We start from the raw sequence: 55,397 nt of genomic DNA, 5'->3' as shown, positions 1-55,397 counted from the left end.
GGGCGGAGACCGGCCGGAACGCCGGATCGCCGATCACACAGGCGATGCCGTCGGCGTGTGCGGCCAGCCACGTGTCGAGGATCGACGTCAGCTCCGCGGCGGACCCGTGGCGGACGGGGACGCCCCCGCTGCGGATCGAGGTCGGCACGTTGGCGTCCGGCAGCACGGCCCGGATGACCGGCTCGGCCTCCGCCATGATCTCCTGTGGAGTCCGGTAGTTGATGCTCAGGGAGGCCATCTCGACCCGGTCCAGCCCGACCCGCTCCAGGCGTTCCCGCCACGACTCCGTGAACCCGTGCCGGGCCTGTGCGCGATCGCCGACGATGGTGAAGCTCCTGGACGGGCAGCGCTGCAGCAGCATCTGCCATTGCGCGTCGGTGAGTTCCTGCGCCTCGTCCACCACGATGTGCACGAACGGCCCGGCGAGCCGGTCCGGGTCGGCGGTGGGCAGGGCACTGCCGTCGACCAGGGAGTTGCGCATGTCCTGCCCGTGCAGCATGACCAGCACGCCTTCGCCGTCGTCGTAGCTGTGGGCCTCCAGCAGGTTGTCGATGACGTCGGCCATGCCCTCCCGCTGGGCGGCGATGGCGGCCTCCTGCACGCGCCTGCGCCGTGCGGCGTCCGGGTCGCCGAGCCGATGGCGTGCCGCGTCCAGCAGCGGCAGGTCGGACACGGTCCAGGCGTGCGGCTGCGCGCGTTGCAGGGTGCGCACCTCGTCGCGGTCGAGCCAGGGCGCGCACATGCGCAGGTAGGCCGGCACGGACCAGAGGTCCCCGACGAGGTCGGTCGCCTCCAGCAGCGGCCAGGCGCGGTTGAAGACCGTGAGGAGGTCCCGGTCCCGCGACAGCGCCTTGCGGAGCAGGTCTTCGGGGGCGTCGCCCTCGTGCTTGTCCACGAGGATCGTCAGCAGTTCCTCCCAGACCTGGTCGCGTGCCTCGTTGTGCGGTGTGCCGGGTTCGGCCGCGTCGAAGGCCGCCGCCCAGTCGTGGGCTGCCAGGCGGATGTCGGACCAGTGGGTCGTGACCGTCATCGCCTCGGTGGGGGGCTCCTCGTAGAACCGCACGGCCTTCTCGATCGCCCGCACCATGTCCGCGGACGACTTCAGACGGGCCACCTCCGGGTCGGTCTCGGCCGCCGCGGTGGCCCCCTCGTCGACGAGGTCCGCCAGGATGCAGGTCTGCACGCCCTCCTCACCGAGGCTGGGCAGGACGTCGGACACGTAGGACAGGTACGGCCGGTGCGGGCCGACGAACAGCACGCCGCCCCGGCGGTGCTGCCCGAGGCGCGGGTCGGAGTAGAGGAGGTAGGCGGAGCGGTGCAGGGCGACGACGGTCTTGCCGGTGCCCGGGCCGCCGTCGACGACGAGGGCGCCGCGGGAACCGGCGCGGATGATGGCGTCCTGGTCGGCCTGGATGGTGCCGAGCACGTCCCGCATGCGGGGCGAGCGGTTGGTGCCGAGGCTCGCGATGAAGGCGGACTGGTCGTCGAGCGCGGCGTGCCCGGCGAACCCGTCGGCGGTGAACACCTCGTCCCAGTAGTCGCTGATCCTGCCGTCGGTCCAGCGGTAGCGGCGGCGGCTGGTCAGGCCCATCGGGTTGCCGTGGGTGGCCCCGAAGAACGGCTCCGCGGCCGGGGAGCGCCAGTCGACCAGCAGTCGGCGCCCCTCGCGGTCCGTGAGGCCGAGCCGTCCCACGTACACGGGCTCGGAGCCGTCCGCGCCGACCATGCGCCCGAGGCACAGGTCCAGTCCGAAGCGGCGCAGGGCGCGCAGGCGCGTGGTCAGCCGGTGGATCTCGGCGTCCCGGTCCATGGCCTGCCTGCCCTTGCCGCCGGGGGCCCTGCGCTCGGCCTCCAGACGGTCGGACAGTTCCGCGATCGACTGCTCCAGGCAGTCGGCCACGGCGGCGAAGTGCCGCTCGTCCCCGGCGATCGACGCCGGGGCGGCCTGGTGCGCGAGGCGGCCGGGAAGATCGAACGCACTCGTTGTCGCAGGGGTCACGTCATGCTCCCGTTTCCGCAGGTCCTGGGCCTAGGCCGGACAGTTTGCGGCAGACGGGGGGCCTTGCCGCAAGGCCCCCCGTGGGCTATAACTTGAGACAGGCGAGGAGAGCACTCCTTGCCTTTTGTGTTGGCCGGCCTTGTTCCCCGCCCTGTTGCCCACCGGCCGTTCCCGTGTGGCACGCTCTTCGTCCTGGCAGCGTGGAGAGGCGACGGCATGCGCATAGGACTGCTCGGCACCGGACCCTGGGCACGGATGGCCCACGCCCCCGCGTTGAGCGGGCACGAGGAGCTGGACTTCACGGGTGTGTGGGGGCGTCGCCCCGAGGCCGCGAAGGAACTGGCCGAGCGGCACGGCGTCCGCGCCTACGACGACGTCGACGCGCTGTTCGCCGAGGTGGACGCCGTGGCCGTGGCGCTGCCGCCGCAGGTGCAGGCCGCACTCGCCGCGCGGGCGGCGCGGGCCGGGTGCCATCTGTTGCTCGACAAGCCGCTCGCGCCGACGGTGGCGCAGGGACGGGCCGTCGTCGAGGCGGCCCGGGAGGCCGGCGTGGCCTCGGTCGTGTTCTTCACGACCCGCTTCCAGCCCGAGCCGGCGGCGTGGATCGCCGAACAGGCGGCGGTACCGGGCTGGTTCACGGCCCGGGCCGAGTGGCTCGGGGCGGTGTTCACCAGCGAGAGCCCCTTCGCGACGCCGTGGCGGCGGGAGAAGGGCGCCCTGTGGGACGTCGGCCCGCACGCCCTGTCCGTCCTGCTGCCGGTCCTCGGTGACGTGCGGCGCGTGACCGCTGCGGCGTACGGCCCCGGCGACACGGCGCACGTCGTCCTCGACCACGCCGGTGGCGCGTCGAGCACCCTCACCCTGAGCCTGACGGCGCCGCATGCCGCGGCCGGTGCCGCCGTGGAGCTGCGCGGGGAGGCCGGGGTCGCGGCGCTGCCGGACGGCTCCGGCGGAGCGGTGCCCGCGCTGATGCGGGCCGCGGACGCGCTGCTCGATGCCGCCCGGACCGGCCGGCCGCACGCCTGCGACGCGGCGTTCGGCCTGAGGGTGACGGAGATCCTCACGGCGGCCGAGGAGTTGCTGACCCCCTGAGTGCGCGGGCGGCCCCGCTCCTTACGCCGGTTCGAAGTTGAGCCGCTCCTTCACCACCGGGAAGCCGGCCTTGGTGAAGTTCGCCGCCATGGGGAAGTTGCCCCGGTCCGTGGCGGCGGCGACGAACCCGGCCCCTTGCTCGACGAGGAAGTGCGTGCATTCGGCCAGCAGGTCGTAGGCGTAGCCGTGGCCGCGGTGCTCCGGAAGGACGCCGATGAAGCCGATGCAGGGACCCGCCGGGTTGTGGGCCGGGATGTGGATGCCGGCCGGGTCGCCCTGCGGCGTGTACGCCGTCTGCCACCACTCGCGCGGTGACGGGCACCAGCGGAAGAAGTCGAGTTCCTCCTGGGCCGCCCGGTCGAGCCCGCCCTGCTCGACGGCCTTGAGCGCGTGCGCGTCCAGGGTGACGGAGTGGATGCGGCGCAGGGCGTCGAAGAACACGGCGTCGTCGGGTTCGGCGCGGAACTGAAGGCGCCCGGGCCGCTCGGGCAGGCCGCGGTCGGGGGTCCAGCGGTACAGGAGGCGTTCGACCAGGAGGTCGTAGCCCGCTTTCCGGGCTGCGGTGAAGCGGGTCTCGGCGGCGGCGCGCAGGGCCGGGTCGTCGCGCCAGCCGGCGGGCAGGTTCAGTTCCAGTTCGACCTGCCAGGGGGCGGAACGCAGGAGTGCGGCGCCCGCCTCCTCCTCGCCCTCGGCCACGTCGAACCAGTTGATGTTGAGGGGCTCGCTGTCGTCGGGGCCGCCCCACCAGGCGCCGCGGGCGACCACACGGCCGTCGCGCAGGGCCACGCGCTTCCAGTCGGGTCGGTGCCGGGTCAGCCGGTGGCCCTCACGGGCGCCCAGCGGATCGGGCAGGGTGTCGAAGAGTTCGGCGGCGCTCGTGTCGAGCGCGCGGATGACCACGTCGGTCATGAGGTGTCCTCCGGGACGCATACTGCTCGGAGCGCTCCCGGTCGGTCAGTCGAAGCACGCCGGGACAACGGGGAGGGAGCGCGGGAACGGTGTGATCTGCACGTTTCTGCCCTCCTTCCACAGGTGCCGGGGCGTGGCGCGTCACGCTACGGGATCTCCGGACGGGCGGTCCACCGATTTCCGGCGTGGCTCAAGGGCCGTTGCGAGGAGCTCGGCGACAACCCGACCGGCTGTGGGGTGACGCGCTCGCCGCCCTCGACGATGCGGGAACGGGTAAGGCGACCGGGTGGGCCGTAGCGGCGTTGTGGGGTGCGGTGCGGCGGCCGGCTGAGCGCAGCAGCCTTGTGCCCTGTGGTGTGCGGTGCGGGCCCGGGTGCGGCGGCCCGTCGGCCGTAGCAGCGTGGTGGTGTGAGCAGTGTGCGCGGCCTCCCGGCGCGCCGGGACTCGGACCGGCGCGGCTGGCTGCGCGGCGCGCCCCCGCCCGCCTGGGCCCGAGTGCTGCCCTCCGCTCTGCTGGTGGGCGTCTGCCTGGCGGAGCTGATCGCCCCGGAGCCGCTCGACATCGGCTTCCTGCTGGGTGCCATCCCGCCGCTGGCCGTGCTGGCACACGGTCCCGTGGCGACGGCGGTGCTCGGCGCACTGGTGGTGGTCGTGCTGACCGTGCCCGTCTTCCATCTCAACGATCCCGGCAGTACCGACCTGCTGACCGTGTGCTTCGTCTCGGTGCTGAGCGTGCTGCTGTCGTACGTCCGCTCCCGCCGCGATGCGCAGCTGGTCACCGAGCGGGCCGTCGCCGAGGTCGCGCAGCGGGCCGTGGTGCCGCTCCTGCCGGATCGGGTGGGACCGGTGCGGTGCGCGGGACTGTACCGGGCCGCGCAGCGCGGGACCCTGGTCGGCGGCGACTTCTTCGACGTACGGGCGGGGCCCTACGGTGTACGGGCGGTCATGGGCGATGTGCAGGGGCACGGGCTGTCGGCCGTGGCCACGGTCGCGTCGCTGCTCGGCGCGTTCCGGGAGGCGGTGCTGGACCAGCCGGACCCGGAGGCGGTGGCGGCCCGGCTCGACCGGAGGCTGGCGGTGGACTCCGCGGGCGACCCGCACGCCGAGCTGTTCGCGACGGCGGTGCTGCTGGACTTCTCCGCCGACGCCCGGGTGGTGCGGGTCGTGGCGTGCGGGCAGGCCGGACCGCTGCTGCTGCGGGACGGCCGGGCCGTGGAGCTGGACGTCGAGCCGTGCACGCCGCTGGGTCTCGGCCTCGCCGAGGCGGCCCCGCCCCGGGTCGTCTCGGTGCCGCTGAGGGCCGGCGACCGGCTCTTCCTCGCCTCCGACGGGGTGACCGAGGCCAGGGACACGCACGGAGACTTCTACCCCCTGACCGAACGGCTCCCGGGCCTGGCCGCCGAGGATCCGGTAGCGCTGGCCGAGCGGGTCTGGACCGACCTCGTCCGGCACTGCCCGGACGTGCAGGACGACGTCACGATGCTGGTGCTCGCGCCGCGTCCGCGGGACGCGGCCGACGGAACGGGCGGAGCCTGAGTCGGCGACCGGCGGTGGCCCGCGGTGCATCACGGGCCGCCGCCGGAGGGGCCGTCACGACCGGTGGGTCAGTCCTTGATCGTGCACTTGTTACCGCTCGCGGAGCTGAGCAGCCCGATCACGTTGTTGCCGCAGACGTTGGCGTTGATGTCGATCGAGTTCTGGACGACGTTGCCGGACAGAACGCCGGGGCTGCCGACGGCTATGCCGACGGGGCCGTCGTTCGCGCTCGCCGTACCGGCGAAGGCGAACAGGGCGGCACAGGCCAGACCGGCTGCGGCAGTCACACGCGTACGCATGGAAAAGCTCCTGTCAGTCGCAGGGACACGTGACCCCACCGTCACCCGGAGGAGGAACCGGCGACATCCATGGTCGTCCGAACGGGGGGCCCGGGCCCGGACCGCGCTCTCCGGATGCACGCCGCGCTCCCGCGGGGAATGGTGATATCGGACCGGTTTTTCAGCACCGGGGCCGCCCCAGCGATCCGGACCCTAGGAGCAGAGAACATGTCGACGTCAGAGCCTGCCGCATCCCGGCCGCCCGAGGACCGCGCCACCCCGGACCGCCTGCTCCACGCCCGCACCGGCACCGACGTGTCGCCGGAGGACCTCGTCCTCGCCTCGGGCAAGGACCTCAACCCGCACACCATCGAGTGGGCCAAGCGCAAGCTGGCAGCGGAGGGCCCCGCCGCCCTGGAGAAGCTGCTGCCCTAGGGCCTGCCGGCCCCTCGGCACGCAGAGGGCCACCGGACCGGGCGCCCATGCGCACGGGTCCGATGGCCCTCTGCGTGTCCGGCGCGACCGCACGCCGGTGGACGGGTCACACGCCGCCGTCGTCCTCCGGCAGCACGCTGTCGTCCTCCGGCAGCACGCTGTCGTCCTCCACCACGTGCACGGCTGCCTCCTCCGCGCCGGCCGCCCCGCCGTCGATGCCGACGTCGGAGGCGACGGTCTCCTTCGTGGTGTCGGGGTGGGCGCCCTCGTCGGGGGCGACCAGGCGGCCGGCGCGGGCGGTGCCCGCCTCGGGGTCCACCGGTTCGCCGTCGCTGTCGGGGCTGTCCCCCACGCCGTCCCCGGCCGGTTCGGCCGACACGTCGGGGACTTCCTGGGCCAGCCGCTCGTCGAGGCTCTCGCCCTCGTGCTGTTCGGCCGCGGTGGTGCCGCGCTTGGTGACGCCCAAGGGCTTCTCCGGCGGGGAGTAGCCCTCGTCGAGCATGTCGTCGTACGTCCGTTCGTCGACGGCGTCCTGCAGGTCCAGCGGCGCGGCGTCCTCCTGCTCCTCGTTGGTACCGGTGGGCTGGTACGCGTCGTCCGCCATCGGTTCGGGGCGCATCGGTTCCGTGCCCATCGCTCCTGCCTTCCTGTGTGCTGCTCGGCTCGTTCGTCTCGCCTGTTCGTTCCGCGTTTCCCGTTACGCGGGCTCTAACCTCGGCGGACGCGCCCCGCGGCCGGGAGGGTGCCCGAACGTCGCGCGGGCCAACAGGAGTTAAAACCCTGGGCAGGCCCGGACATTACCCACCGGTTAATCTTGAAAGCTCAATCAGTGCGGCTATCATCACTCGCACACACGGTGTGACCGGCTGCCGACGCGGCGGCAGCACGGTATCCGCCACCCCTTCTCATCGCCCCCGGGACCGAGGCCACCCTTTCCTCCGTCCGGCGGCGAGTTCCATGCCACCCCCCAACGCCGCCGGGACGGCCTGCCCGCCTCCGGTCAGGCACAAGTGAAAGCAGCACATCCATGAGCTACAGCAGGGGCAGAGGGCTGCAGGCCAATGTCCTCAGCACGTTCGACACCGTGGTGATGGCGGTCGCGGGCAGCGCCCCGGCGTATTCGCTGGCCGCGACCACCGCCGTGCTGGTCGGCGCGGTGGGGCTGGCGAGTCCGGCCGCCCTGCTGTACTGCGCGATACCCATGCTGGGCATCGCGCTGGCGTTCAGCTACCTCGGCCGGATCGACGTCAACGCGGGCGCCAGTTACTCGTGGGTGGGGCGCACGCTCCATCCCTTCCTCGGCTTCATCAGCGGCTGGGCGCTGGTGATCTCGGCGACGATCTTCATGGTGGCCGGGTCGCTGCCCGCCGGTTCGATGACGCTGGCGCTCTTCGACGAGGGTCTCGCGGACAACACCGCGCTGTCCACGGTGGTCGGCGCGGCCTGGTTCCTCGTCATGCTGGGCGTGGTGCTCGGCGGCGCCCGGCTCACGGTCCGCGCCCAGCTGATCATGTCCGGTGTCGAGCTGGCCGTCCTGGCGCTGTTCGCTGTGCTCGCCTTCTTCCACACCGGCAACGCCCGCGCCTTCGAATGGTCCTGGCTCGGCTTCTCGCACTTCGACGGCATGGCCGGCTTCGCCTCGGGCGCGCTCATCGCCGCGTTCTACTACTGGGGCTGGGACGTCACCAGCAACCTCAGCGAGGAGACCCGCAACAGCCGCCGCACGACGGGCCTGGCGGGCCTGATCGGCGTGGGCGTCGTCTTCCTGCTGTTCGAGGTGTTCACCATCGCGGTGAACGTGATCCTCACCTCGAAGCAGATCGAGGACAACGACGCGAACGTGCTGGCGGTGCTCGGCGAGGAAGTCTGGCCGGGCTGGGGCGGCAAGCTGCTCATCGTGGCCGTGATGCTGTCCACCATCGCCACCCTGGAGACGACGCTGATCCAGGTGACGCGCTCGCTGTTCGCGATGGGCCGGGACCGTACGATGCCGTCGGCGCTGGGCCGGGTGCACCGCCGGTGGAACACGCCCTGGGTGGCGATCGTGGTGGTCGGGTCGGTGGCGCTGGTGATGTTCATCGCCTCCAACGCCCTGGGCTCGGTGGGCGACATCCTCTCCGACGCCATCTCGGCCATCGGCCTGCAGATCGCCGTCTACTACGGTCTCGCGGGGCTCGCAGTGGTCGTCGCGTACCGGAAGATGCTGCTCAAGTCCCCGGCCAACTTCCTCTTCGGCGGCCTGTGGCCGCTGTGCGGCGCACTGTTCATGTTCTGGGTGTTCGTGGAGTCGCTGGGCGAGCTGAGCAGCGCCGCGATCTCGATCGGCATCGGCGGGCTCGCGGTCGGGCTCGTCCCGATGCTCTGGTACTGGAGGCAGGGCAGCGACTACTACCGGCCCGCGAAGCTGGACGCCTCGCGCGCGGTCGAGACGGACTACGTCCCCGACGAACAGGACGCGCACACCCGTGTCCACGAGGGTCTGTCCACCGACTTCTGAGGGGACCTTCGATGGCACGCGGTCTCAGACGCGGTTTCACCCCCGACTTCGACCCCGACTGCGGGGACACCGACCTCACCTCCGCCCGCCAGGACGTCGTGATCGGCCGCTGGCAGGGGCTGCGGGACCTCCTGGCCGCCACCGGCCGCGACTGGACGGCCCGGGGGCACCGGATGCGGCAGCTGGCGCAGGTGTGCGCGGGCAGTTCGACGGTGGAGTCCTGGCTCTCGGCCGACCCCCACAGCGCCGACGCGCTGGTGCTGCGGGCGGCGACGGAGACCGCCCGCACCTTCAACGTGGCCATCGCGGCGGGGCGGGGCGTGCCGATCGACCAGCACCGCGTGGACGCGGCGGTGCTGGCCTGCCTGACGGCGGCACAGGCGCACCCGGAGGACCCGACGCCGTGGGTGTCGCTGATCTCGGTGGCACGCCTGTACCCGAAGGGCGTGCGCCGCCAGGAACTGGCACGCTGGTGGGACGAGTTGCACGGCCGGGACCCCTACAGCGTCGAGGGACACCTCCAGGTGCTCCACTACTATTCGGCGCGCTGGCACGGCACGCACGGCCTGATGTACGACTTCGCCCGGGACGCGGCCGGAGTGGCGCCGCCCGGATGTCCGCTGCCGGTCCTGGTGCAGTACGCCCGGGTCGAGGAGTACCGCTTCGCCCTGGACGCGGCGCAGGGCAGGAACTCCGCCGTGGGCCTCTCCCAGCACTGGAGTCACGACGGTGCGTCGAGCGACCTGCGGCGCACCTGGCAGCGCTGGGTCATGGCCCGCACGCAGAGCGGTATCGCGCCCGGTGAACTGCGCGACTTCAACTACTTGGCACACGCGGCGTGCGCCGCCGGCGCCACGGACATCGCAGGCGTCCTGCTGGGCATGCTGGGCCCCCGCGCGACGCGCACGCCGTGGTCCTACACGGGGGATGCGGAGAAGCAGATCAGCAAGTGGCGCAAGGAGCTGCGGCTGGGGACGTGAGCGTCCGCTAGGGACCTTCCGGCCCGGCCAGGTCCCCCGACCACTTCTCCTCGATGCGTCCGACTCTCCACACCACCAGCGCCACCACCCAGGTGGCGAGGAACAGGGCGACGACGACGTAGCCGAGGACGTTGAGGTCGAGGCCGGAGAGCCGGTCCCAGAAGGGGCCGTGCAGGCCGAGACGTTCGGCGAGGAGGCCGAGGAGTTCGACCGTGCCGATGAGGAGGGCCACGGCGACGGACAGGCCGGTGATGGTCAGGTTGTAGTAGACCTTGCGGACCGGCTTGGAGAAGGCCCAGCCGTAGGCGAAGTTCATGAACGAGCCGTCGATGGTGTCGAGGAGGCACATGCCCGCGGCGAACAGGACGGGCAGGCACAGGATCGCGTACCAGGGCAGTCCGGAGGCGGCGCCGGAGCCCGCCATCACGAGCAGGGCGATCTCGGTGGCGGTGTCGAAGCCGAGGCCGAACAGCAGGCCCAGCGGGTACATGTGCCAGGGCTTGGAGACCGACTTCATGACGCGGCCCAGCAGGCGGTTCATGAACCCGCGGTTGTTCAGCTGTTCCTCCAGGGCGGCCTCGTCGTAGCGGCCCGAGCGCATGGCGCGGAACACCTTCCAGATGCCGGCCAGGACGACGAGGTTGACGGCCGCGATGAGGTAGAGGAACGTCCCGGAGACGGTCGTGCCGATCAGGCCGGTGACGTCGTGCAGGGCGGAGCCGTCGTCACGGACCGGCCCGGCCAGGGTCTTCACGCCGAGGGTGAGCAGGAACGCCAGGGCGAAGACGACGCTGGAGTGGCCGAGGGAGAACCAGAAGCCCACGGACAGCGGCCGCTGCCCCTCCCCCATCAGCTTGCGGGTGGTGTTGTCGATGGCGGCGATGTGGTCGGCGTCGAAGGCGTGCCGCATGCCGAGCGTGTACGCGGTGACGCCGATGCCGATGCCGAAGGTCTGGGCGCCGATGGCGTGGTGCTCCGGGGCCACGATCGCGACGAGGGTGAACCAGCCGATCACGTGCAGCGCCAGGATGAAGGCCGCCATCCCCCCGACCCTGGTCCACTCCCGCCGCGTCATGGAGATGCGGACGCGGTGCCAGGCCGTGCGCTGGGCGGGGGCCGGGGCGGGGAGGCGCGGAGTGGACTCGGGGGCGGCCGTCATCGGGGGGAAGGTCTTTCTGTCGTACGGACGGCTGCGCTGAACAGCCTTGTGCCATCCTCCAGCAGCTGCAAGTGATGTGCAGTAAAGCCCGTGACAGGTCTTGTCCATGGAACCGAAAACTCCGCCGGGCAGGCGCCGGGCCGTTCGGGTCGGCGTGGAGCAGTCGGGCCGGCCGGGTGTCAGACCCCGGCGTTCGGTCCGTCCGGCCGGCTGTGGCGCTGCTCGACCACACCTGAGCCGGGCGCGCGGGAAACGCACTCGGGGGGTCAGCGGCCCGGTGCCACCCGGACGTCCAGGTCCGAGATGCGGTGGACGGGCCAGGAGCGGGCGTAGCGGGGTGGCGTGGCGCCGGCCGGTGCCAGGTGGGCGACCGGGCGACGCTCCGCGGTGCGCAGGATGTCCGCCGCCGTGGTGTTCTCGTTGTTTCCGGACGTGGCTCCCGAGGAGCAGCCGGTGTAGTAGCCGATCGGGATGGCCTGGTGACCGGTGAGCAGGCAAGGGGCGCGGACACCGAGCCGGTGCAGGGCGTCCGCGGTGCGGCCCCAGTCACGGCGGCTTTCGGTGTTGCGGGACACGGCACCGTCGAGCACGGCGAACTGCACCGCGAGATGCCCGGCCAGGGCGAGCGCGACGAGCGGGGCGGCCACCGGGCGCCATGCGCCACCCGGGGTTCTGGCCAGGTGCCACAGGGCGTCGGCGACGGGGATCGCGAGCAGCGCGTAGGCGGGCTGGAGGAAGCGGGGCGCCGCGTAGCCGATCATGAAGAGGTACGGCAGCGCGGCGGTGGCCGCACAGGCCAGCGGGACCAGGGTCCGCTCCAGGCGCCGGGCCCGGCCCGCGACGGCCAGTCCGACACCGGCCAGGACGGGCAGGGCGAACCACCAGGCGATGACCACAGGGTTGGGCATCGACCCGGTGCACGGCCGGCACAGGGCCCGCCCGCCCAGGCTGCGCAGCTGGTCGTCGACGGCGATCTGCCAGCCCAGTCCGCCCTGGATCCGGGAGGCCTCCGCCAGCCGCTCACCCAGTCCGCCGTAGCTCGCGTACGCCTCGATCACCCACGGCACGGCGCCCGCCGCGAGCCCCGCCACGAGCGCGAGGAGAAGGCGCCGTCGGCGGCGCGCCAGGGCGAGGACGAGGAGCGGCAGGGCCACGTAGACCGCGTCGGTGGGACGCATCCATGCCATGAGGGCGGCCCCGGCCGCGAGGCCCCACAGGAGGACCGGTGCGCAGTGCTCCTCCCGGGCCCGCAGGAAACAGCCGACGACGGTCAGGGCGCCGATCGCGACCCAGTAGTTCGGCATGGCCTGCGGACCGTAGAAGAGGGTCATCCACAGCGAGGCGAAGAGGGCACCGCCGGCCACCAGGACGCGGGCCGGGAACAGACCACGCCAGGTGCGCAAGGCCAGGTAGAGGGCGAGGCCGGACAGCAGGGCGAGCCAGACGCGCAGCAGCGGGACGGACGACGACCAGGACGCCACGGGCGCGACCAGCAGCGAGACGCCGCGGGAGCGGGGTGCGCTGAAGAAGGCCGCGGGGTGGTGGGAGGTGACCTGGCTGACGTAGACGATCTCGTCCCAGCCGAGGCCCAGGACGGGCCGGACGAGGACGAGCTGCGCGACGACGAAGAGGGCGGCCAGGACGGCGAGCGGCCGGGTGCCGCGCGCCCATGGCGCGGCGTGCGGCCCGGCCGTCTGCTCGCGTCTTCGCCCGCGGACGAGGATGGCGTTCGCGCCATCAGGCATGTTCCGCCCCTTACCCCGATGATCGGAAAACACGATCAAGCTAACCCGGGGGGCGGGGAGGTGCAGGGCGGAACTCAGCCAAGTGCCTGACCCGTGGCGAGGGTCAGCGGGTGTGCGGGGCGCGGTGCGGTGGCTGGCTCGGGGCCGGGCGGTGCGTCAGCTCCGGAATCGGCCGGGAGACGGGTGCGTCCTCGCTCACCGTGAGCTCGGTGCCGTGGTGCCGGATGGTCAGGGGCATGCCGGAGTTCAGGGTGTAGGTGGCCTGGTCGGCGGTCAGTTCCACGCGCAGGCACCGGTCGAGGAAACCCACCCTGAAGGCGAGCCGGCTGTAGCGCTCGGGCAGGCGGGGCGCGAACCGAAGGGCGCCGTCGCTGCAGCGCATGCCGCCGAACCCGGCGACCAGTGCCATCCAGGTACCGGCCAGCGAGGCGATGTGCAGTCCGTCGCGGGTGTTGTGCTCCAGGTCGCCGAGGTCCATGAGCGCCGCTTCGGCCGTGTAGTCGGCGGCCAGATCGAGGTGGCCGGAGCGGGCTGCCATGACGGCCTGGACGCAGGCGGACAGGGAGGAGTCGCGAACGGTCAGCGGCTCGTAGTAGGCGAAGTTGCGGGCGATCTGCTCCTCGTCGAAGTACTCCTCGAAGAAGGCGCCGCAGGTGTACATCGCCAGCACCAGGTCCGCCTGCTTGATGACCTGCTTGCGGTACAGGTCGAAGTAGGGGAAGTGCAGCATCAGGGGGTACTGGTCGGGGCCGGTGCCCTCGAAGTCCCAGCGCTGGTAGCGGGTGAAGCCGGAGTGCTGCTCGTGGACGCCGAGTTCGTCGTTGTACGGGACGTTCATGGCCTCGGCCGCGGCCCGCCAGGCGGCCGTCTCCTCGTCGTCGGCGCCGAGGCGCGCGGCCTCGTCGGGGTGGCGCTTGCACGCGTCGGCGGCGGCCAGCAGATTCGCCCGGGCCATGAGGTTGGTGTACGTGTTGTCGTCGGCGATTGCGCTGTACTCGTCCGGTCCGGTGACACCGTCGATGTGGAAGACGCCCCGGTCGTCGTGGTGGCCGAGGGAGCGCCACAGCCGGGCGGTCTCCACCAGCAGCTCCACGCCGACCTCGCGTTCGAAGGTCTCGTCGCCGGTGACGGCCACGTACCGCACGACGGCGTCGGCGATGTCGGCGCCCACGTGGAAGGCCGCCGTGCCGGCCGGCCAGTACGCGGAGCCCTCCGAGCCCTCGATGGTCCGCCAGGGGAACGCGGCGCCGCGCAGGCCGAGTTGAGCAGCGCGCTCCCGGGCGGCGGGCAGGGTGTCGAGGCGCCAGCGCAGGGCCTCTGCGGCGGACTTCGGCGCGGTGTAGGTCAGCAGCGGCAGCACGAACGCCTCGGTGTCCCAGAAGGCGTGGCCGTCGTAGCCCGAGCCGGTGAGTCCCTTGGCGGGGATGGCGCGCTGTTCGGCGCGGGCACCTGCCTGCAGGACGTGGAAGAGGGCGAAGCGGACGGCCTGCTGGATCTCCTCGTCGCCGTCGATCTCGACGTCGGCACGCGCCCAGAAGTCGTCGAGGTACGCCTTCTGGTCCTCCAGGAGCCCCTGCCAGCCGCTGTGCCCGGCCGCCGCCAGGGCCGCCTCCACCTGGTCGCTCATCGCGGGCCGGGAGCGGACTGCGGACCAGCCGTGCGCGACCAGCTTCTCCACGCGCAGCCGCTCGCCCGGCTCCAGGACGGAGGTGACGGTCAGCCGGGCCACGTCCACGTTGGACTCGCTGCTCGTGGTGGTCCGTTCGGGGCCGGTGACGGTGTGGTCGGCGGCGACGGCGACCCTGAGGCCGCTGCGGCGGGTGCGGTGGACCAGGCGCAGCCGGCTGCCCGTGGCGAGGTCCTCCTCCGGCTCCAGCGGCGACTTCAGCGCCTTGGCGGCGCGCGGGTCGCCGTCCGGCTCGGGCAGGCTCTCGTTGGCGACGAGCTCCGACTGCACGACCACGCGGGTGCGGCTGTCGACGGGCTCCACCTCGTACGCCACCGCGGCTATCGCGCGCTGGGTGAGGGACACCAGCCGGGTGGAGCGCACCCGGACGGTCGAGCCGGCCGGTGAGGTCCATTCGCAGACCCGCTCCAGGACGCCCCGGCGCAGGTCGAGGGTCCGCTCGTGGGTGACGAGCCGCCCGTAGCGCAGGTCGAACGGCTCGTCGTCGACGAGGAGCCGCAGCACCTTGCCGTTGGTGACGTTGATGGAGGTCTGGCCGGACTCGGGGTAGCCGTAGCCGGCCTCGGCGTACGGCAGCGGGTGCAGTTCGTGGACGCCGTTGAGGTAGGAGCCGGGGAGGCCGTGGGGTTCGCCCTCGTCGAGGTTGCCGCGCCAGCCGACATGGCCGTTGGACAGGGCGAACACGGACTCGCTCTGCGCCAGGACGTCGAGGTTGAGTTCCGTCTCGCGTACGGTCCAGGGCTCGACGTTGTACGCCCGCTGTGCGATCACTTCGTGTCCCCCAGTTCTGCGAGGTCCTGCACGACGGTGTCGGCGCCGTGCCGGTACAGCGCGTCGGTCTGCCCGACCCGGTCGACTCCGACGACGTATCCGAAGCGCCCGGCGCGGCCCGCGTCCATGCCGGCCAGGGCGTCCTCGAAGACGGCCGCTTCGGAGGGGTCGACGCCGAGGTCCTCTGCGGCGGCCAGGAACGTGTCGGGGTGCGGCTTGCCGGGAAGCTTGCGTTCGGCGGCGACGACGCCGTCGATGCGGACGTCGAAGAAGTGCTCGGCGCCGATCGAGCGCAGCACGTCACGGCAGTTGGCGCTGGAGGAGACGATCGCGGTGCTGAGTCCGTGGGCGCGGACGGCCTCCAGATAGCGCAGGGTGCCGTCGTAGGCCTCGACGCCGTCGGTGCGGATCTTCTCGAGGACCAGCTCGTTCTTGCGGTTGCCCAGTCCGTGCACGGTCTCGGCGCCCGGTGGGTCGTCGCTCTCGCCGTCGGGCAGGTCGATGCCGCGGGAGGCGAGGAAGGTGCGCACCCCGTCGGCGCGTGGCCGCCCGTCGACGTACTCGTCGTAGTCCGCCGATTCGAACGGCCGGAACTCCGCGCCGTCCCGCTCGCGCAGGAAGGCGTCGAACATCTCCTTCCAGGCGGCCGCGTGCACGACGGCCGTCTTGGTGACGACGCCGTCGAGGTCGAACAGACAGGCATGGATGCTTTCGGGAAGACCGAGCTGCGTCATACAGGACCGGTTCCCCCTGCGGAGATGTTCCAGTGAGTGGCGCACGCCACACACCGGGGGCGCGAGGGGGGGCGCGCTCCCGGCGCCCGAGCCGGGCTCTCGTCCCGGCGCCCGCTGCGGGGTGACACACTTTCTCCGTGCCGCTCACCTTCGACGACCTCGTCCAGCGCGCCCGGGCCCTGCCTCAGGGTGGCCGGCGCGCGATCCTCGGCATCGCGGGCAGCCCCGGCGCGGGCAAGTCGACGCTCGCCGAGCACCTGGTGCGGGAGTTGAACGGCACCGGTGACCCCTGGGTCGCGCACGTTCCCATGGACGGCTTCCACCTCGCCGACGCCGAACTGGAGCGCCTCGGCCTGCGGGCCCGCAAGGGAGCACCCGACACGTTCGACGCGGCGGGCTACGCGGCCCTGCTGCGGCGGCTGCGCGACGAGCCCGGTGACGACGTCGTCTACGCGCCCGGATTCGAGCGCGATCTGGAACAGCCGATCGCGGGCGCGATCCCGGTTCCGGTCACGGCCCGGTTGGTCGTCACCGAGGGCAACTACCTGCTCCTGACCACCGGTTCCTGGCCCCGCGTGCGCCCCCTCCTCGACGAGGTGTGGTTCTGCGAGCTGCCCGAGCGCGAGCGCGTCCGCCGGCTGGTGGCCCGCCACGAGCGGTTCGGCAAGACGCATGGGGAGGCGGTGGCCTGGGTGTCACGCTCGGACGAGCGCAACGCCGAGCTGGTGGCGTCGACCCGGGGTGGGGCGGATGTGGTGGTACCGGAGTCCGCGGTGCCATTCCCGTGGGCGTGAACACCGGGCACGCGTCGTGCAGTCCTGATCACCCGTCAGGCGTCCACCGCCAGCCGCACGCCCAGCCCGACCAGGACCGCACCCGAGGCCTGCTCCGGGCGACGCCGCACCGACCGTCGCCTGACCACGCCCCCGACCCGCCCGGCCAGCCACACCACCGGCAGGTACCAGACCAGGTCCACCACGGCCCAGATCACCGAGAGGGCGAGCAGTGCCGGCTGGACGGCGGCCCCCTCGGGCACGAACTGCGGCAGGAACGAGACGGCGAACAGGCCCGCCTTGGGGTTGGCCGCGTTGGTGACCAACCCCTGCCAGTAGGCCCGCCGCAGGGACACGGAGACCGTTGCGGCCTCGCGTCGGCATCACCGACTCGATGCGTCCCGGCAAGCGGTTTCCGCGCCGTTCGGCGATGGGGCATGATCTGCCGCATGATCAGATCCGCCACCCTGGACGACATCCCTGAGATCCGCACGATGATCCGCGAACTCGCCGCGTACGAACGGGCGGTGGAGCAGGCACGGGCCACCGAGGAGCAGCTGCGCGAGGCGCTTTTCGGGGAGCACCCCGCCGCCTTCGCCCTGATCGCCGAGGACGACGGTACGGGTGAGGTCATGGGCTACGCCCTGTGGTTCCCACGCTTCTCCACCTGGACGGGCACCCGCGGCATGCACCTGGAGGACCTCTACGTCCGTCCGCACGCCCGCGGCGCGGGTCACGGCAAGGCACTGCTCGCCACCCTCGCGGCGACGTGCCGGCGCAACGGGTACGACCGCTTCGAGTGGTGGGTGCTGGGCTGGAACACGCCGGCCATCGATTTCTACGCGTCGCTCGGGGTGGAGATGCTGGAAGAGTGGAAGGTGTGCAGGCTGAGCGGTGAGCCGCTGAGGGAGCTCGCGGCTCAGGCACGGCCCGTCCGCGACCCGGCGCGCGGGCACCCGGGTGCAGGCCGAGGACCTGCGTCGGGAATGGGCCCGTGACGGCCGGACCGGCCCGGTCGTCACCGGGCGGGTGCGCGACCTGGCCGCCTGGATGGCCGGGCGCGTGCCCGCCGCCCTGCCCGTCGCGAGGGAGGGGCTGCCCGTTCTCGGGCCATGGCCGCCCCACCCTCCCCGGAGCCGCCGGTGAGCCGTGCGACGGCGGGCTGGGCCCGCGAGTCAGGTGCACGGGTCAGCGGCGTGGGAATCACCCGAGAGGTGCGGACCGGCGGGCGCGCAGCGCGACGGTCAGTGTGTGCGGGCCGAGCCCGCCGATGTAGACGCGGTTCCCGGTCGTCGCGTCGGTGCCGCCCACCACGGTGTAGTCCTGCCCCGGGTCGTACTGCAGTACCTCGGCCCGCTCCGGCCCTGCCAGCGGTTCGCCTGCCTGGACGTCGGCCTGGACGCGGATCTCGTCGGCACCGGCCCGGTAGGTCATCGATCCGGTCGTCAGGCACCAGCGGTCGTCACCGAGCGGTACGGCGCCCTCGAGTACGCCACCCGAACGGAAGGTCAGTTCGAGGGCCCAGGGCACCCGGGGTCCGCTGAGGTCGATCCGCAGGTAGGCGCCGTCCTCCCGCAGGTCGACCTCGACACGTGTGGTGTGGGAGACCTCGTCCCGGGGCCGGTCCGCGAAGGACATCGCGGCCGAGAAGCGGCCCTCGTCCGCCATGCGGTAGGCGGCGTCGTCCCGCCGCAGCTCCAGGGGGAGCGGCTGGTAGTAGGCGGCCGTGAGGGTCTCGGTCAGCCGGTACCGGTGGTCGGCGGCCCGCTGCATCTCGGCGGCGCGGAACGGGCCCAGGTCGAAGAAGCCCCGCGAGAGGCGGACCGCGTCCAGGACGGCGTCGCCGGCGAACAGGCGCAGGAAGGTGGGGTTGCAGGCGAGACCCGAGCGGATGCGCCGGTGCCCGGGCACGTCGGAGCCGCCGTACACCACCGTGTGCGCGGTGGCGGACGCGCGTACGGCGAGGCGCGCGGTGGTGAGGTACCGGTCCCGGGGAAGGGTCTCCGCGACCGGCTCCGGCAGCACGCGGCACAGGTCGGGGGTGAGGAGGGTCTCGGCGAGCAGGTCGGGGTCGTCGATGCCGTCTGCGGCCGCCAGCGTCGCCGCCCGGCTGAGGTCGCCCCGGCCGGTGCGGATCGCGAGCAGCCGGTAGTGCGGCAGGTAGGGCGCCAGCGGGAACGGGTGCTTCTGGTCCTGCCGGCGCGAGTGGACGGTCTCCACCGTGCCGTCCGGCCTGATGAGGTCCAGGGTGGTGGTGAGGTTGCGTTCGACGGCGTCCAGCAGGTCGGTGCGGCCGAGGACACCGGCCAGAAGGAGCAGCGAAGGGTTCGACACGTGGGCCGCGTAGTTGGCGCTGCGCTCGGAGTACAGGCCCTCCGCGTCGATGTCGGCGCCCTCGGAAAGCCACTCCTCGATGCGCTCGAGGAGCCGGTCGTCGGGGAACGACCGGTGCAGCCGGGCCAGCGCCGCGCACAGCTCCCAGCGGTGGTTCGGGGTGTGCACCCCACCGGTCAGGAGACTGGCGGTGGCGGCCCCGGCGATCTCGGCGAGCGCGGCCGTGACGTCGCGCAGTTCCTCCCCGGCGCCGGCGGCCAGCACGTGCGCGTCGCACACGTCGTTGACGGTGAACGCGGAGTCCGGCGGGGACTGGACGTTGTCGCCGCCGGCGAAGAGGCCGGTGACTGTCTGCGCGGCCCGCAGGGCGCGCAGGTGGGTCGTCGCGGCGGCGACGGCCTGCCCGCTGCCGTGCAGTGCCGACTCCTGGGACCGGTAGGCCGCGATCAGCGTTTTCACCCGGCGTGCCAGAGCGCGGTGGGCCACGCCGGCCGGTTCCTCGTCGGGGGCGGCGGCCAGCGGGGCGGCCTCCCGGTCGGCGGCGCGGGCCACCGCACGGACGAACTCGTGGTCGAGCGGGGAGGGCAAGATCAGTCCTTCAGTCCGGCGTTGATGTCGGCGCCCATGACGTAGCGCTGGAAGACCAGGAAGATGGCGATCAGAGGAATCATCGAGATGACCGATGCGCCGAGCAGGACGGACCAGTTGATGTTCTGGGCGCCGACGATGCTCTGGATGCCGATCTGCACGGTGAACTTGTTGGGGTCGTTGAGCATCAGCAGCGGCCAGATGTAGTCGTTCCACCGCCACTGGAAGGACAGGATCGCGAGGGTCAGCATGATGGGCCGGGAGAGCGGCACCATGATCCGCGCGAAGATCGCCAGTTCGCGGGCGCCGTCGATGCGTGCGGCCTCCACGAGTTCGTCGGGCACCGTGAGGAAGAACTGGCGGAACATGAAGCATCCGGTCGCGGTGAGCACGGCCGGGAGGATGATGCCGGCGAAGGAGTTGTAGAGGCCGAGGTTGCGGACCACCAGGAACTCGGGGGCGAGCATGACCTCGGAGGGCAACATCGTGGTGGCCAGGATGCAGATGAAGAAGGCCTTGAGCCACTTGTTGTCGTACTTGGCCAGCGCGTACCCGGTGCAGCAGCTGACCCCCACCGTGAGGATCGTCGTGATCACGCACACGATGGCCGTGTTGATGAAGTACTGGGAGAAGTTGGCGCTGTCCCACGCCGCCTTGAATCCCGACAGGGTGGGGTTGTGCGGGACCAGCGTCAGCGGGTAGGAGAACAGGTCGCTGGACGGCTTGAGGGAGCTGAGGATGAACCACAGCACCGGCAGACCGTACAGGCAGGCCAGGATCCACAGGAGTGTCGTCGCGGGCACCGCCCGCCGGAGCCCGCCGGTGGCCGGGTTGCGGGGCCGCTTCCTGGACACGGGCTGTTTGGCGTCGGCGTCGAGCGGGCGGGGCATGTCTGTGGTTGTCATCGGTTCTCCACCCGCCGGTTGACGATCAGCTGGATGATCGCGACGGCCATCAGGATGAGCATGAGCACGAACGACGCGGCGCTCGCGTAGCCGATCTGGCCCCGCTTGAAGCCGGTCTCGTAGATGTACTGGACCAGCAGGTTGTTCGAGGTACCGGGTCCGCCGTTGTTGAGGGCGACGAACACCGGGTATTCCTTCATCGCGTTGATCGTGTTGAGCAGGATGACGATGAACGAGGTGGGCGCGATGCTCGGCAGCGTGATGCTGACGAACTTGCGCCACGAACCGGCGCCGTCGAGCTCGGCCGCCTCGTAGTACGACACCGGGACGTTCTTGATCGCCGCGATGAACAGCAGCATCGTGAAGCCCGTCCACGCCCAGGCCGCGGCCATCACCACCACCAGCAGCGACAGGTCCGCGTTCGACTGCCACGGAACGGCGCCGCCGCCGAGCTTCTCGATGACGTAGTTGACCAGTCCGAAGTTCTCGCCGAACAGCCACCGCCACAGGACGCCGACGACGATGGGCGACAGCAGCCACGGGATGAAGAAGATGACGCGGGCGACCGACGCGCCCTTGGCGTGCTTGTTCACCACCAGGTTGGCGGCGAGCAGCGAGAGCGCGAAGTTCAGCGGGACGAAGAGGACGGTGTACAGCAGCGTCCGGGTCAGCGCGTCGTAGAACGTGGAGTCCCCGAACAGGTTGTGGTAGTTGTCCAGTCCGATCCACTGGAACACCCCCACGCCCGTGTAGTTCGTGAAGGAGTAGAGGAGCCCGATCACCGCCGGCCAGACGAAGAACAGCGCGAAGAGCACGACGTTGGCCGCGATCAGGGTGAGCGGCGCAAGGGTGTACTTACTGCGTCTCCTGGGCGGGCTCGCGGACACGTCCGAGGCGCGTTTTGTCATCTTCCTGACTCCGTGCTGGTGGAAGGGATTGCAGGGGGCTCACGCCATGAGCCCGGGATCGCGGGGCGCGTCCAGGGCCGGGCGGCGGTGTCTCACCCCCGCCGCCCGGCCCCGCGGCCTACGATCCGCCGCCGACCTGCTGGTTGTAGCCGGCCACGATGTTCTCCAGGGCCTTGTCGGGCGACTGCTGGCCGTTGATCGCCTTGCCGAGCTCCGTCTTGGTCGGGTCCTCGGTGAGGCTCTTGCCCTTCAGCACCCACTTCGTCTGCGCGCCGTTGAAGTAGCCGGAGATCGGGGCGTAGAGCGGGATCGACTCGTTGTACAGCTTGAACGCCGCCTGAGCCGCCTCGGACTTGAAGGGGTACTTCGGGTTCAGGCCGCTCTCGACCGGCAGGAAGCCGGAGGCCTCGCACAGCACGCGGTAGTTGTCCGGCTCGTAGATCCAGGACAGGAACTTCTGCGTGGCGGTTGCGGCGTCACCGTTGTTGTTGAAGCCGACCATCATGCCGCCGCTGTTGACGTCACTGGCCTGCACCGGCTGGGCGGGAGTGGGGACGCTGGCCCAGTCGAACTTCTTGATGCTCTCGGAGAAGGCGGCGACCTGCCACACGCCGGACCAGTAGGCGACCACGTCACCGCTCTGGAACATGGCGGACGGGTCGGCGCCGCTGGTCCACACCGACTTCGGCATGGTCTTGTTGTCGTTCCATCCGACGAAGGTGTTCACGGCCTTCTTGGTCGCCGCGTCCACCGAGAACTTGCCGGAGGAGTCCGCGTGGACGTATTTCCCGCCCATCTCGTACACCATGGCGCGCAGCCGGGACGGCGACTGGTCGAAGGTCAGGGAGTACTTGGCGCCGGTCTTCTCGCGGACCTTGTTCGCCGCCTTGATGAACTCCGTCCAGGTCCAGGTCTTCTGCGGCGAGGTCGGGAAGGAGACTCCGGCCTTCTTGAACAGCGACTTGTTGATGAACATGCCCGACGCGGTGACGTCCGAGGGGATGGCCAGCACCTTCCCGGACGAGTCCTTGGCGAGGAAGTTGGCGTTGATCTTGTTGCTCTTCTTGCCGGCGATGGAGCTGAGGTCGATCAGCTTGTTCGCCCAGATCGGGTCCAGCGCCGGCACGGCCGCCACGTCGGGCAGGGAGTTCGCCTGCGCGGCGTTGTGCAGCTTCGTGGGGTACCCGTCGTAGGGGATGTTGACGAGCTTGACGGTGACGCCGGTGTCCTTCTTGTACTGCGACACCATCTTCTTCCAGCCCGCGTCCTGCCCCGGAACCGTGGAGATCCAGAACGTCAGCGACTTGGACGTGCCGCCCGAGTCGGAGCCCGACCCGCAGGCGGAGAGCAGAAGGGCACCTGCCGTGGCCACGGCAGCGAGGGGAACCACGCGGCGTATGCCGCCGAGTCGGCGGGAGCGCCGCACACCCACACTGATCATCTTCGATCCCTTTTCTTCGTAGCGGAAGAAGCACGGCGCCAGCCGAGGCGGCACGGGTGCATTTTGCAGGAAATTTCGCTTTCTAGGGGGCACGGCCTCGCCCGGCCGCATCGCCTTGACGGGTGGGGTCCCCGGCCATGACGGCCGACGTCGCACGAGCACGCCCTCGTGCGGCTGCCGTACTTCGCGTACGGGCGGGAGGCTCACCCGGAGTCGGCGTCCCGGCCGACTCAGAAAGCGCTTGTCCGGACATTGGCACGACGAGTCGGAGGCCGTCAATCCTTCGCCCCCGCGACCTCGGTCACGGTTTGGACTCCTCGGGAAACCGCGAGCCTGGCGGCGCCCACGACGGTACCGAGATCACCGACGGTGCTGCTGACGACTTCGGTGGGCCAGCTCAGCCGGGCGAGCTCGGCCCGGACCCCGTGCAGGAGCTGCGGGTACGCCCCGGTACTGCCCCCCAGCACGACCAGCCCCGGGTCCAGGACCGCGGTCACGGCGGCGGCCAGCCGTCCCACGTCCACGGCATGACGGTCGACCACGGCACGCGCGGCCGCACGGCCCTGTCCGGCGAGGGCGAAGAGCTCCTCGACGGTGCGGGGGCACGGCCCGTCAGTGCCCGGCCAGGCCTCGGCGGCACGCCGCAGCAGGGAGCGCGAGCCGATGTACTCCTCCAGGGCCTCGTGGCGGGGCTCGCGTCCGTCGTCCCACGGGTAGGGGATCCGGGCCAGCTCACCGGCGGCGCCGTTCGCTCCGCGCAGCACCTGGCCGCCGACGACGATGCCGAGGCCGATACCGACGCCGATCCTCAGGTAGCCGAAGATGTTCCGGCCCCGGGCGGCACCTTCGTGCAGCTCGGCGAGGGCGGCGCAGTTGACGTTGTTCTCCAGGTGGACGGGGACGCCCGGCGGCAGCGCGACGGTCACGGCGTCGAAGACGGGACCGGCCTTGGCGGTCGCCGGACGCATGCCGCTGCCCTCCTTGCGCGGCGCGGTGACGTCACCGACGGCGACGACGATGGTGCGCAGCGGGGCGTCGGCGGGCAGCGCGTCGAGCGCCTCGCGCACGACGTCGGCGGCACCCTCGCGGGGCCCGGTGGCCTCGGCGAGCAGTGTGCCGTCCAGGGCGCAGCCACGGACCCGGGTGAGGGTGGGGCCGAGGTCGACGGCGAGCACGGCCCCCGCGGCCGGCCCGAGACGGTAGACGGCGGCGTTGCGCCCCGTGCCGCTGGAGGCGGTGCCGGAGTGGGCGGCGAGCCGCACGCTCTCCAGTTCCGCGACGGCGGACGACACCGTCGGCTTGGACAGGCCCGCGAGGCTCGCGAGCTGTGGCCGGGTCGCGCGGCCGGCCCCGGCCAGCACGGCGAACACCGCGCCCGCGCTCTCGGTCAGTCGGGGGGCTCTTGCCAGGTCATGTTCCAACAGTTACCCCACACAGGTCATGGGCCGCTCCCCCCGGGCGATCGGCTTCGCGAAGGGCTCCGTGGGATGCGGCGATGGGATTCCTCTTGACGCACTGTACTTCGTTAGTTAACTTCCTAACGAACGTCACGGTACTCGCCTGCCGTGACTCCGCCAGAGGCCCGTCCCGGGGCTTCCAGAGTTGTCAACTGCCCTTGTCCCAGGCACGGTTCGCCCGCCGTCGCAGCACTGCGCACCGACGAAAGAGGATCCGTGCAGGACTCCACCTCCGCCGGCACTCTCGTGCTCGGCATCGACGTGGGCGGCACCAAGACGCACCTCCGCGCCCTCGCGGGGGACCACCGCGTCGTCGATCACGTCCGCTCGAGCGCCGGCTGGCGGCCGCACGACCCCGCGGCCGCGGCCGGCTGGCTGACCGGCCTGGTCCGCGAGACCCTGCCGGCCGGCGCCGCGCCCTCGGCTCTCGCCGTGGGCGCGCACGCGTGCGAGACACCCCGCCAGTGCGCGCGGATCCGCGCCGCTCTGGAGAGCGCCTTCGGCGTGCCCGCACTGGTCGTGGGCGACGCGGAGCTCCTCGTCCCCGCCGCCGGTCTGGACAAGGGCGTCGGTCTGGTGGCCGGCACCGGGTCCGTCGCCGTGGGGCGGCTGCCCGACGGCACCACGGTCCAGGTGGGCGGCTGGGGCGCCGTGCTCGGCGACGAGGGCGGCGCCGCCGGTCTCGTCCGGGAGGCGGCCCGTGCCGCCTGGGCGGCACATGACCGGGGCGAGGAGCCCGACGAGCTGGCGGTCGGCCTGGTGGCCTCGCTGGGTGTGCCGGAGGTGCCGGCGCTGGGCGCGGCCCTGGAGAGCGCCACCGACGTCTCCGCCGAGTGGGGCCGGCACGCGCCCGTCGTTTTCACGGCAGCCGAGGCGGGTTCGACGCTCGCCCGTGCCGTGATCGCCGAGGCGGGCCGCTCCCTCGCCGCACTCGTCGGCCGTCTCGCCGCGCGCGGGGCCGTCGTCGACGACGTGGTGGTCGCGGGCGGCACGGTGCTGTCCCAGCCCGCGCTCTACGACGCCCTCACCGCGGCCCTGGCCGACAGCGTGCCCGCGGCCCGTACCAGGCCGCTGCGGGAGCCGCCGGTCGAGGGCGCGGTGGCACTGGCGCGATCGCTGCTGTGACGCGCCGGGGCGCCTGCCCCCTCGTTCATCCACGGGACATGTCCCGGCCGCAGCACCCTCGCCGACAGGACACGACCCGGCCGTAGTTCTTCGCTCGTAGGCACCACCTGACACACGGGACACTCAACTCCCCTTCGTATCAGGCAAGATCGCACGATCGCACCCGGCCGCAGGGCCGCAGAACTGAAGAGAGGCACACCCATGCCGTCATCCGCCGGGCACCACTCCCCCGCCCTGAACCGGAGGGGTTTCCTCAGAACCTCCCTGGGCGGCTCGGCCGCACTGGTCGCCACGCCGGCCTTCGTCGGCTGGCTGGGCGCAGCGGACGCCAAGGCCGCCACCACTCCCGCCGCGTTCGTCGACGACTACAAGACCAACGTCCTGGCGAACCAGACGCCCGAGACCAACGCGGTCGTCCGGGCCCTGGGGGGCTTCGCCCGGGTCTGGAAGACCGGCGGCGCCTGGAACACCGGCACCCCGCTCATGCCGGACATCCTGCGCGCCAACGTGCGCTACTGCGAGCGGATCACCACCGAGCGCACCGACGCGGAGGCGAAGCAGGCCTTCATCATCGACCGGCAGCACCAGAGCTACTCGATGATCGACGGTCTCGGCCCGCTCGCCGCGCTCTACAAGACGGGGGCCAAGGCGGTCACGTCGATCACCGGCGCCCCGGACGGCACACCGCCGGCCAAGATCGACGACGCCGTGCCCGCCGACGCCCCGGCGGGCTCCGCGCTGGGCGCCGGCTCGTACGACTCCGAACTCGGCCAGGTGGCCCGGCTGGTGGACACCCTGCGCGGCAACTGGGCGTCCGGCAACCCCGCCAAGTTCGCCTATCTGTATCCGCGGCCGTGGCGGATGAACGAGGACAGCGAGGTCGTCGACACCGGCAGGAAGGACGAGTTCGGCTTCCCGGTGTACGAGTCGAAGGTCGTGGTCGCCCCGCAGCTGCTGCGCCAGCGCAGCGACAAGCCGGCCGAGGACGGCGGCTTCCCCAGCGGCCACACCAACGCCCTGCACCTGGCCTCGCTGGCCTACGCGTACGCGGTTCCCGAGCGTTTCCAGGAGCTGGTGACGCGCGCCCTGGAACTCGCCCACACCCGGATCGTCGCCGGCATGCACTCCCCCGTCGACGTGCTCGGCGGCCGGATCATGGCGACCGCACTGGCCGCCGCGACCCTGGCGGACCCGGCCAACTCCGCGCTCAAGGCGGCGGCCCGCGCCCAGGCCCTGGCCTATTTCACGGAGAAGACCGGTACGACGGCCGACACCCTGTACACGTACGCGCATTCCGCGGACACCGGCACCGACCCCTACGCCGACCGGGAGGCCAACGCCCGCTCGGTCCGGCCCCGGCTGACGTACATCCTGCCCCGCCGCGGCCGCAAGGACCCGCTCGCGGTGCCGAAGGGTGCGGAGGTGCTGCTGGAGACGCGGCTGCCGTACCTGACCGCGGCCCAGCGACGCGAGGTGCTGCGGACGACGGCGCTGCCGTCGGGGTACGTCCTGCTGGACGGCTTCGAGCAGTGGGGGCGGCTGAACCTGTTCGCCGCGGCGGACGGTTACGGCGCCTTCGAGCGGGACGTCGTCGTGAGGCTGGACGCGGCGGCCGGGGGCTTCCACGCGGCCGACATCTGGCGCAACGACATCGAGGGCGACGGCGGCCTGACCAAGCGCGGTTCGGGCACACTCGCCCTGACCGGCCACAACTGCTACCGCGGCGGAACCGCCGTCGAGGCCGGCACGCTGGTCGCCGCCTCGACGGGCGCCCTCGGTGAGGGCGACGTGCACGTCACGGGCGGCACGCTCCGTGTGGCCGAGGTCGCGCGGGTGCGCGGCTCGTACGTCCAGGAGGGCGCCTCGAGGCTGGAACTGCCGCTGCGCAGGAACCACGGCCCGGCCCTGACGGTGGGCCGTCGGGCTCTGCTGGGCCGGGGCAGTGTGCTGTCCCTGCGGCTCGACGCCGAGCGGCCGCCGACCGCGGGGACGACCGTTGCCGTCCTGTCGGCTTCGCAGCTGCGCGGCCGGTTCGACCGGGTGGAGCTGGACTCGGCTTCGCTGCGGGCCGAGCCGGTGTACACGGCTGACGGTCTGTCGGTGCGACTCGTGAGGCGCTAGCGCTTTCTTCGGCGGGGGCTGATGCAGGGTGGGGCCATGAGGGACCTCTGGATCGCTCCCGCCGTTGCGCGGCCGGTGTCGCTGTCGCCCCCGCACCGGCCGGCAGCGCACGCAGACCGGGCCGACGGTGGCCGGTGCCCCTCCTCGTGGCCCTGCTGCTCGCCCAGATGGCCTTCGCGATGGTCACGACCGCCGTGCAGCAGACCCCGACCATCGACGAACCGGTGTACGTCGGTGCGGCCGCGGAGTACGTGCACGAGCACCGGCTGCGGCACAACCCCGAGCATCCGCCGCTCGGCAAGCTGCTCATCGGCGCGGGGGTCGTCCTCGCGGATCCGCACGTCGACGCCGCCTTCGCCGGGGACCGGGGGCAGTTGGGCCGGCATCTGCTGTACGAGTCGGGCAACGATCCCTGGCGTCTGATGCTGTACGCCCGCCTTCCGATGATCGCGCTGACCCTGTCGTTCGGTCTGGTGGTGTTCGCCTTCGCCCGTGAACTGGCCGGGACGGTCGCGGGGTCGGCCGCTCTCGCGCTGTACTGCTTCTCCCCCGACGTCATCGCCCACGGCTCGCTCGCCACCCTGGACGTGCCGTCCGCCGGGTTCGCGCTGACCTCGGCGTGGCTGGTGTGGCGGGCGCGCCGCAGACCGCGGCTGTACGTGCCGCTCGCGGGGGTCGCGCTGGGCGCGGCGCTGGCCACGAAGATGAGCACGCTGCCCGCCGTGCCGGTGGTGATGGCGTTGGCCGCGCTGTCCGTGTGGCGGGCGTCCGGGGGAAGCCGGCGCCGGGCCGTGGTGGCGGCGCCAGGTGTGGCCCTCGTCGCGGTAGCCGTCGTGTGGGTCACGTATCTGATGGTCGATCCGCGGCTGCGCTGGGGTGCGGAGCAGCACGTGCCGGTGGTGCACGGGCTGCGGGGGCTGCTGGTGGAGATGATGCCCTTTCCGGAGGCCTGCCGGGACGGGATGCGCGTGCGGTTCGGGCTGGAGAACCGGCCCTGGCAGGGGTTCTTGTTCGGGCAGCTATGACGGCTCGCCCTGGTACTACCTGCCGACGGCGCTGCTGGTGAAGACACCGCTGGGTGCCGGCCCGTGAGGTGCGGGGGCTGCTGGCCGTGTCGGACTCGGCGGCCGCGAAGGCCACGGGGTGGCTGGCCGAGTTGATCGGCGGCAGCCGCCCCGTGGACGACGTCGGGCACTCGATCACGCTGTACCGCCGCTGAGGGGCGGGGCACGCGCGGTCAGTGGGTCGCGTAGAAGAACCCGTCCGCGCTCACGTGCTGCATGACCCGGCTCGCCACCCGGTAGCGGCCGTTGGGCACCTCGGGGCACTTCGCCACGTGGACCGCCAGCGGGCCGGCGAACTCGTAACCGCGGCGTTCCGCGTGCCGGGACAGGCTGTCGGTGAGGGCCTGGCCCACGTCGGTGCCGGTGCGGGTCAGATGGTCGTGCACGTCGTCGGGGAGCTCCACGTCGTAGGCGTTGGGGACCATGACGCGGCCCTCACGGCACACGACGGCGTTGTCGTCGCACTCGCGCCGCAGGGCGTCGAGGACCTCGACCGGTTCCTTGTCGAGGAGCCGCGCCCACAGCGCGTCCCAGCGGTTCTCCAGGGTCTGTTCCAGCGCACTCAGCGCGCTCATGCCGTCTCTCCTGCCGATGCGTCGTGGTCGGTCGGGTGCGGGGATGTGCCTAGCGGTCGTCGAAATCGTCGGGGCGCACCTCGGCCTCCTCCAGGGCCTCGCGCATCGTGCGGCCGGTGGCGCCCGGCGGGCGCGTGCGGTTCTCGTCGTGCTGTTCCAGCAGTTCGTCGGTGGTCTGCGTCTTGGGCCGGTTCTCCTCGGGGACGGTCATGACGTCGGCTCCTCACTTCGGGTGCGTGCGGCGGCGGGTTCCCGCCGGGCGTACGGGTAACCCCGTGCCGGGCAGCTCATGCTGCCCGGAGAAGCCCTGGTCACCATGTGCGTGAGCTATGTTGAACGTCCGTGGGAGACGAAGGAGGCGCACCGGTGCCATCGCCGCAGCAGGCACGCGCACAGGCATCCGCGATCACCTCGGGGAAGGCCGCCCCCGAAGCGGAAGTCTCCCCGTCTGCCCAGCTCAGGGCGCTCTTCGACCGTCCCCGGCTGTCCCCGGGGCAGCGGCGCATCGCGCAGTATCTGATCGAGCACATCACCGAGGCGGCGTTCCTGTCGATCACGGATCTCGCGGACCGCGTCGGCGTCAGCCAGCCCTCGGTGACGCGGTTCGCCTCGGCGGTCGGCTTCAGCGGTTACCCCGCGCTGCGGGAGAAGCTGCAGTCGATCGCGCTCGGCACCCTCGCGGTCGGCCCGGCCGAGGAGATGCGGGGCAACGAACTGCAGGCGGCGGTCGACGCCGAGATCGAGAACCTGGAGAACCTGCGGCGGGACCTGGCCGACCCGAGCGTGGTCATCGACGTCGGCCGCAAGCTCTCGTCGTCGGCCCCCCTGACGGTCCTCGGGCTACGCATCTCCGTCTCGCTCGCCGAGTACTTCGCCTACGCCGCCCGCCGGATCCATCCGGACGTACGTCTCGTGACCCGGGGCGGCAGCGTCGCCTACGACGCACTGCTGCAGTCGCGTGAGGCCGGCGGGACATGGGTGCTGGCCTTCTCCATGCCACGGCACGCCCAGGAGACCCTGACGGCTGTCCGGGTCGCGCGGGGCGCCGGGCTCAAGGTCGCCCTGATCACCGACCTGGCGCTCGGGCCTCTCGCGGACGAGGCCGATGCCGTCTTCGCCATCGGGACGGGGTCGCGACTGGTGTTCGACTCCTACGCGGCCCCGGGCGTGATGTGCTCGGCGCTGCTGCAGGCCATGACGGACGCGGATCCGGAGCGGACGCAGGCGCGGTTGGAGGAGTACGAGCAGGTCGCCGACCAGCACCAGTTCTTCCTCAGGGACTGAGCGTGCCCCGGTAGGGACTGAGCGTGCCCCGGTGGATCGCACAAGGGGACCATCCGCAACAAAGCACGCATGAATGTTTTCATGCTCCTTGCAAACCGGATGGCATATATAAATACTGCTCACGGATCGCGACCCGGCCGGTTCCGGATCCGTTCCGCACCCGTGGAGCCGGGTCCTACCCACTCCGGGTCCCGGGTGTCCGTGGCGGCCCCGGTCATCCCCTGGGCCGGGGCCGCCCCGACCCGTCGTCCACCCTTACGACGCCGCACACCCGGAAGCGATGATCATGCAACTGACGACCACGCGCATCAGCCCCGACTGGCCCTGCCAGGTCAAGACGCCCGGGAGCTACGACTGGGAGCGCTCGGCGGCCAAGTGGCTGCGCGAACTGGTGCCCACGCGCTACGCCGGCTACCCCGTGTTCATCCGCCACCCCGTCCTCCTCGCACGGCACGCCCACATCCAGGTCCAGAACGAGATCCGGATCGCCCGCACCGCCCTGCAGACCGCCCGTGCCGACCTGCCCGGACTGGGCCTGCACGAGGGGGTCATCGAGCACACCATCAAGCTGTACGCGGCCGAGGTCATGCAGCTCCAGCACATCGCGCGCAGCGTCCGGGCGGTCACCCAGGCCCTGGTGGAGGCGAACCGCCAGCCGTGAACCGCCGGGCATGACCGGCGCCGCGCGTGGCACACGTGGAGGAATGAGCACCACGAGAGCCCGGCGCGGTGAGCCGGTGACCACGGTCCTGACCTGGCAGGTGCGCCCCGGCCGGGAGCAGCGGTTCGAGGAGTGGACGCACGGCATCACCCGCTGCGCGAGACAGTTCCCCGGCAATGAGGGCGTCTCCTGGCTGACCCCCGAGGACGGTCACCGCTACCACGCGGTGCTGCGCTGGTCCGATCAGCACCGGCTCGCCGCCTGGCTGGAGTCCGAGGAGCGTGCGCGCTGGCACCGGCGGATCGAGGACGTGGCCACCGAGGTCAGCAGCGAACGCCAGTCGACGAGCGGGATGGAGACCTGGTTCAGCCTGCCGGGCACCACCGTGCAGGCACCGCCCCGCTGGAAGATGGTGCTCACCACCTTCCTCGGCGCCTACCCCTTCACCCTGCTCATCCAGTGGCTGGTGACACCTCACACCACTGCCTGGCCGCTGCCCCTGCGGGCCGCCGTCTTCCCGCTGGTGCTGTTGCCGCTTCTGACGTACCTCGTGATGCCGCGGCTCAGCCGGCTGCTGCGGCTGTGGCTGTATCCGCGCGACGGCAACTGAGCAAGTCCCCGCGAGGCCGATGTGGCCAGAGGGGCCACGGATGCGGACGGGCGGTCCGTGCGCACAAGGCGGTCTGCGAATCGGGCCAGGTGTGCGATGCTCAACGCGTGACGAGCGAGCCCGTGACGCCGGCGCAGTCCGGTGCCGCACCGGACCTGGTCGAACTGGCCAAGATCGTCGCCCGGCAGCGCGCCGAGATGGATCGGCTGCGCGACCAGGCGGCCGTCTCCGCTGTCGTGGAACGGGCCAAGGGCGCCGTGATGGCGCTGACCGGCTGTTCCGCGGCCGCCGCGGGTGAGCAGCTGCTCCAGCGGGCCAAGTCCGCCCGTCACACCCTGCTGGAGGAGTGCTGGATCACCCTCGGCACACTCACGCCGATGCGGCCCGGCCCGGGTAGGGCGAGCGAGTCCTACGGCATCGATGCGGCCGGGGCGGCAGAGGCCGCGGGGCAGCCGGAGGTGCCGGACGACGTCGCCGCCGCCCTGGCCCGCCTCGGCCAGGCCCTCGTTCGGGTGATGACACCGCACGACCTCGCCCGGTGCCTGCTGGAGCATCTCGGCTCCGACATGTCGGCGGACGCCGTCCTGATCTACGCCCGCAGGCCCGACGGCGGCCTGGGGCTGATCGGGCACGCGGGGATCGACGAGAAACTGGCGGCCCAGTGGTGCCAGGTGCCGCCGCTGAGCGGGATGGCGGCGCTGGACGCGCTGCAGGCGGGCGAGCCGCGCTGGCTGGAGGACTTCGCTGCGGACCAGCGGCGGTACCTGCTCATCGGGGACCCTCCCGACCGGTGGCGCTCGCGGGCCTGGCTGCCCGTGCTCGCCGCGGGCTCCGCCGAGGTCTGCATCGGTGTGCTGCGCGGCCGTGCCGGGGCGTTCACCCCACGCGACCGCGCCCACCTGCGGGGCGTCACGGGGCTGTGCGCCGGCCGGCTGCGCGCCTTCGAGATGCCGCCCGAGCGCGACGCCGACGCCGCCACGGACGCGGTGCAGGCGTTGTTCGAGGCACTGCCGGTGGCGGCCATGCTGCTCACGCCGCTGCGGGCCGCGACGGGCGAGACCGAGGACTTCCGGGTGGAGGCCGCGACCACTCAGGTGGGCGATCTGCTCGGCCGCACCGGTGAGGAACCGGCGGGGCGGCGGCTGCTGGAGCTGCGGCCTGCTCTGGCGGCCGAGCCGCTGTGGCAGGGCTGTCTGCAGGTGCTGGCCACCGGGACGGCGTACGAGGGCGAGCCGTTCGCGCACGAGGAGGTCGTGGCCGGCGTCGCCGAGCTGTCCGTGTACACGGCACGGGTGGCGCCGCTGGGCGACGCCCTCGTCGTCTCGTGGATCCGGCACGGCTCCTCCGACCGGCAGGAGCAGCGACTGGCGGACCTGCAGCGACTGGGGAATCTCGGCTGGGCCAACTGGAACCTGGCCACGCAGGACGCGTCCTGGTCGAGCCAGGTGTTCTCCCTCGTCGGCCGGGATCCCGCGCGCGGCCCGGTGCCCCTGCCCGAGGTACCGGAGCTCGCGCTGCCCGAGGACGCGCCCGCGCTGACGCGCGCGGTCGGGGGACTCCTCCACGACGGGCAGCCGTTCGACGTGCCGTTCCGGATCCGGACGAGCGGCGGCATCCGGCATCTGCGGCTGGTGGCGGAAGCGGTGCCCGACCGGCACGGCACACCCGTGGAGGTGCACGGCTTCGTACAGGACATGACCGACCGGCGGCGGGCGGAGCTGGCCCTGGTCGAGAGCGAGCGGGCGATCCTGACCCAGCACGACGTGCTCCAGGCCGAACGGACCCTGGCCTCCCGGCTCCAGCAGGCGCTGCTGCCGATGTCCAACCGGCCCGTGCACCTGGCCGGGTTGCGCGTCGAGGTCGCCTATCTGCCGGCCCAGTCGGGTGTGCACGTGGGCGGTGACTGGTTCAGTGCCATCGAACTGCCCGACGGGGACGCGCTGCTGGTGGTCGGCGACGTCGCCGGGCACGGGGTCGACGCCGTGGCCACGATGGCCCAGCTCCGGTTCACCGCGAAGGGCATGGTCATCACCGGCTCGTCCCTGACCGGTGCGCTCGCCCGGCTGAACACGCTGCTGCTGCACTCACGCGACTCCCACACGACCGCCACGATGGTGCTGGCCCGCTACGAACCCCGTCGGCGGCGCCTGGTCTGGGCCCAGGCGGGGCATCCCCCGCCGCTGCTGCTGCGTGACGGGAAGGCGCGGTATCTGCGCCGCCCCGGCGGCATGCTGCTCGGGGCGGCCGCCACGCCGGTCTACCAGGAGGCGGAGTGCCGTCTCGATCCGGGCGACCGGCTGATCCTGTACACCGACGGCCTGGTCGAGCACCCCCCGGACAGCATCGACCGGGGGCTGGAGCAGCTCGCTGAGGCGGTGGCGGCTCCGCACGGCGACGGCCCCCGGTCGCTCGGGCCGTTGCTCGCGCGGATGCTGCCGGACGTGCGGCGGGACGACGTGTGCGTGGTGGACGTCCGTGTCCCCGGGGCCCAGGGGCGGTAGCGCACGCCCCCCTCACGAGTCCCCGCGGTGGCGCCAGTACCACCACAGGCCCACGAGCAGGGACAGCAGGAACAGGGTGGGCAGCACCAGGCCGGGGATGCGGGAGCCGTTCTTGGGCGTGGCCTTCGGTTCGCGGCGGTTCGGGCGCCTCGTGCGTCGCCCAGGGCCAGGATGCGGCCGCGTGGCCTCGCCGTTTCGTTGCTTTCCCCAGCCCTTGCCCGGCGTTCGATAAACGGGGGGCGTCGTCAGTCGACCGGGTGGCCCGGGTCGATGGTGACGGCGTCGGACAGGCGCAGCAGCGGCCCCTCGTCCTCCCGGTGGCCGCCCCACTCGACCGGGTCGAGGACGAAGCCGATGTGGTCGCCGCCGCCCGCGCGCGTCACGATCCGGCCGACGAACCAGGCCGGCGTGTCGCGCAGGACCAGGGCACCGCCGTACGCCTCCCGCAGGGGGACGTCCCGGAACTTGTCGGTCCGGTCGCCGGTGTGCCCGCCGAACAACTCGGCGAGGGCGTGCTGTTCGCGGCCGAGCAGGTGCACGGCGAGGACGTCCGCGTTCCGGGCCACCCGGAAGGTGTCGTTGAGCTCGGACAGCCACACCACGAACCGCACCGGCCGCAGTGAGCACTGTGAGGCGAACCCGACCAGGCAGCCCGCCCGTTCACCCCCCGCGGTGGCCGTGACCACGTACATCTCGGGGTTCAGCCGGTCGATGAACTCATCCATGCCGGCCATGGTCACACATCAGCTCGTGCCCGCCGGGGTGCGGGCCTCCAGGGCCGCCCGGGTGTCGTTGCCGTAGACGCCGGTCTCGTCGCCGCGGATGCCGTACCAGAGCTGGAAGCGGGCCACCGCCGCGGTGAGACCGGGGTCGTAGCGACCGCTGGTGGAGCCGTCCCGGTAGACGTCGGGGATGCGCAGGAGGCGTTGCTGGAGCTCGGCCACCTCGGGGCCGGATGCTCCCTCGCGCAGTGTGCCGGCTCCGTCCGGATCCGCAGGCCCGGCGGCGGGCGGGGTGGACGAGGTGGGGGTGGGTGCGGGGTCGGTGGTGGAGGGGGCGGACCGGGGCGGAGCGGGCGCGGTCGCCGCGTGGTCGTCGGTGTGCTCGCCACGGAGCAGGAGCGCGCCGCCGAAGCCGATCACCGCGGCCGCGAGGACGGCCACCGCGACGGCGGCGCGGCGCAGCCCGGCTCCCCGGGGCATGGCGTCCGTGTGCCGGCGTAATCCGCGTGCGACGGGCGGGAGTTCCTGGGTCAGGGCCTCGGAGCCGGCCGGCGGTCCGGGCAGTGCGACGGATTCGTGGCCGACGGGTTCCCGACCGGTCTCCTGCCGGAACTCCCGCATGAGTTCGGCGAGCGCGTCGGTGCGGCGGGGCCGCAGGACGCGGATGGGTTCGAGGGCCGGGCCGTCCTGCGGCGGCCTGGGCTCGGACGGTGTCGACACGTTGCTCTCCTTCGTCCGGGCCCGGGGGCGCCCGTTTTCGAGGATCGTCCGACGTGGGATACGCGGCCATCGCGTCCGGGGTTCAGAGGCCGGTCACGTCCGATGAGCAGAGCACTCAGTACCTCCGAAGGAGTGCACCGAGTGCCATGTCCCGTCCGGGTGCTACGTTCGCGCTCATGAGCTCCGAGAAAGCCGAGGCGGGCACCGGGAAGCCGCCCATGCGGGACGCCTTGGTGGCGGCGGCCTTCCAGCTGTTCGTGGAGCGGGGGTACGAGCAGACCACCGTCGACGACATCGTCGCCCTCGCCGGAGTGGGACGGCGCTCGTTCTTCCGCTACTTCCCCTCCAAGGAGGACGTGGTCTTCCCGGACCACGAGCGCTGCCTGGCCGACATGACGGCCTTCCTGGCGGACGGCTCCGACGACGACGAACCCGTGGGGCGGGTCTGTGACGCGGCCCGGCTCGTGTTGCGCATGTACGCCGAGAACCCGACGTTCTCGGTGCAGCGCTACCGCCTCACCAAGCAGGTCCCGGGGCTGCGTGCCTACGAACTGTCGGTGGTGTGGCGCTACGAGCGGGCCCTCGCCGCGTACCTGCGCCGGCGCTTCGCCGCCCGGCGGGACGGCACCCTGCAGGCCGACGTGATCGCGGCGGCGGTGGTCGCTGCGCACAACAACGCGCTGCGTTCCTGGCTGCGTTCGGACGGGCAGGGCGAGGCGAGCGCGGCGGTCGACCGCGCGCTGGCCTATGTGCAGTCGGCTTTCGGCGGCGTACCGGTGCCGCCCCTCGTGGAGCAGCCGGAGGACGTGGTGGTCGTCGTGTCGCGGCGCGGGGCGCCTCTGTGGCGGGTCGTGCAGGAGATCGAGACGACGCTGGGGCGGGGCTGAGCCTCGCCACATTGAGGGTACGGAGTGCCTTTACGAGTGGCACTGAGTGCCATACTCTGTGCTGCGTGCACGGTGGCACGGCGAGCCGCGCACCCGTGTGCGCGAGTGATCGCGTACGCGGATTCCGGCCGAGTGCAGGGAGTTGACCAGCGTGTACCACTCAGGAAGCGTCACTCAGCAGGCAGCCGGCTCCGCGACGGGTCTGCTCGACCCGAGGGGCCAGGGCTCCGAGGCCATCCTCTACCAGCGCTGCACCTGGTGCGGCACCGCCATGTACCACCGGTTGCTCTGTCCGGTCTGCCGGGGCAGCGAGCTGCGCACGGAGCGGGCCGAGGGTACGGGCACGGTGCGCCACTCCACCGTGGTGCACCGCAACACCCCCGCGGCGCGCAACGTCTCCCTGGTCGAGATGGCCGAGGGCTTCGTGGTACGCGGCCGGGTGATGGGCCCGCCGATCGGCATCCACAGCGGTGACCGGGTGCGGCTGTCCACGGCCAAGGACCCGGTGCGGGGTGAGCCGGTCTTCCAGCTCCTGGACGAGCCGTACCGGGCCTGGAGCTGACGCCTGGTCAGTGGACGGTGACGCGGATGCCCACGGTGCCGTCGACGCCCCGGCGCAATCGGCTGCCGAGCAGGGTGAGCCGGCCCGTCAGGCCGTACTTGCGGGCGATCAGCCGCCGGTAACGGGCGGTGGTGGCGGGGTCGCAGATCTCCGCCGTCGCGGGCACCTGGTCGCCGGTGGGATTGCCGCGCAGGTCGCAGGGGCCCACCAGTACGTCGGCGCGGTTGCGGATCCGCTTCACCTTCCAGGAATCGGCGGGCGTCCACGCGCCGAGCGCCGCACCGTCGCGTACGACCCAGACGGGAGTGGCGACCGGTGTGCCGTTCCTGCGGTAGCTGGTGATCAGCAGGTACTTCCCCGCGCCGAGCGCGTCCAGCGTCGTCTCGTCCATGGTGGGCAGTGTACGAGCGCGTCCCGAGGTCAGCGGAGCGCCGCCGCCATCCTGCGCACCGCCTCCGTGAGCACCTCCTGCGAGGTCCCCAGGTTGAGCCGGGCATGGCCGGCACCGCCCGTGCCGAAGGGGAGTCCGGAGCTGAGGGCGACCCTGCCGTCGCTCAGGAACACGTCGGCCGGGTCGTCGCCGAGCCCCAGGGCGCGGCAGTCGAGCCAGGCCAGGTACGTGGCATCGCCCGGCCGGTAGCGGACCGCGGGCAGGTGCTCCGCCAGCTGGTCCGCGAGCAGCCGCCGGTTGGCGTCGAGGCCGGCCAGCAGGGCGTCCAGCCAGGGCACGCCGTCGCGCAGGGCGGCGGTGTGGGCGATGACGGCGACGTGGCTGGGGCCGTGCCCCACCTCCTCGGGCATCCGCTCCAGCTCGGCGGCGGCCCCGGGCCCGGCGATCGCGAGGGCGGCCTTGAGCCCGGGCAGGTTCCAGCCCTTCGAGGCGGACATCAGCGACAGCCCACGCTCGGCGCCCGGCACGCTCAGGTACGGCACGAAGCCGGCGTCGCCCAGCACGAGCGGGGAGTGGATCTCGTCGGCGACGACACGCACGCCGTACCGCTCGGCGAGGGCCGCGACGGCGGACAGCTCGGCGGCCGTGTGCACGGTGCCGGTCGGGTTGTGGGGACTGCACAGCAGGTAGGCGGCCCGTCCCCCTCCCGTCACGGCCCGCCGGAAGCTCTCCTCCAGGGCGTCGAGGTCCAGGCGCCCGTCCGCGAGCGGGGCCTCGGCGATCCGGCGTTCCATGTGCTCCACGAACAGGTAGAACGGCGGGTACACGGGCGGGTTCACGACCACGGTGTCGCCGGGTCCGGTGAGCAGTTTGAGCATCTCGACGACACCCAGCATGACGTCGGGCACGATCGCGGTCCGTTCCACCGCGAGACCGTCCCAGCCCCACCGCTTCCCGGCGAAGTCCGCCAGGGCCTGCGCGTAGGCGGTGCCGGCCGGGTAGCCGGTGTCGCCGAGGTGGAGCGCGTCGGTGACGGCCCGCACGACGGACTGCGCGAGCGGCACGTCCATCTCGGCCACCCACAGGGGCAGCACGTCCTCGGGGTAGGTGCGCCACTTCATGCTCGTGCGCTGCCGGAGACGGTCGAGGGTGAGGACTTGCAGGGGATTCGGTTCACCGGACGATTCGTGCGGGATCCTGGTCATGGGCACACGATAGGGGGCTGTGCGGTGAGCGGGAATCATGTGGACGGGTGGCGGGGCGGGGCGGCGGACACGATCCTGGAGGTCGCCTGCGACGAGTCGGGGTCGGACGGTGAGAACCTCACCGGCGGCAACACGGACGTGTTCGCGCACGCCGGCGTCTCGCTGTCCGAGGCGGCGGCCGCGGCGACGGTACGGGAGATCCGGGACCGGATCAGGTCACCGGCCGAGGAGTACAAGGCGAACCACCTGCTGCGGGAGAAGCACCGTGCGGTGCTGGAGTGGCTGCTCGCACCGCGGGGGCCGATCCACGGGCGGGCGCGGGTGCACCTCATGGAGAAGACGTTCTTCGTGGTGGACCGGACGCTGGGCCTGCTGCTGGACGACGCGGCCGAGGCGGCCGTCCTGTTCCGCGCGGGGCGCCCGGCCTTCGGGGAGGCCGGCTGGCGGGCGTTCCTCGCGGCGGCCAACCGGCTGCTGCGGGTCCGTCAGGACGGGAACCCGGTGGACGCCTTCTACGGCACCGTCGACACCCTGCTCCGGGGACGTCCGCGGGCGGACGCGGCGAGCGTCCTTGAGCGGCTCGCCGCGACCCGGCCCCGCGCGGTGTCGTACCGGGACGGTCTCCTGGCCGGGCCGCCGCTGATCCCGCTGCTCAACCCGCTGCTCCCGGCGGTCGTGCGCACGGCCGCGCTCTGGAGCCGCGACGGCCGGCCGGTCCGCCTCGTGCACGACCGGCAGAACATGCTGACGCCGGAGCGCATCGCGTGGATCGAGGGGACGGCCCGGCGCGCCGGGAGCGACCTGGCCGGGCTGCGGCTCGTCGTGGCGCGTGACGACGCACGGGTGCAGGTGGCGGACTTCCTCGCCGGGATCGCCCGCAGCATCGCCTCCGACGAGCTGAACGGCCGCGGGGACCCGGCGCTCACCGCCCTGCTGCGGCCCTACGTCGACCCGGGTTCGGTGTGGGGCGACGCTCGCAGCGGGGCCCTGCTCGCGGACCCGGTCGCCGGGTGACGCCGAAGAGATCACCGGTGCGCTGAACGCGGCAGGGCTGCGCCCCGTATGGATGAGGGGCACTCAACTCCAGGAGGGCCCTGCGGTGTTCACATCGTGATGTTCGGGTTCGGGAGCCATGCATGAGGCACGCACGACGACGGGTCGTCCGGCGAGTGACACGGCTGGCGGCCGTCGGCGGACTCCTCCTCGGAGGAGCCATGGTCACCAACGCCGTGGCGAGCGAGCCGGCGGCCCCGTCCATCGGCGTCCCGTTCACCGCCCCGCCGGCGAGCGGCGAGGGCACCGACCTCGTGTCCCGGCTCGGCAGCACGCGCACGGCGGGCAGCTGGATCGACACGTCCGGGCGGCCGGTCGTGGCGGTGACCGACGAGAAGGCGGCCGCCGAGGTGCAGCGCGCCGGAGCACGGGCCAAGATGGTCAGCCACAGCATGAGCGACCTCAAGTCCGCTGCGGCGACGCTGCGTTCGGCCCCCAGGGTCTCGGGCACCTCCTGGGCCCTGGACTACAAGAACAACCAGGTGGTGGTACGGGGCGACAGCACCGTCTCCGCCTCCGCCTGGTCCAGGATGACCGAGGTCGCCGAGGGCATCGGCTCCTTCGTGCGCATGGAGCGCACCGAGGGCACGTTCACGACACGGCTCAACGGCGCGCAGCCCATCCTGTCGACCGCCGGGCGCTGTTCGGCGGGGTTCAACGTGACCGACGGCGAGAGCGACTTCATCCTGACGGCCGGGCACTGCGGTCCCGACGGTTCCGTCTGGTTCGCCGACGACCGGGGCCGGCAGCAGGTCGGCACCTCGCTCAAGGGGAGCTTTCCCGGCGACGACTACTCCCTGGTGAAGTACGACGCCGGCCGTGCGGGCAAGGGCGCGGACGTGGTGGCGGTCGGCGGCGGCAAGGGCGTGCGGATCACGGGTGTCGCCGAGGCGGAGGTCGGGCAGCAGGTCTTCCGCAGCGGCAGCACCAGCGGACTGCGCGAGGGAGAGGTGACGGCGCTCAACGCCACGGTCAACTACCCGGAGGGCACGGTCAGCGGCCTCATCGAGACGAACGTGTGCGCGGAACCCGGTGACAGCGGAGGCCCGATGTTCGCCGACGGCATCGCGCTCGGCCTGACGTCGGGGGGCAGCGGGGACTGCAAGGCGGGCGGTACGACGTTCTTCCAGCCCGTGACGAAGGCGCTGACCGAGCTGGGCGTCAAGCTGATCGTGGCCAAGTCGGCCGGCGGCACGGGCGCCGCCCCCGCCCCATCGGCGTCGCAGGGCGCTGCCTCGCCGGGTACGTCGGCGCCCATCACGGGCACGGACGTGTCGACACTGCTGAGCCGCCTCACCGACCCGCGCAATGTCGGCCCGGGCATGCTCGTCATCGCGGGCAGCCTCGTCGCCCTGGTGGCGACCCGCTGGATCCGCGCGGAGCAGGACCGCAAGGCGTACCGGCAGTACTACTCGGCGACGTGGGGATGACACCGGCAACGGCCGAGGAAAGTGCGAGAAGGGCACCCATTCGATCAGGGGTGCCCTTCGACGAGGGTCCGATGCGTCGGCGGGCCGGGACGAGGGTCAGGCCGCGGGCGCCGACTGGGGGGCCGCGGCGGCCCACTCCAGGACGAGCCGCTGGTACTCCGCGCGCTGCTCGACGCTCAGTGTCCCGCCCGACCGGCGCCACAGCGCACGGATCTCCTCGTTGACCTCGTCAGCCGATCGCTCGGATGAGGTTTCAACAGTGGTGGACATGCTGTGAAGCATACGTCGCCGGACGTGAAGGCGATGTGAGTAATCACGAGCTAAACGGTCATTTCGGACAGTGTTACTGATCACGTCCATCTCCCGGTAAACGTGAGGCTGTTCACATCAACCGCCTGCGAGTATCTTTCGCCGCCGGGCAGTTCGCCGTCGTTCACGCTTCGGCCGATCCCAGCACCAGCACCTTGATGGCCAACACGGCTGCACCGCGGGCCCAGTCGTGGAAGTCGGAGACCTTCGTCTCCAGGCCGACCGGCGCGGCGAGCGGGTGCCTGAGCTCACGCACCGTCTCCTCGACCGTCTTGCCGGCCACGTCCATCAGCCCGACCCCCTCCCCCGCGAGCAGGATCTTCTGCGGCATCACGAAGTTGGAGATCTGCGCGACGAGTGTGCCCAGGGCTCGCGCCGCCTCGCCGATCACCCGGGCGGGCATCGGGTCCCCGGCGGCGGCCCGGTCGAGGATCTCCTCGTAGGTGCTGTCCTCGCCGGTGGCGGCCCGGATCTGGTAGCGGATGCTGGGGATGGTCAGCAGCGAGACGGCGCTGCCGCGCCTGCCGTCCGGGGTGAGCGGCCCGTGGGAGTCGACGATCCAGTGCCTGCCGAAGCCACGGTCCTCCTCGGCGAAGGGCACTCGCCTGCCGCCCAGGACGAGCCCGTAGCCGAGACCGGCGCCGATGGTGAGGACGACGAAGCGGTCCAGTCCGCGCCCGGCACCGAACCAGGTCTCCGCCTCGACCAGGGCCGCGACGTCGTTCTCGACGACCACCGGCAGGCCGGTGCGCTCCTCGACCAGCTCGGCCAGGGGGACGTCCCGCCACAGCAGGAACGGGGATTCGCCGACCACGGCCCGGTCCTGGACGAAGCCGCCGACCCCGATACCGATCCCGGCGAGGCGAGGATGGCCCGCGGCCAATTCTGCGGTCATCCCGGCCAGCACGTCGGCGACTTCGGCGGGGTCGTGGGTGGTGAGCGGGCGGTCGTGGCGGGCGACGATGTGGCTCCGAAGGGTGGTGACGACGCCGTAGACCATGTCCTCGGTGATCTTGAAGCCGAGGAAGAAGCCCGAGTCGGCGACGACGTCCAGCGGCTGGGAGGGGCGACCCTGGCGCGTCTCCGCGGGCGCTCCCGCCTCGGGCACCTCGACCAGCAGACCCGACTCGATCAGCGGTTTGGTCAGCCGCGTGAGGCTGCCGGCCGAGAGGCCCAGCCTGCGGGCGAGGTCCGTGCGCGACAGCGGGCCGTGGACGAGCACTTCGATCGCCACGGAGCGCTCGCCGGGGCTCAGCGGCAGCCAGCCGGAGGTGTCTTCGGTCATGGAAGGTCCGCTCCCCTCACCCGTTTTTTTCGCACTGGAACCAACATGACCACTCTAGGCAGATGTCGGTTCCTGGGAAAAGATGTTTGCAGGGCTCTTGACGCAGCAATTGTTTCGCACCAAAAGTAAGTCCCGCCAGAGGACGAGCCGCCGCAGCGAGGGAGTCTCCCGATGACCATCGCCTCCAGCAGTCCGCCTTCACGTCTGCCCACGGGCGACGCGGCGGAGGCCAGCAGCAGGACCGGGCCGCGTCAGGGGGTGTCCGGCGAGGACCGGGGGGACGGCCGGCTGGCCGCGCTCTTCATCGCTCCGGCCCTGCTCGGCTTTCTGGTCTTCCTGCTCTGGCCGACACTGCGGGGCATCTATCTGAGCTTCACCCGCTTCAACCTGCTGACCCCGGCGGAGTGGGTGGGCCTGGACAACTACGTCCGCCTGGTCAATGACCCCATCTTCTGGGACTCCCTGTGGGTCACCGTCGAGTACGTCTTCATCAACATCGGCGTCCAGACGGTCGCGGCGCTCGCCATCGCCGTCCTGCTCCAGCGGCTGACCCAGTCGGCGATGCTGCGTGGGATCGTGCTGACGCCGTATCTGATGTCGAACGTCGTCGCCGGTCTGGTCTGGCTGTGGATCCTCGACACCCAGCTCGGCATCGGCAACGAGATCATCAGCGGCCTCGGCGTGGACCGCATCCCGTTCCTCGCCGACGAGACCTGGGCGATCCCCACGATCGCGCTCATCAACGTGTGGCGGCACGTCGGGTACACCGCCCTGCTGCTGTTCGCCGGCCTGCAGGCCATCCCGAACGACATGTACGAGGCGGCCCGGGTGGACGGCGCGAGCGAGTGGCGGATGTTCTGGCGGATCACCATGCCGCTGCTGCGGCCGGTGCTCGCGGTCGTGCTGATCATGACGGTGATCGGGTCGTTCCAGGTCTTCGACACCGTCGCCGTGACCACCGCCGGCGGCCCGGCGAACGCGACCAACGTCCTGCAGTACTACATCTACGGCTCGGCGTTCGGGCGCTTCCAGTTCGGCTACGCCTCGGCCATGTCCGTCGCACTGCTGGTCGTGCTGAGCGCGATCACCGTCCTGCAGTACCGGCTCACCCGGGCCGGCCGGACCGACCTCGGCTGACGGAAGGAGACACCGCCATGGCTGCCGTGACGACAACAGCGCCGACGACCCTGCGGCCGGTCCGGCGCAGGTTCCCCCTCGGGCGGGCCGCCGCCTGGACCGTGATGGGACTGATCGTCCTCATCACCCTGCTGCCGTTCTACTGGATCCTGCGCACCGCGCTGTCCACCAACGCGGGCCTGAGCGCCGACCCGACCGATCCGCTGCCGGTCGGCCTCACCACCAGCGGCTTCGAACGCGCCCTGGGGCTGCAGTCGGCCGAGGAGGCCGTCAAACAGGGCGGAGCCGGCGGCGGGCTCGACTTCTGGCGCTACCTGCTCAACTCGGTGCTGGTCTCGACCCTGATCACCGGATGCCAGATCTTCTTCTCCGCCATGGCCGCGTACGCCTTCTCGCGGCTGCGCTGGCGGGGCCGGGACAAGGTGTTCGGGCTGTTCCTGGCCGGGATGATGGTGCCGGCCATCTTCACGCTGCTGCCGAACTTCGTGCTCATCAAGCAGCTGCACCTGATCGACACGCTCCTCGGCATCGCGCTGCCCACCATGTTCATGACGCCGTTCGCGGTGTTCTTCCTGCGCCAGTTCTTCATGAACATCCCCAAGGAGGTCGAGGAGGCCGCGCTGCTCGACGGCGCAGGGAAGATCAAGATCTTCTTCCGGGTGGTCCTGCCGATGGCGTCCACGCCGATCATCACCCTGGGTGTGCTGACGTACATCACCTCCTGGAACGACTACTTCTGGCCGCTGATGGTCTCCTACAGCGACAGCTCGCGGGTGCTGACCGTGGCGCTCGCGGTCTTCCGGGCGCAGACGCCCGCGACCGGCGTCGACTGGTCCGGGCTCATGGCCGCGACGCTGATCGCCGCGCTGCCGATGCTGTTGCTGTTCGCCTGCTTCGCCCGCCGCATCGTCAGCTCCATCGGCTTCACCGGTATCAAGTAAGGGGACTGTGATGCGAATTCGACTTCGTCCGCTCGTCGCGGCGACCGGAGCGCTGGCGCTGTCCCTGGTCAGCGGATGCGCGCAGTCAGGCGCGGCCGGATCCTCTGCGAACACGGTCACGTACTGGTTGTGGGACGCCAACCAACTGCCCGCCTACCAGGCCTGCGCCAAGGGGTTCGAGAAGGAGAACCCCGGACTGCGGGTGAAAATCACGCAGTTGGGCTGGAGCGACTACTGGACCAAGCTCACCGCCGGGTTCATCGCGGGCACCCAGCCGGACGTGTTCACCGACCACATCCAGAACTTCGGCCAGTTCGCCGACCTGAAGGTCCTCGAACCGCTCGACGACCTCGGCATCGAGGACTCCGACTACCAGCCGGGCCTCGCCGCCAACTGGGTCGGCCAGGACGGGCACCGCTACGGCGCTCCGAAGGACTGGGACACCGTCGCGCTGTTCTACAACAGCAAGATGACCGAGCAGGCCGGTCTCGGCGCCGAGCAGCTCAACAGCCTCTCCTGGAACCCGAAGGACGGCGGCAGCTTCGAGAAGGCCATCGCCCACCTGACGATCGACAGGAACGGCAAGCGGGGCGACGAGCCGGGCTTCGACAGGAACAACGTCAAGGTGTACGGCATGGCCTCCAACGGCGGTGGGTTCGGCGACGGCCAGACCCAGTGGAGCAACTTCGCCGCCTCCGCCGGGTGGAGCTACCTCGACAAGCCGCGCTGGGGCACGAAGTACCAGTACGACAGCAAGACCTTCCAGTCGGTCATCCGGTGGTACTTCGGCCTGGCGAAGAAGGGCTACATGCCGCCGCTGTCCGACTACAACGTCCAGTCCAACCAGGCGAACACCCAGGTCGCGGCGGGCAAGGCGGCGACCGCGTTCGACGGTGCCTGGATGATCTCCACGTATGCCGGATTCAAGGGCAAGGACATCAAGACCGCCCTGACGCCGACCGGCCCGACCGGCAAGCGCGCCACGATGATGAACGGCCTCGCCGACTCCATCACCAAGGCATCCAAGAACAAGGCGGGCGCCCGCAAGTGGGTGGCGTACCTGGCCTCGGACCGCTGCCAGACCGTCGTCGGCAGGTCCGGCGTGGTCTTCCCCGCCACCCCGGCCGGGACCGAGGCGGCCGTCGCCGCCTACCGGAAGAAGGGCATCGACGTCTCGGCGTTCACCGAACCCGTGGCCGACAAGAAGGACTTCCGGACCTTCTCCTATCCGATCGCCAGCTACTCGGCGGACATGACGGCGCTGATGGCCCCCGCGATGGAGGACATCTACGGCAACGGCACACCCGTGAGCAGCCTCGACCAGACCAATGACCAGATCAACCTGATCCTCTCGCAGTGATCGTTTCGACCAGTGAAGGGCACGCCCCCATGACGTTCTCCCTCGGCATCGTCGGCGCCGGACAGTTCTCGGGCCAGTTCGCCACCCTGTTCCAGGCCCACCCCGGCGTCAGCGCCGTCTACGTCACCGACCTGCTGCCCGAGCGGGCCGAGCACCTCGCCTCCGCCCAGGGACTGGCGGGCACCTTCCCGTCCTACCAGGCCATGCTGGAGTCGGAGGACGTCGACGCCGTCGCGATCTTCACCCAGCGCTGGACGCACGGACCGCTGGTGCTCCAGGGCCTCAACGCCGGCAAGCACGTGTACTCCGCCGTCCCCATGGCCATCAGCACGGAGGAGATCGCGGCGATCATCGACGCGGTCAAGGCCACCGGGCTGACCTACATGATGGGCGAGACCAGCGAGTACAACCCGGCCACGGTCCACGCCCGCAACCAGATCGCCGAGGGCGCCTTCGGGCGGCTCTTCTACGCGGAGGGCGACTACGTCCACGACATGGACCTGGGGTTCTACGAGGCTTACCAGTACAGCGGCGGCGAGAACTGGAAGGCGACCGCAAGCTACCCCCCGCTGCTGTACCCGACGCACGCGGTCGGCGGGGTGCTGGGCGCCTGGAAGACGCACGCGGTGAGCGTGTCGGCGATCGGTGTCACCGACGACCGGGGCGACGGCGTCTTCGACAAGGACATCAGCCAGTTCGGCAACGACGTCTCCAACGCCACCGCGCTGTTCGAGGTGGCGGGCGGCGGCTCGTTCCGTACGAACGAGTTCCGGCGGGTCGGCTACCCCTCGCACATAAGGGAGTCACGCTTCCGCTTCTTCGGAACCGAGGCGAGCTTGGAGCAGCTCGCCACGGTCGCCCTGTGGCAGGACAAGCAGGGGGTGAAGGACATCAGCGAGCTGCTGGAGCCCAAGCCCACCATGGCGCCCGACGACCCCTCGCTGCAGCACATCGCGCCGGAGCTGCGGGCCGCCTTCACCTCCGGGTCGGCGCCGGTGCACGACCGGGCGCGGCTGCCGAGGGAGTTCGACCACCTCCACAACGGCCATGAGGGCAGCCACCACTTCCTGGTGGACGACTTCGTGACGGCGGTCAACGCCCGCACGCTGCCGCCGGTGAACGCCTGGGTGGCGGCCCGCTACACCCTGCCGGGCATCATCGCGCACGAGTCCGCGCGGCAGGGCGGGGTCAGGCTGGAGATCCCGGACTTCGGGGACGCGCCCCAGTAGGGGACTCCTGAGGCGAGCCGGGTGCCCGGTATCAGGTGCCCGGCTTGCGGCCGTAGACGAAGACGTCGTCGCCCTTCTTCAGCAGCGACCAGTACTTCTTGGCGTCGGTCGTCGTCATGTTGGTGCAGCCGTGCGAGCCCGGCGGGTTCCACATGCTGACGCCGACCGAGTGGAAGGCCTGGCCGCCGTCGAAGAACTGCGAGTAGGGCATCGGCACGTCGTAGATGGACGAGACGTGGTCGATGTCGCGCCAGTAGATCTTCTTCAGGCCGGTGCGGGTCTCGTACCCGTCGCGGCCGGTGCGGACCGGGACCGGGCCGTAGACGAGCTTCTTGCCGTCCTGGATCCAGCTGAGCTGGAGCGTCAGGTTCACGCAGGCGATCCGGCCCTTGTTCACCGGGCACTTGCCGTCCTTGTTGGGCGTCTTGCCGACGGCCTTCTGCTTCTGCATCAGGTCCATCACGCCCCAGGTGACCGAGCCGGCGTAGCCGATGTTCGGGGTGATGCCGTGCTTGGTCTGGAAGGCCTGGATGGCCTTGCAGTCGGCGGCGGACTGCTTGCCGTCGACCGGGCGGCCGAGGAACTTCTCCACCTTCTTCTGGTACGGGCCGGCCTGCGTGGTGCAGCTCGCCGCCTGGGCCGGTGCGGCCCCGAGCGCGAGCGTGAGCGGTGCCACCAGACCGGTGATCCCCAGTGCGACGGCGCTCCGTCTGCGTACGTCCCCCATGGCTGGTCCTGCCCTTTCGCGAAAGCGGTTCGGTGATGTCTGCCAGCTAGACGGACGAAGAACGCTTCCGGTTGTGCGGTCGGGCGCGCTGGGACGGAACAGTGACATACCCCACCGACGCAGAGCGGACATATGTGTACTCGATGGGAATTCGGGGTGCCGGATTTTCCGGCTCTTCCGCGTCAGCGGTAGCCGGTCGTGTCCGCCGGCTTGCCCGCGTCCTGGATCTCCACGAGGTAGCGCCAGGCGTCCGGGCGGCTGCCGTCGAGGTCGGTGAAGCCGTACACCTGGGCGAGTCCGCCGCTGGACAGCGAATGCCCGTTCCAGCGCGCCACGTCCTCGTCGCCGGCGAGCGCGGCCACGGCCCGGCCCACGTAGTGCGGGGTCTCGGAGATGGCGAAGTGCGGGACGCGTTCCAGGGCGTCGCGCCAGTTCTCCTCCCGCACTCCGAACTCGTCCAGCATCAGCTCCGAACGCAGCCAGCCGGGTGTGAGGGCGACGGCGGTGGCGCCGCGCGGGCCGAGCTCATGACCGAGGGCGAAGGCCATGCGCAGCACGGAGGCCTTGGCGAGGTCGTAGAAGAAGCTGACCCGGTAGTGCTCGGCGTTGTAGTCGGCGGTGCCGTCGGTGACCTCGACGACCAGGCCGCCGGGGTTGCGCAGCAGCAGGGGGAGGGCGTAGTGGCTGGTGACGGCGTGTGTCTCGACGGCGAGCCTCAGCAGCCGCAGACCGTTGTCGAGGTCGTGCTCCCAAAGAGGGGTGTCCCACCCGAAGAGCCTCTCGGCGCCCCAGATGTCGTTGACGAGGACGTCGAGGCGACCCTGCTCGTCCGCGATCTTGTCCACGAGAGCCCGGACCTGCGCCCGGTCGAGGTGGTCGGTGGGGACGGCGACGCCCTTGCCGCCGGCGGCGGTGACCAGGTCGGCGGTGTCCTCGATGGTCTCGGGCCGGTCGTACTCCGAGCGGCGGGCGCGGGTGGTGCGGCCGGTGACGTAGACCGTGGCGCCGGCCGCGCCGAGTTCCACGGCGATCCCGCGCCCGGCGCCCCTGGTCGCACCCGCGACCAGTGCGACCTTGTCCTGCAACGGAGCTGACATGTCCGGCCTCCCGTGACGGTGACTGATGGCGCCTTCAGCGTGACGGGTAAGCCGGACATCTTCTGTCGCCTTTTACCGGCGAGTCGGGGTCAGTGACCCCGGGCGATCCATTCCTCGAGGTGCGGGGCCTCCGCGCCGATGGTCGTGGAGTCGCCGTGGCCCGTGCGGACCGTCGTCCCGGGCGGCAGGGTGAGCAGCCGGTCGCGGATGGAGTCGATGATCGTCGGGAAGTGCGAGAAGGACCGGCCGGTGGCGCCGGGGCCGCCCTGGAAGAGGGTGTCGCCGGTGAAGACGGTGCCCAGTCCCGGGTCGTAGAGGCAGACCGCGCCGGGCGCGTGCCCCGGGGTGTGCAGGACCCTGAGGTCGGCGCCGCCGGCCTCGATCGTCTGGCCGTCGACCAGCCAGGCGTCCGGCTCGCGGTCCGGGTGGGTCTGCTTCCACAGCGGCAGGTCGTCGTGGTGCAGCCAGATGGTGGCGCCGGTGCGCTCGGCGAGGGCGGGAGCGGCGTCGATGTGGTCGTTGTGGGCGTGCGTGCACACGATGGCGGTGAGCCGGCGGTTCCCGACGGCCTCGGCGATGGCGTCGGCGTCGTGGGCGGCGTCGATGACGATCGCCTCGTGGTCGTCGCCGACGATCCACACGTTGTTGTCGACGTCCCAGGTGCCGCCGTCGAGGGTGAACTGCCCGGAGGTGACGAGGTGTTCGATGCGCGTGGTCATCACAGCACCACCACCGAGCGCAGCACGTCACCGTGATGCATCCGCTCGAAGGCCTTCTCGACCTCGTCGAGCTGGATCGTCTCGGTGACGAACGCGCCGAGGTCCAGGCGTCCCTGCAGATGCAGGTCGATCAGCATGGGGAAGTCACGGGAGGGCAGGCAGTCGCCGTACCAGCTCGACTTCAGGGACCCGCCGCGGCCGAAGACGTCGAGCAGCGGCAGTTCGAGCTTCATCTCGGGCGTGGGGACACCGACGAGGACGACCGTGCCCGCGAGGTCGCGGGCGTAGAAGGCCTGCTGGTACGTCTCGGGTCGGCCGACGGCCTCGATGACGACGTCGGCGCCGAAGCCGCCGGTGAGATCGCGGATCGCCTCGACCGGGTCGTTCTCGCGCGAGTTGACGGTGTGCGTGGCGCCCATGGAACGGGCGGTCTGAAGCTTGCGGTCGTCGATGTCGACGGCGATGATCGTCGCCGCTCCGGCCAGCCGCGATCCGGCGATCGCCGCGTCGCCGACCCCGCCGCAGCCGATGACGGCGACCGAGTCGCCCCGGCCCACGGTGCCGGTGTTGATCGCGGCGCCGATGCCGGCCATCACGCCGCAGCCCAGCAGCCCGGCCACCTGCGGGGCGACGCCCGGGTCGACCTTGGTGCACTGCCCCGCCGCGACCAGCGTCTTCTCCGCGAAGGCGCCGATGCCCAGGGCCGGGGACAGTTCCTGGCCGGTCGAGGCGAGGGTCATCTTCTGCTGCGCGTTGTGCGTGTCGAAGCAGTACCAGGGCCGCCCGCGCAGACAGGCCCTGCACTTCCCGCACACCGCACGCCAGTTGAGGATCACGAAGTCACCGGGCTCGACGTCGGTGACGCCGGGGCCGACCGCCTCGACCACGCCCGCCGCCTCGTGGCCGAGCAGGAACGGGAACTCGTCGTTGATGCCGCCCTGCTTGTAGTGCAGGTCGGTGTGGCACACCCCGCAGGCCTGCACCTGCACCACCGCTTCGCCCGGGCCGGGGTCGGGCACCACGACCGTCTCGATCCGCACCGGCTCGTCCTTGCCGGGTGCGATCACGCCGCGTACTTCCTGGGCCATGGTGCTGACTCCTTCGTCGGCCGGTGTCCGTTCCCTTCCGACCCTACGCGCGACTGATCGGCAAGGGGCGCGGATCGGCCACCCCGCTCCGCCCGGAATGCCGCGAAAGGGCAGGCCGCACGGGTCGGCGGCGACGTAGCCTGAACGCTCCGCCGACGCCGAGGGAGCGCCGTGAGCATCGCAGAGACCGAGACCGCCACCCCCGCCTGGCGGCAGCTCCTCGGATACGTACGGCCGCACCGCTGGTCCCTGATCACCGGCGCGCTGCTCTCACTGGTCACCGGGGCGACCGGGCTGCTGCTGCCGCTGGTGGCGCGGAACCTGATCGACGACCTGTCCCACGACCGGGCCATCACCGGTGCCGTGCTGGCGATGTCGGCCCTGGTCGTGGGCAACGCGGCGGTGGGCGCCCTGGGTTCGTACGTGCTGACGCGCACCGCCGAGTCGGTGGTGCTCGGTGCGCGGCGCGCCCTGTCGTCGTATCTGCTCCGGCTGCGGATCACCGCCGTGGACCGCAGCGAACCCGGTGACCTGATGGCCCGCATCACCTCCGACACGACGCTGCTGCGGGCGGTCACCACCGACTCGCTGGTCGGGCTCGGCACGGGCGGGCTCACGCTCGTCGCCACGGTCGTGATGATGGGCCTGGTGGACGCCGTGCTGCTGGGCGTCACCCTGGCCGTGATCCTGGGCGCGGGTGTGGTCCTCGGGGTGATCGTGCCGCGCATCAACAAGGCGAGCCGGCAGGCGCAGGACGCGGTGGGGGTCATGGGTTCCTCACTGGAGCGGGTCCTGGGCGCGCTGCGCACCGTGAAGGCGTCCGGCGCGGAACACCGGGAGGAACGGACGCTGCACGAGGCGGCGCAGGAGTCGTGGCGGCAGAGCGTGCGGGCCGCCAAGTGGTCGGCCGCCGCCGGGAACACGGCGGGGCTCTCCCTGCAGATCGCCTTCATCACGGTGCTCGCGGCGGGAGGCGCACGGGTCGCGACCGGCGCGATCGACGTGGGCACGCTGGTCGCGTTCCTGCTGTTCGTCTTCTACCTGATGTCGCCGATACAGCAGGTGGTCGGCGCCATCACCCAGTACCAGACCGGCGCCGCGGCCCTCACCCGCATCGAGGAGGCCCTGCGCCTGCCCGCCGAACCGGCAGCCGAGGCCGCCCCGCTGCCCTCCCCCGGCGCCGAGCCCGCCGCCCTCGCCTTCGACGACGTCCGCTTCCGCTACGCCGACGACCTGCCCTACGTCCACCACGGAGTGACGTTCACGGTGCCCGCGCAGGGCATGACGGCGTTCGTCGGCCCGTCCGGCGCCGGCAAGACCACCGTCTTCTCGCTGATCGAGCGGTTCTACGACCCCGAGTCCGGCGTGATCACACTGGACGGGCGGGACCTGAACGACTGGGAGCTGCCCCGGCTGCGTGCCGCGATCGGCTACGTGGAGCAGGACGCGCCGGTCCTGTCGGGCTCCCTGCGGGACAACCTGCTGCTGGGCCATCCGGAGGCGGACGAGGAGGCCCTCGCGCGGGTGCTCAAGACGACCCGTCTCGACGGTCTGGTGGCCCGGCTGCCCGGCGGCCTCGACACACTGGTCGGGCACCGCGGCACCAAGCTGTCCGGCGGTGAGCGCCAGCGCGTCGCCATCGCCCGCGCGTTGCTGCGCCGCCCCCGGCTGCTGCTGCTCGACGAGGCGACCTCGCAGCTGGACGCGGTGAACGAGGCGGCGCTGCGCGACACCGTCGCGGACGTGGCCCGGACGACCACGGTCCTCGTCGTGGCGCACCGGCTGTCCACGGTGACGATGGCCGACCGGATCGTGGTGATGGACGCGGGCCGGGTCCGTGCCGTCGGCACCCACCGTGAGCTCGTGACGGCCGATCCGCTCTACGCGGAGCTGGCGGCGACGCAGTTCCTCGCCACGGCGGACTGAGGTCAGGGCCCGCGTGAAGCCCGCTGTGCATGCTGCGCTTGCCGTGGCCGTCGGGCGGGAGGAGGCTCGGGAGTGAAGCCCTCGCCGCCCGCTGCCGAGCGGGTCGCGGCCCTTCGAAGGAGGTCCATCATGGGAACCGCAGCAGAGCCCGCCTTCGACGGAGAGACACTGCGCCGGGGCGTGGAAGGACAGCCGGACATCCTGCTCTCGCTCTACGCGGACGACGCGGAGTTGCGCATCGTCGACCACACCGCCCAGCCCAGCCATCCCAAGGTCCTGCACGGCCGGAACGAGATCGGCCGGATGCTGGAGGACGTCTACAGCCGGGACATGACGCACAAGGTGGAGCGGTGCGTCGTCCAGGGCGACGAGGCCGCCTACAGCGAGAGCTGTCAGTACGCGGACGGCGTGCGCGTCCTGTCCGAGTCCATGATCACGCTGCGCGACGGCAAGATTGCCGAGCAGACCCTGATCCAGGCCTGGGACGACTAGTCCAGGAGGAGAGGCACCGTCGGCATGACCGGGGTGTGATCAGCGCATCCAGGCGCTGTACGACATGACGTCGCCCTCCTCGACGCCGAACTCGGGCTCCGGGGCCGTGAGGGTGCTCTCCAGACCGAGGACGGCGCCGGTGGCCGGGTCCATGATCAACATGCGGCGGACGCCGCGCGAGTCGTTCACATAGGCCTGGCCGGGCCTGCCCAGCCGGTCGGTCACCTGCCCGGCCGGCCGCAGCCCCTCTGCGCCGGCCAGGAGCCGGGCGAGCGCCGCGCTCTCGCGTGCGCCGAGCGTCCAGTGGTCCAGCAGCGTCGCCGTGGCGTCGAGCAGTTCGGGCGTGGTCAGCGGGGTGTCGGTGAACTGGGACTCCGTCAGGTAGTCCCGCAGCCGGGCCGGGTCATGGGGCGGAGGCGACTGGGGCGGCGCGTCGCTCCAGCTCGGCGGGTACGTCCGGTCGAGCAGGACGTGGCGGTCGTGGACGAGCCGCGGCGTATCGCCCTCGTCGGACAGGACCGGGCTGCCCGGGTGTCTCGGGTCGGTCGCGACGACCAGTTCGGTGTGGCTGCCGTCGGGCCGCCAGCGCACGATGCGCTCCTGCGGCAGGGTGATCGGGGGCTTGTCGTCCGCCATCCCCAGGCTCCAGGACTGCACGTGCGTGCCCTTGCGGAGCCGGGGCGAGCCGTCGGCCGCCGCCTCGGCCGCCGCGCGGTCGGCCAGCCGGTCCAGGGGCAGGGGTGTGGAACCCGACTCGATCACCAGGGGGCGGGGCGCGGCTACCGCGGGTGCGGTGCTCGGACCGCTCAGTACGAAGGTGAGGGTCAGGGTCGTGACGACGGCACCGGCGACCAGCCCCCAGGCCAGCCGGGGCACCCACGCCGACCGGGACCGCGAGCGGGAACGGCCGGGCCCCGGCAGCAGCCGGTCCCGCAGACGACCGTGGGCTCCTTCCGGCCGCTGCCGAAGACGGCCGGAGGCCCCATCCGGCCCGTCGCGCAGCAGTTGTCGCAGTCTCCGCTCGGCGTTGTGGTCGAGGGGGCCGTCGCCGAAGTGGGGGCCGTCGGGCCGCACCGGGTCGACGCTGCGCAGCAGTTCGAGTTCGTCAGCCATGGCCGTGTTCCTTCGGTGCGGTCATGCAGGAGTGCTCGGCGATCGGGGGCTCGGGACGCAGCCGGCCGATCTCGGCTCTGAGCCGGCGCCGGGCCCGGTGCAGCCGCATGGCGGCGGCCCGGCTGCCGCAGCCGAGGGCGACGGCGACCTCGTCGACGCCGAGTTCCTCCCAGGCCGTCAGCCGCAGCACCTCCTGGTCGGCCGGGGAGAGCCGGGCGAGCGCCTCGTGCACCCAGCCGCCGGGCGGGTCGGCCTCCGGGCCCGCCGTGACGTGCCGTCCGTGCGCGGTGTCGTCGTTGCCGAGCCGGTCGACGAGCCGGCGGCGGCGTCCGTGGCCGCGTACCGCGTTGGCCAGACAGTTGCGTGCCACGCCGTACAGCCAGGGCAGCGCGGCGGCCGGGAGGTCGGCGCGGCGCCGCCAGGCGACCGTGAACACCTCCGCCACCACTTCCTCCACCTCGCCGGTCCGCCCGTCCAGTCGCCGTGCGACATAGCGGCTGACCGCCCAGTAGTGCTCGCGGTAGGCAGCGGCGAAGATCTCGTCGTTGCTCATGTCCCGTTCATGTCCGGCACCTTCTCGATCGTCACACCCGGTTTCGTGATTCTCGCCGCGTCGGTGAAGTGTGACCTCCCGGCGGGACGCGGACACAGGCGGGGCATGAGGCACCTCAAGTGGCTGACGACCACGGACCACAAGACGATCGGCACGCTGTACCTCGCCACGTCTTTCGCGTTCTTCATCATCGGTGGCGTGATGGCGCTGCTCATGCGCGCCGAGCTGGCCCGCCCGGGCCTGCAGATCATGTCGAACGAGCAGTTCAACCAGGCGTTCACG

53 protein-coding genes and 1 pseudogene (1 of these 54 running past the window's edge) are annotated in these 55,397 nt (G+C 71.7%); 26 read left to right on the top strand and 28 right to left on the bottom strand.

The genetic code is table 11. The features are described 5' to 3' along the window. Positions 1–1,999 carry the 5' portion of an RNA polymerase recycling motor ATPase HelR gene (gene helR, locus AB0B29_RS33510; protein ID WP_362245778.1) on the bottom strand. Its footprint begins 161 nt before the window's first position, so only the first 1,999 of its 2,160 coding nucleotides appear in the window; its start codon is at positions 1,997–1,999; its stop codon lies beyond the left edge, outside the window. A 216-nt stretch (positions 2,000–2,215) separates the two neighbouring features. On the opposite strand from helR, the gene AB0B29_RS33505 reads away from it, so the two are divergent. Beyond that, positions 2,216–3,091, top strand: a complete 876-nt coding sequence (locus AB0B29_RS33505) for a Gfo/Idh/MocA family protein (RefSeq protein ID WP_362245776.1) — start codon at positions 2,216–2,218, stop codon at positions 3,089–3,091. Between the two features lie 21 nt (positions 3,092–3,112). On the opposite strand, the gene AB0B29_RS33500 is transcribed toward AB0B29_RS33505, so the two are convergent. After that, positions 3,113–4,000 (bottom strand): GNAT family N-acetyltransferase, encoded by an 888-nt coding sequence (locus AB0B29_RS33500; protein ID WP_362245774.1) that lies wholly within the window; start codon positions 3,998–4,000, stop codon positions 3,113–3,115. A gap of 417 nt (positions 4,001–4,417) precedes the next feature. Between AB0B29_RS33500 and AB0B29_RS33495 the strand changes: the two genes are divergently transcribed. After that, complete coding sequence (locus AB0B29_RS33495; RefSeq protein WP_436845941.1) at positions 4,418–5,536, top strand: PP2C family protein-serine/threonine phosphatase; 1,119 nt, start codon at positions 4,418–4,420, stop codon at positions 5,534–5,536. Between the two features lie 68 nt (positions 5,537–5,604). On the opposite strand, the gene AB0B29_RS33490 is transcribed toward AB0B29_RS33495, so the two are convergent. After that, positions 5,605–5,835, bottom strand: coding sequence for a chaplin (locus tag AB0B29_RS33490; RefSeq protein WP_362245770.1), 231 nt, complete (start codon positions 5,833–5,835; stop codon positions 5,605–5,607). A gap of 207 nt (positions 5,836–6,042) precedes the next feature. Between AB0B29_RS33490 and AB0B29_RS33485 the strand changes: the two genes are divergently transcribed. Beyond that, positions 6,043–6,249, top strand: a complete 207-nt coding sequence (locus AB0B29_RS33485) for a hypothetical protein (RefSeq protein WP_362245768.1) — start codon at positions 6,043–6,045, stop codon at positions 6,247–6,249. 106 nt (positions 6,250–6,355) lie between these two features. Here AB0B29_RS33485 and AB0B29_RS33480 read toward each other — a convergent pair whose 3' ends face one another. Beyond that, the gene (locus AB0B29_RS33480) at positions 6,356–6,868 is read right to left on the bottom strand and encodes a DUF5709 domain-containing protein (RefSeq protein ID WP_362245925.1); all 513 of its coding nucleotides are present in this window, start codon (positions 6,866–6,868) and stop codon (positions 6,356–6,358) included. A 408-nt stretch (positions 6,869–7,276) separates the two neighbouring features. Between AB0B29_RS33480 and AB0B29_RS33475 the strand changes: the two genes are divergently transcribed. Further along, positions 7,277–8,746 (top strand): APC family permease, encoded by a 1,470-nt coding sequence (locus AB0B29_RS33475; protein WP_362245766.1) that lies wholly within the window; start codon positions 7,277–7,279, stop codon positions 8,744–8,746. Between the two features lie 11 nt (positions 8,747–8,757). Continuing rightward, positions 8,758–9,726 (top strand): hypothetical protein, encoded by a 969-nt coding sequence (locus AB0B29_RS33470; protein ID WP_362245764.1) that lies wholly within the window; start codon positions 8,758–8,760, stop codon positions 9,724–9,726. Positions 9,727–9,733: 7 nt separating this feature from the next. Here the strand turns inward: AB0B29_RS33470 and AB0B29_RS33465 are convergent, their stop codons facing one another. From AB0B29_RS33465 to AB0B29_RS33450, 4 genes are all read right to left on the bottom strand, one after another. Beyond that, positions 9,734–10,885, bottom strand: coding sequence for a HoxN/HupN/NixA family nickel/cobalt transporter (locus tag AB0B29_RS33465; RefSeq protein ID WP_362245762.1), 1,152 nt, complete (start codon positions 10,883–10,885; stop codon positions 9,734–9,736). A gap of 266 nt (positions 10,886–11,151) precedes the next feature. After that, positions 11,152–12,630, bottom strand: a complete 1,479-nt coding sequence (locus AB0B29_RS33460; RefSeq protein ID WP_362245760.1) for a hypothetical protein — start codon at positions 12,628–12,630, stop codon at positions 11,152–11,154. 103 nt (positions 12,631–12,733) lie between these two features. Further along, a complete protein-coding gene (locus AB0B29_RS33455) occupies positions 12,734–15,088 on the bottom strand; it encodes a glycoside hydrolase family 65 protein (protein ID WP_362245758.1) in 2,355 nt (784 codons plus the stop codon). Beyond that, the gene (locus AB0B29_RS33450) at positions 15,085–15,822 is read right to left on the bottom strand and encodes a beta-phosphoglucomutase family hydrolase (RefSeq protein WP_362245756.1); all 738 of its coding nucleotides are present in this window, start codon (positions 15,820–15,822) and stop codon (positions 15,085–15,087) included. The genes AB0B29_RS33455 and AB0B29_RS33450 overlap by 4 nt, the downstream gene beginning before the upstream one ends. A gap of 137 nt (positions 15,823–15,959) precedes the next feature. Between AB0B29_RS33450 and AB0B29_RS33445 the strand changes: the two genes are divergently transcribed. Further along, complete coding sequence (locus tag AB0B29_RS33445; protein ID WP_362245754.1) at positions 15,960–16,616, top strand: nucleoside/nucleotide kinase family protein; 657 nt, start codon at positions 15,960–15,962, stop codon at positions 16,614–16,616. Positions 16,617–16,651: 35 nt separating this feature from the next. Here AB0B29_RS33445 and AB0B29_RS33440 read toward each other — a convergent pair whose 3' ends face one another. Beyond that, positions 16,652–16,951, bottom strand: a complete 300-nt coding sequence (locus tag AB0B29_RS33440) for a LysE family translocator (RefSeq protein WP_362245752.1) — start codon at positions 16,949–16,951, stop codon at positions 16,652–16,654. 93 nt (positions 16,952–17,044) lie between these two features. Between AB0B29_RS33440 and AB0B29_RS33435 the strand changes: the two genes are divergently transcribed. Then, positions 17,045–17,593, top strand: coding sequence for a GNAT family N-acetyltransferase (locus AB0B29_RS33435; RefSeq protein WP_362245750.1), 549 nt, complete (start codon positions 17,045–17,047; stop codon positions 17,591–17,593). Positions 17,594–17,798: 205 nt separating this feature from the next. Here AB0B29_RS33435 and AB0B29_RS33430 read toward each other — a convergent pair whose 3' ends face one another. The 5 genes from AB0B29_RS33430 to AB0B29_RS33410 all read right to left on the bottom strand — a co-directional run bounded on the left by AB0B29_RS33430 (position 17,799) and on the right by AB0B29_RS33410 (position 24,192). Then, positions 17,799–19,517 carry a hypothetical protein gene (locus tag AB0B29_RS33430; protein WP_362245748.1) on the bottom strand — a complete coding sequence of 573 codons (1,719 nt, stop codon included), beginning with the start codon at positions 19,515–19,517 and terminating at the stop codon, positions 17,799–17,801. Between the two features lie 2 nt (positions 19,518–19,519). After that, a complete protein-coding gene (locus AB0B29_RS33425) occupies positions 19,520–20,422 on the bottom strand; it encodes a carbohydrate ABC transporter permease (protein WP_362245746.1) in 903 nt (300 codons plus the stop codon). Next, positions 20,419–21,330, bottom strand: a complete 912-nt coding sequence (locus tag AB0B29_RS33420; RefSeq protein ID WP_362245744.1) for a carbohydrate ABC transporter permease — start codon at positions 21,328–21,330, stop codon at positions 20,419–20,421. Before AB0B29_RS33420 ends, AB0B29_RS33425 begins: the two co-directional genes overlap by 4 nt. A 118-nt stretch (positions 21,331–21,448) precedes the next feature. Then, positions 21,449–22,771, bottom strand: coding sequence for an extracellular solute-binding protein (locus AB0B29_RS33415; protein WP_362245742.1), 1,323 nt, complete (start codon positions 22,769–22,771; stop codon positions 21,449–21,451). A 275-nt stretch (positions 22,772–23,046) separates the two neighbouring features. Next, positions 23,047–24,192: an ROK family protein gene (locus AB0B29_RS33410; RefSeq protein ID WP_362245740.1), complete on the bottom strand. Its 1,146-nt coding sequence runs from the start codon at positions 24,190–24,192 to the stop codon at positions 23,047–23,049. 252 nt (positions 24,193–24,444) lie between these two features. On the opposite strand from AB0B29_RS33410, the gene AB0B29_RS33405 reads away from it, so the two are divergent. From AB0B29_RS33405 to AB0B29_RS33390, 4 genes and pseudogenes are all read left to right on the top strand, one after another. Continuing rightward, the gene (locus tag AB0B29_RS33405; protein ID WP_362245738.1) at positions 24,445–25,353 is read left to right on the top strand and encodes an N-acetylglucosamine kinase; all 909 of its coding nucleotides are present in this window, start codon (positions 24,445–24,447) and stop codon (positions 25,351–25,353) included. A gap of 201 nt (positions 25,354–25,554) precedes the next feature. Continuing rightward, a complete protein-coding gene (locus tag AB0B29_RS33400) occupies positions 25,555–27,474 on the top strand; it encodes a phosphatase PAP2 family protein (protein ID WP_362245736.1) in 1,920 nt (639 codons plus the stop codon). Positions 27,475–27,653: 179 nt separating this feature from the next. After that, positions 27,654–28,554: pseudogene (locus tag AB0B29_RS33395) on the top strand (ArnT family glycosyltransferase); the annotation flags it as partial. Next, positions 28,553–28,693 carry a hypothetical protein gene (locus AB0B29_RS33390; RefSeq protein ID WP_362245734.1) on the top strand — a complete coding sequence of 47 codons (141 nt, stop codon included), beginning with the start codon at positions 28,553–28,555 and terminating at the stop codon, positions 28,691–28,693. The pseudogene AB0B29_RS33395 and the gene AB0B29_RS33390, both read left to right, overlap by 2 nt. An 18-nt stretch (positions 28,694–28,711) precedes the next feature. Here the strand turns inward: AB0B29_RS33390 and AB0B29_RS33385 are convergent, their stop codons facing one another. Together AB0B29_RS33385 and AB0B29_RS33380 are read right to left on the bottom strand one after the other, a co-directional pair. Next, positions 28,712–29,113 carry a DUF3662 domain-containing protein gene (locus tag AB0B29_RS33385; RefSeq protein WP_362245732.1) on the bottom strand — a complete coding sequence of 134 codons (402 nt, stop codon included), beginning with the start codon at positions 29,111–29,113 and terminating at the stop codon, positions 28,712–28,714. 49 nt (positions 29,114–29,162) lie between these two features. Then, positions 29,163–29,324: a hypothetical protein gene (locus AB0B29_RS33380; protein ID WP_362245730.1), complete on the bottom strand. Its 162-nt coding sequence runs from the start codon at positions 29,322–29,324 to the stop codon at positions 29,163–29,165. Positions 29,325–29,479: 155 nt separating this feature from the next. Between AB0B29_RS33380 and AB0B29_RS33375 the strand changes: the two genes are divergently transcribed. The 4 genes from AB0B29_RS33375 (at position 29,480) to AB0B29_RS33360 (ending at position 34,169) form a co-directional block, all read left to right on the top strand. Beyond that, the gene (locus AB0B29_RS33375; protein WP_362245728.1) at positions 29,480–30,397 is read left to right on the top strand and encodes a MurR/RpiR family transcriptional regulator; all 918 of its coding nucleotides are present in this window, start codon (positions 29,480–29,482) and stop codon (positions 30,395–30,397) included. 280 nt (positions 30,398–30,677) lie between these two features. After that, the gene (locus AB0B29_RS33370) at positions 30,678–31,058 is read left to right on the top strand and encodes a hypothetical protein (protein WP_351630133.1); all 381 of its coding nucleotides are present in this window, start codon (positions 30,678–30,680) and stop codon (positions 31,056–31,058) included. A 43-nt stretch (positions 31,059–31,101) separates the two neighbouring features. Continuing rightward, positions 31,102–31,668 (top strand): antibiotic biosynthesis monooxygenase, encoded by a 567-nt coding sequence (locus AB0B29_RS33365; protein ID WP_362245727.1) that lies wholly within the window; start codon positions 31,102–31,104, stop codon positions 31,666–31,668. A gap of 107 nt (positions 31,669–31,775) precedes the next feature. Continuing rightward, a complete protein-coding gene (locus AB0B29_RS33360) occupies positions 31,776–34,169 on the top strand; it encodes a SpoIIE family protein phosphatase (protein ID WP_362245725.1) in 2,394 nt (797 codons plus the stop codon). 245 nt (positions 34,170–34,414) lie between these two features. On the opposite strand, the gene AB0B29_RS33355 is transcribed toward AB0B29_RS33360, so the two are convergent. Next, positions 34,415–34,903, bottom strand: a complete 489-nt coding sequence (locus AB0B29_RS33355) for a flavin reductase family protein (RefSeq protein WP_362245723.1) — start codon at positions 34,901–34,903, stop codon at positions 34,415–34,417. A 9-nt stretch (positions 34,904–34,912) separates the two neighbouring features. Then, positions 34,913–35,611: a peptidoglycan-binding domain-containing protein gene (locus AB0B29_RS33350; RefSeq protein ID WP_362245721.1), complete on the bottom strand. Its 699-nt coding sequence runs from the start codon at positions 35,609–35,611 to the stop codon at positions 34,913–34,915. Positions 35,612–35,829: 218 nt separating this feature from the next. Between AB0B29_RS33350 and AB0B29_RS33345 the strand changes: the two genes are divergently transcribed. Both AB0B29_RS33345 and AB0B29_RS33340 read left to right on the top strand, forming a co-directional pair. Continuing rightward, entirely contained in the window at positions 35,830–36,498 is a 669-nt protein-coding gene (locus tag AB0B29_RS33345) for a TetR family transcriptional regulator (RefSeq protein WP_362245923.1), read from the top strand. Positions 36,499–36,649: 151 nt separating this feature from the next. Further along, positions 36,650–37,060 carry a Zn-ribbon domain-containing OB-fold protein gene (locus tag AB0B29_RS33340; protein WP_362245719.1) on the top strand — a complete coding sequence of 137 codons (411 nt, stop codon included), beginning with the start codon at positions 36,650–36,652 and terminating at the stop codon, positions 37,058–37,060. A gap of 7 nt (positions 37,061–37,067) precedes the next feature. On the opposite strand, the gene AB0B29_RS33335 is transcribed toward AB0B29_RS33340, so the two are convergent. Together AB0B29_RS33335 and AB0B29_RS33330 are read right to left on the bottom strand one after the other, a co-directional pair. Continuing rightward, entirely contained in the window at positions 37,068–37,451 is a 384-nt protein-coding gene (locus tag AB0B29_RS33335; protein ID WP_362245717.1) for a PPOX class F420-dependent oxidoreductase, read from the bottom strand. Positions 37,452–37,480: 29 nt separating this feature from the next. Beyond that, positions 37,481–38,656 carry a MalY/PatB family protein gene (locus AB0B29_RS33330; protein ID WP_362245715.1) on the bottom strand — a complete coding sequence of 392 codons (1,176 nt, stop codon included), beginning with the start codon at positions 38,654–38,656 and terminating at the stop codon, positions 37,481–37,483. Positions 38,657–38,680: 24 nt separating this feature from the next. Here AB0B29_RS33330 and AB0B29_RS33325 point away from each other — a divergent pair, with 24 nt between their 5' ends. Further along, the gene (locus tag AB0B29_RS33325) at positions 38,681–39,670 is read left to right on the top strand and encodes a hypothetical protein (RefSeq protein WP_362245713.1); all 990 of its coding nucleotides are present in this window, start codon (positions 38,681–38,683) and stop codon (positions 39,668–39,670) included. 122 nt (positions 39,671–39,792) lie between these two features. After that, positions 39,793–41,139, top strand: a complete 1,347-nt coding sequence (locus tag AB0B29_RS33320; protein WP_362245711.1) for a S1 family peptidase — start codon at positions 39,793–39,795, stop codon at positions 41,137–41,139. A gap of 96 nt (positions 41,140–41,235) precedes the next feature. On the opposite strand, the gene AB0B29_RS33315 is transcribed toward AB0B29_RS33320, so the two are convergent. Together AB0B29_RS33315 and AB0B29_RS33310 are read right to left on the bottom strand one after the other, a co-directional pair. Continuing rightward, the gene (locus tag AB0B29_RS33315; protein ID WP_362245709.1) at positions 41,236–41,421 is read right to left on the bottom strand and encodes a hypothetical protein; all 186 of its coding nucleotides are present in this window, start codon (positions 41,419–41,421) and stop codon (positions 41,236–41,238) included. Between the two features lie 151 nt (positions 41,422–41,572). Further along, the gene (locus AB0B29_RS33310) at positions 41,573–42,733 is read right to left on the bottom strand and encodes an ROK family transcriptional regulator (RefSeq protein ID WP_362245707.1); all 1,161 of its coding nucleotides are present in this window, start codon (positions 42,731–42,733) and stop codon (positions 41,573–41,575) included. 171 nt (positions 42,734–42,904) lie between these two features. Between AB0B29_RS33310 and AB0B29_RS33305 the strand changes: the two genes are divergently transcribed. The 4 genes from AB0B29_RS33305 to AB0B29_RS33290 are packed head-to-tail and all read left to right on the top strand — an operon-like array spanning position 42,905 to position 47,400. Next, positions 42,905–43,870 carry a carbohydrate ABC transporter permease gene (locus AB0B29_RS33305; RefSeq protein WP_362245705.1) on the top strand — a complete coding sequence of 322 codons (966 nt, stop codon included), beginning with the start codon at positions 42,905–42,907 and terminating at the stop codon, positions 43,868–43,870. Between the two features lie 17 nt (positions 43,871–43,887). Continuing rightward, a complete protein-coding gene (locus AB0B29_RS33300) occupies positions 43,888–44,811 on the top strand; it encodes a carbohydrate ABC transporter permease (RefSeq protein WP_362245703.1) in 924 nt (307 codons plus the stop codon). A gap of 10 nt (positions 44,812–44,821) precedes the next feature. Continuing rightward, positions 44,822–46,171, top strand: coding sequence for an ABC transporter substrate-binding protein (locus tag AB0B29_RS33295; RefSeq protein WP_362245701.1), 1,350 nt, complete (start codon positions 44,822–44,824; stop codon positions 46,169–46,171). A gap of 29 nt (positions 46,172–46,200) precedes the next feature. Next, positions 46,201–47,400, top strand: coding sequence for a Gfo/Idh/MocA family protein (locus tag AB0B29_RS33290; protein ID WP_362245699.1), 1,200 nt, complete (start codon positions 46,201–46,203; stop codon positions 47,398–47,400). A gap of 31 nt (positions 47,401–47,431) precedes the next feature. Here the strand turns inward: AB0B29_RS33290 and AB0B29_RS33285 are convergent, their stop codons facing one another. The 4 genes from AB0B29_RS33285 to AB0B29_RS33270 form a co-directional block, all read right to left on the bottom strand. Further along, positions 47,432–48,127: a L,D-transpeptidase family protein gene (locus tag AB0B29_RS33285; protein WP_362245698.1), complete on the bottom strand. Its 696-nt coding sequence runs from the start codon at positions 48,125–48,127 to the stop codon at positions 47,432–47,434. A gap of 182 nt (positions 48,128–48,309) precedes the next feature. After that, entirely contained in the window at positions 48,310–49,224 is a 915-nt protein-coding gene (locus AB0B29_RS33280; protein ID WP_362245696.1) for an SDR family oxidoreductase, read from the bottom strand. Between the two features lie 89 nt (positions 49,225–49,313). Beyond that, positions 49,314–49,943 carry an MBL fold metallo-hydrolase gene (locus tag AB0B29_RS33275; RefSeq protein WP_362245694.1) on the bottom strand — a complete coding sequence of 210 codons (630 nt, stop codon included), beginning with the start codon at positions 49,941–49,943 and terminating at the stop codon, positions 49,314–49,316. After that, complete coding sequence (locus AB0B29_RS33270; protein ID WP_362245692.1) at positions 49,943–51,031, bottom strand: S-(hydroxymethyl)mycothiol dehydrogenase; 1,089 nt, start codon at positions 51,029–51,031, stop codon at positions 49,943–49,945. The genes AB0B29_RS33275 and AB0B29_RS33270 overlap by 1 nt, the downstream gene beginning before the upstream one ends. A gap of 171 nt (positions 51,032–51,202) precedes the next feature. Between AB0B29_RS33270 and AB0B29_RS33265 the strand changes: the two genes are divergently transcribed. After that, positions 51,203–52,957, top strand: a complete 1,755-nt coding sequence (locus tag AB0B29_RS33265) for an ABC transporter ATP-binding protein (protein WP_362245690.1) — start codon at positions 51,203–51,205, stop codon at positions 52,955–52,957. Positions 52,958–53,086: 129 nt separating this feature from the next. Then, positions 53,087–53,449 carry a nuclear transport factor 2 family protein gene (locus tag AB0B29_RS33260; RefSeq protein WP_362245688.1) on the top strand — a complete coding sequence of 121 codons (363 nt, stop codon included), beginning with the start codon at positions 53,087–53,089 and terminating at the stop codon, positions 53,447–53,449. A gap of 39 nt (positions 53,450–53,488) precedes the next feature. Here the strand turns inward: AB0B29_RS33260 and AB0B29_RS33255 are convergent, their stop codons facing one another. Then, on the bottom strand, positions 53,489–54,562 hold the full coding sequence (locus AB0B29_RS33255; protein WP_362245686.1) for a CU044_5270 family protein: 1,074 nt from the start codon (positions 54,560–54,562) through the stop codon (positions 53,489–53,491). Next, complete coding sequence (locus tag AB0B29_RS33250; RefSeq protein ID WP_362245684.1) at positions 54,555–55,115, bottom strand: RNA polymerase sigma factor; 561 nt, start codon at positions 55,113–55,115, stop codon at positions 54,555–54,557. Before AB0B29_RS33250 ends, AB0B29_RS33255 begins: the two co-directional genes overlap by 8 nt. A 9-nt stretch (positions 55,116–55,124) precedes the next feature. Here AB0B29_RS33250 and AB0B29_RS33245 point away from each other — a divergent pair. Next, positions 55,125–55,397: cbb3-type cytochrome c oxidase subunit I (locus AB0B29_RS33245; RefSeq protein ID WP_436845934.1), on the top strand; the 273-nt coding region annotated here is incomplete at its 3' end.

The sequence above is a fragment of the Streptomyces tibetensis genome, assembly GCF_040647715.1.
GTDB lineage: Bacteria > Actinomycetota > Actinomycetes > Streptomycetales > Streptomycetaceae > Streptomyces > Streptomyces tibetensis_A.
Note: the sequence above shows the minus strand (reverse complement) of the source record. Positions and strands in the feature narration are given on the sequence as shown.

What these genes read in the sequence shown, in the direction of transcription:
- AB0B29_RS33505 (WP_362245776.1), top strand. Translation starts at nt 2,216, where the DNA reads ATGCGCATAGGACTGCTCGGCACCGGACCCTGGGCACGGATGGCCCAC.
- AB0B29_RS33500 (WP_362245774.1), bottom strand. Translation starts at nt 4,000, where the DNA reads ATGACCGACGTGGTCATCCGCGCGCTCGACACGAGCGCCGCCGAACTC.
- AB0B29_RS33490 (WP_362245770.1), bottom strand. Translation starts at nt 5,835, where the DNA reads ATGCGTACGCGTGTGACTGCCGCAGCCGGTCTGGCCTGTGCCGCCCTG.
- AB0B29_RS33485 (WP_362245768.1), top strand. Translation starts at nt 6,043, where the DNA reads ATGTCGACGTCAGAGCCTGCCGCATCCCGGCCGCCCGAGGACCGCGCC.
- AB0B29_RS33480 (WP_362245925.1), bottom strand. Translation starts at nt 6,868, where the DNA reads ATGCGCCCCGAACCGATGGCGGACGACGCGTACCAGCCCACCGGTACC.
- AB0B29_RS33475 (WP_362245766.1), top strand. Translation starts at nt 7,277, where the DNA reads ATGAGCTACAGCAGGGGCAGAGGGCTGCAGGCCAATGTCCTCAGCACG.
- AB0B29_RS33470 (WP_362245764.1), top strand. Translation starts at nt 8,758, where the DNA reads ATGGCACGCGGTCTCAGACGCGGTTTCACCCCCGACTTCGACCCCGAC.
- AB0B29_RS33465 (WP_362245762.1), bottom strand. Translation starts at nt 10,885, where the DNA reads ATGACGGCCGCCCCCGAGTCCACTCCGCGCCTCCCCGCCCCGGCCCCC.
- AB0B29_RS33460 (WP_362245760.1), bottom strand. Translation starts at nt 12,630, where the DNA reads ATGCCTGATGGCGCGAACGCCATCCTCGTCCGCGGGCGAAGACGCGAG.
- AB0B29_RS33450 (WP_362245756.1), bottom strand. Translation starts at nt 15,822, where the DNA reads ATGACGCAGCTCGGTCTTCCCGAAAGCATCCATGCCTGTCTGTTCGAC.
- AB0B29_RS33435 (WP_362245750.1), top strand. Translation starts at nt 17,045, where the DNA reads ATGATCAGATCCGCCACCCTGGACGACATCCCTGAGATCCGCACGATG.
- AB0B29_RS33425 (WP_362245746.1), bottom strand. Translation starts at nt 20,422, where the DNA reads ATGACAACCACAGACATGCCCCGCCCGCTCGACGCCGACGCCAAACAG.
- AB0B29_RS33420 (WP_362245744.1), bottom strand. Translation starts at nt 21,330, where the DNA reads ATGACAAAACGCGCCTCGGACGTGTCCGCGAGCCCGCCCAGGAGACGC.
- AB0B29_RS33415 (WP_362245742.1), bottom strand. Translation starts at nt 22,771, where the DNA reads ATGATCAGTGTGGGTGTGCGGCGCTCCCGCCGACTCGGCGGCATACGC.
- AB0B29_RS33400 (WP_362245736.1), top strand. Translation starts at nt 25,555, where the DNA reads ATGCCGTCATCCGCCGGGCACCACTCCCCCGCCCTGAACCGGAGGGGT.
- AB0B29_RS33385 (WP_362245732.1), bottom strand. Translation starts at nt 29,113, where the DNA reads ATGAGCGCGCTGAGTGCGCTGGAACAGACCCTGGAGAACCGCTGGGAC.
- AB0B29_RS33380 (WP_362245730.1), bottom strand. Translation starts at nt 29,324, where the DNA reads ATGACCGTCCCCGAGGAGAACCGGCCCAAGACGCAGACCACCGACGAA.
- AB0B29_RS33370 (WP_351630133.1), top strand. Translation starts at nt 30,678, where the DNA reads ATGATCATGCAACTGACGACCACGCGCATCAGCCCCGACTGGCCCTGC.
- AB0B29_RS33365 (WP_362245727.1), top strand. Translation starts at nt 31,102, where the DNA reads ATGAGCACCACGAGAGCCCGGCGCGGTGAGCCGGTGACCACGGTCCTG.
- AB0B29_RS33355 (WP_362245723.1), bottom strand. Translation starts at nt 34,903, where the DNA reads ATGGCCGGCATGGATGAGTTCATCGACCGGCTGAACCCCGAGATGTAC.
- AB0B29_RS33345 (WP_362245923.1), top strand. Translation starts at nt 35,830, where the DNA reads ATGCGGGACGCCTTGGTGGCGGCGGCCTTCCAGCTGTTCGTGGAGCGG.
- AB0B29_RS33335 (WP_362245717.1), bottom strand. Translation starts at nt 37,451, where the DNA reads ATGGACGAGACGACGCTGGACGCGCTCGGCGCGGGGAAGTACCTGCTG.
- AB0B29_RS33330 (WP_362245715.1), bottom strand. Translation starts at nt 38,656, where the DNA reads ATGACCAGGATCCCGCACGAATCGTCCGGTGAACCGAATCCCCTGCAA.
- AB0B29_RS33320 (WP_362245711.1), top strand. Translation starts at nt 39,793, where the DNA reads ATGAGGCACGCACGACGACGGGTCGTCCGGCGAGTGACACGGCTGGCG.
- AB0B29_RS33315 (WP_362245709.1), bottom strand. Translation starts at nt 41,421, where the DNA reads ATGCTTCACAGCATGTCCACCACTGTTGAAACCTCATCCGAGCGATCG.
- AB0B29_RS33310 (WP_362245707.1), bottom strand. Translation starts at nt 42,733, where the DNA reads ATGACCGAAGACACCTCCGGCTGGCTGCCGCTGAGCCCCGGCGAGCGC.
- AB0B29_RS33305 (WP_362245705.1), top strand. Translation starts at nt 42,905, where the DNA reads ATGACCATCGCCTCCAGCAGTCCGCCTTCACGTCTGCCCACGGGCGAC.
- AB0B29_RS33300 (WP_362245703.1), top strand. Translation starts at nt 43,888, where the DNA reads ATGGCTGCCGTGACGACAACAGCGCCGACGACCCTGCGGCCGGTCCGG.
- AB0B29_RS33295 (WP_362245701.1), top strand. Translation starts at nt 44,822, where the DNA reads ATGCGAATTCGACTTCGTCCGCTCGTCGCGGCGACCGGAGCGCTGGCG.
- AB0B29_RS33290 (WP_362245699.1), top strand. Translation starts at nt 46,201, where the DNA reads ATGACGTTCTCCCTCGGCATCGTCGGCGCCGGACAGTTCTCGGGCCAG.
- AB0B29_RS33285 (WP_362245698.1), bottom strand. Translation starts at nt 48,127, where the DNA reads ATGGGGGACGTACGCAGACGGAGCGCCGTCGCACTGGGGATCACCGGT.
- AB0B29_RS33280 (WP_362245696.1), bottom strand. Translation starts at nt 49,224, where the DNA reads ATGTCAGCTCCGTTGCAGGACAAGGTCGCACTGGTCGCGGGTGCGACC.
- AB0B29_RS33275 (WP_362245694.1), bottom strand. Translation starts at nt 49,943, where the DNA reads ATGACCACGCGCATCGAACACCTCGTCACCTCCGGGCAGTTCACCCTC.
- AB0B29_RS33270 (WP_362245692.1), bottom strand. Translation starts at nt 51,031, where the DNA reads ATGGCCCAGGAAGTACGCGGCGTGATCGCACCCGGCAAGGACGAGCCG.
- AB0B29_RS33260 (WP_362245688.1), top strand. Translation starts at nt 53,087, where the DNA reads ATGGGAACCGCAGCAGAGCCCGCCTTCGACGGAGAGACACTGCGCCGG.
- AB0B29_RS33255 (WP_362245686.1), bottom strand. Translation starts at nt 54,562, where the DNA reads ATGGCTGACGAACTCGAACTGCTGCGCAGCGTCGACCCGGTGCGGCCC.
- AB0B29_RS33250 (WP_362245684.1), bottom strand. Translation starts at nt 55,115, where the DNA reads ATGAGCAACGACGAGATCTTCGCCGCTGCCTACCGCGAGCACTACTGG.